General features: G+C 69.7%; 45 protein-coding genes and 1 pseudogene (2 of these 46 running past the window's edge). 12 read left to right on the top strand and 34 right to left on the bottom strand.

Annotated elements, in window-relative coordinates:
• Positions 1 to 1,517, bottom strand: partial view of an acyl-CoA carboxylase subunit beta gene (locus tag IE264_RS14495; protein ID WP_015611631.1) — the 5' portion only. The gene continues 67 nt to the left of window position 1, outside the view; 1,517 of the gene's 1,584 nt are visible here — the first part of the coding sequence; it begins with the start codon at positions 1,515 to 1,517; the stop codon falls past the left edge of the window.
• A 263-nt stretch (positions 1,518 to 1,780) separates the two neighbouring features.
• Positions 1,781 to 5,653, bottom strand: coding sequence for an endo-alpha-N-acetylgalactosaminidase family protein (locus IE264_RS14490; protein ID WP_032757601.1), 3,873 nt, complete (start codon positions 5,651 to 5,653; stop codon positions 1,781 to 1,783).
• A 387-nt stretch (positions 5,654 to 6,040) separates the two neighbouring features.
• Here IE264_RS14490 and IE264_RS14485 point away from each other — a divergent pair, with 387 nt between their 5' ends.
• The gene (locus IE264_RS14485) at positions 6,041 to 7,252 is read left to right on the top strand and encodes a glycoside hydrolase family 64 protein (RefSeq protein WP_180289102.1); all 1,212 of its coding nucleotides are present in this window, start codon (positions 6,041 to 6,043) and stop codon (positions 7,250 to 7,252) included.
• A 173-nt stretch (positions 7,253 to 7,425) separates the two neighbouring features.
• A complete protein-coding gene (locus IE264_RS14480; RefSeq protein WP_032757458.1) occupies positions 7,426 to 8,082 on the top strand; it encodes a peptidoglycan-binding domain-containing protein in 657 nt (218 codons plus the stop codon).
• A 24-nt stretch (positions 8,083 to 8,106) separates the two neighbouring features.
• Here the strand turns inward: IE264_RS14480 and IE264_RS14475 are convergent, their stop codons facing one another.
• Positions 8,107 to 8,631 carry a hypothetical protein gene (locus tag IE264_RS14475; RefSeq protein WP_032757459.1) on the bottom strand — a complete coding sequence of 175 codons (525 nt, stop codon included), beginning with the start codon at positions 8,629 to 8,631 and terminating at the stop codon, positions 8,107 to 8,109.
• Positions 8,632 to 8,914: 283 nt separating this feature from the next.
• On the opposite strand from IE264_RS14475, the gene IE264_RS14470 reads away from it, so the two are divergent.
• Complete coding sequence (locus IE264_RS14470; RefSeq protein ID WP_032757460.1) at positions 8,915 to 9,541, top strand: YceI family protein; 627 nt, start codon at positions 8,915 to 8,917, stop codon at positions 9,539 to 9,541.
• A 115-nt stretch (positions 9,542 to 9,656) separates the two neighbouring features.
• On the opposite strand, the gene IE264_RS14465 is transcribed toward IE264_RS14470, so the two are convergent.
• From IE264_RS14465 to IE264_RS14450, 4 genes are all read right to left on the bottom strand, one after another.
• Complete coding sequence (locus IE264_RS14465; RefSeq protein ID WP_032757461.1) at positions 9,657 to 10,679, bottom strand: iron-siderophore ABC transporter substrate-binding protein; 1,023 nt, start codon at positions 10,677 to 10,679, stop codon at positions 9,657 to 9,659.
• Between the two features lie 79 nt (positions 10,680 to 10,758).
• The gene (locus IE264_RS14460) at positions 10,759 to 11,625 is read right to left on the bottom strand and encodes an ABC transporter ATP-binding protein (RefSeq protein WP_032757462.1); all 867 of its coding nucleotides are present in this window, start codon (positions 11,623 to 11,625) and stop codon (positions 10,759 to 10,761) included.
• A 1-nt stretch (position 11,626) separates the two neighbouring features.
• Entirely contained in the window at positions 11,627 to 12,712 is a 1,086-nt protein-coding gene (locus IE264_RS14455) for a FecCD family ABC transporter permease (protein ID WP_051821837.1), read from the bottom strand.
• Positions 12,709 to 13,776 (bottom strand): FecCD family ABC transporter permease, encoded by a 1,068-nt coding sequence (locus tag IE264_RS14450; RefSeq protein WP_032757464.1) that lies wholly within the window; start codon positions 13,774 to 13,776, stop codon positions 12,709 to 12,711. The genes IE264_RS14455 and IE264_RS14450 overlap by 4 nt, the downstream gene beginning before the upstream one ends.
• 216 nt (positions 13,777 to 13,992) lie before the next feature.
• Here IE264_RS14450 and IE264_RS14445 point away from each other — a divergent pair, with 216 nt between their 5' ends.
• Positions 13,993 to 14,550 (top strand): MSMEG_1061 family FMN-dependent PPOX-type flavoprotein, encoded by a 558-nt coding sequence (locus IE264_RS14445; RefSeq protein ID WP_032757465.1) that lies wholly within the window; start codon positions 13,993 to 13,995, stop codon positions 14,548 to 14,550.
• A gap of 62 nt (positions 14,551 to 14,612) precedes the next feature.
• Here IE264_RS14445 and IE264_RS14440 read toward each other — a convergent pair whose 3' ends face one another.
• The 6 genes from IE264_RS14440 to IE264_RS14415 all read right to left on the bottom strand — a co-directional run bounded on the left by IE264_RS14440 (position 14,613) and on the right by IE264_RS14415 (position 28,610).
• Positions 14,613 to 15,089, bottom strand: coding sequence for a hypothetical protein (locus IE264_RS14440; RefSeq protein WP_051821838.1), 477 nt, complete (start codon positions 15,087 to 15,089; stop codon positions 14,613 to 14,615).
• A gap of 77 nt (positions 15,090 to 15,166) precedes the next feature.
• Entirely contained in the window at positions 15,167 to 21,769 is a 6,603-nt protein-coding gene (locus IE264_RS14435) for an RHS repeat-associated core domain-containing protein (protein WP_106973107.1), read from the bottom strand.
• A gap of 156 nt (positions 21,770 to 21,925) precedes the next feature.
• Positions 21,926 to 25,576 (bottom strand): laminin G domain-containing protein, encoded by a 3,651-nt coding sequence (locus IE264_RS14430; RefSeq protein WP_308428512.1) that lies wholly within the window; start codon positions 25,574 to 25,576, stop codon positions 21,926 to 21,928.
• A gap of 480 nt (positions 25,577 to 26,056) precedes the next feature.
• Positions 26,057 to 27,580 (bottom strand): catalase, encoded by a 1,524-nt coding sequence (locus IE264_RS14425; RefSeq protein ID WP_032757466.1) that lies wholly within the window; start codon positions 27,578 to 27,580, stop codon positions 26,057 to 26,059.
• A 144-nt stretch (positions 27,581 to 27,724) separates the two neighbouring features.
• Positions 27,725 to 27,991 (bottom strand): GlsB/YeaQ/YmgE family stress response membrane protein, encoded by a 267-nt coding sequence (locus IE264_RS14420; protein ID WP_015611618.1) that lies wholly within the window; start codon positions 27,989 to 27,991, stop codon positions 27,725 to 27,727.
• Positions 27,992 to 28,202: 211 nt separating this feature from the next.
• Complete coding sequence (locus IE264_RS14415; RefSeq protein WP_032757468.1) at positions 28,203 to 28,610, bottom strand: RidA family protein; 408 nt, start codon at positions 28,608 to 28,610, stop codon at positions 28,203 to 28,205.
• A gap of 158 nt (positions 28,611 to 28,768) precedes the next feature.
• Between IE264_RS14415 and IE264_RS14410 the strand changes: the two genes are divergently transcribed.
• Together IE264_RS14410 and IE264_RS14405 are read left to right on the top strand one after the other, a co-directional pair.
• Positions 28,769 to 29,149, top strand: coding sequence for a winged helix-turn-helix transcriptional regulator (locus IE264_RS14410; protein ID WP_015611616.1), 381 nt, complete (start codon positions 28,769 to 28,771; stop codon positions 29,147 to 29,149).
• A 107-nt stretch (positions 29,150 to 29,256) separates the two neighbouring features.
• Positions 29,257 to 29,730 carry a hypothetical protein gene (locus IE264_RS14405; RefSeq protein ID WP_015611615.1) on the top strand — a complete coding sequence of 158 codons (474 nt, stop codon included), beginning with the start codon at positions 29,257 to 29,259 and terminating at the stop codon, positions 29,728 to 29,730.
• Positions 29,731 to 29,745: 15 nt separating this feature from the next.
• Here the strand turns inward: IE264_RS14405 and IE264_RS14400 are convergent, their stop codons facing one another.
• Positions 29,746 to 30,228 (bottom strand): RICIN domain-containing protein, encoded by a 483-nt coding sequence (locus IE264_RS14400; RefSeq protein ID WP_032757469.1) that lies wholly within the window; start codon positions 30,226 to 30,228, stop codon positions 29,746 to 29,748.
• Positions 30,229 to 30,408: 180 nt separating this feature from the next.
• Between IE264_RS14400 and IE264_RS14395 the strand changes: the two genes are divergently transcribed.
• Positions 30,409 to 31,008 (top strand): GNAT family N-acetyltransferase, encoded by a 600-nt coding sequence (locus IE264_RS14395; protein WP_032757471.1) that lies wholly within the window; start codon positions 30,409 to 30,411, stop codon positions 31,006 to 31,008.
• A 32-nt stretch (positions 31,009 to 31,040) separates the two neighbouring features.
• On the opposite strand, the gene IE264_RS14390 is transcribed toward IE264_RS14395, so the two are convergent.
• Positions 31,041 to 32,069, bottom strand: a complete 1,029-nt coding sequence (locus IE264_RS14390) for a S66 family peptidase (RefSeq protein WP_032757473.1) — start codon at positions 32,067 to 32,069, stop codon at positions 31,041 to 31,043.
• A 298-nt stretch (positions 32,070 to 32,367) separates the two neighbouring features.
• On the opposite strand from IE264_RS14390, the gene IE264_RS14385 reads away from it, so the two are divergent.
• A complete protein-coding gene (locus IE264_RS14385; protein WP_164711300.1) occupies positions 32,368 to 32,535 on the top strand; it encodes a hypothetical protein in 168 nt (55 codons plus the stop codon).
• A 13-nt stretch (positions 32,536 to 32,548) separates the two neighbouring features.
• Here the strand turns inward: IE264_RS14385 and IE264_RS14380 are convergent, their stop codons facing one another.
• Together IE264_RS14380 and IE264_RS14375 are read right to left on the bottom strand one after the other, a co-directional pair.
• Positions 32,549 to 33,517 carry an NAD(P)/FAD-dependent oxidoreductase gene (locus IE264_RS14380; RefSeq protein ID WP_229887536.1) on the bottom strand — a complete coding sequence of 323 codons (969 nt, stop codon included), beginning with the start codon at positions 33,515 to 33,517 and terminating at the stop codon, positions 32,549 to 32,551.
• Between the two features lie 86 nt (positions 33,518 to 33,603).
• Complete coding sequence (locus tag IE264_RS14375) at positions 33,604 to 34,017, bottom strand: ATP-binding protein (RefSeq protein WP_032757476.1); 414 nt, start codon at positions 34,015 to 34,017, stop codon at positions 33,604 to 33,606.
• Here IE264_RS14375 and IE264_RS14370 point away from each other — a divergent pair.
• Both IE264_RS14370 and IE264_RS14365 read left to right on the top strand, forming a co-directional pair.
• Positions 34,016 to 34,924 (top strand): annotated as a pseudogene (locus IE264_RS14370) (helix-turn-helix domain-containing protein); the annotation flags it as partial. The gene IE264_RS14375 and the pseudogene IE264_RS14370 overlap by 2 nt on opposite strands.
• Positions 34,925 to 34,965: 41 nt before the next feature.
• Complete coding sequence (locus tag IE264_RS14365; RefSeq protein ID WP_229887524.1) at positions 34,966 to 35,235, top strand: DUF397 domain-containing protein; 270 nt, start codon at positions 34,966 to 34,968, stop codon at positions 35,233 to 35,235.
• Positions 35,236 to 35,666: 431 nt separating this feature from the next.
• On the opposite strand, the gene IE264_RS14360 is transcribed toward IE264_RS14365, so the two are convergent.
• The 3 genes from IE264_RS14360 to IE264_RS14350 form a co-directional block, all read right to left on the bottom strand.
• Positions 35,667 to 35,909, bottom strand: coding sequence for a hypothetical protein (locus IE264_RS14360; protein WP_015611607.1), 243 nt, complete (start codon positions 35,907 to 35,909; stop codon positions 35,667 to 35,669).
• A 176-nt stretch (positions 35,910 to 36,085) separates the two neighbouring features.
• A complete protein-coding gene (locus IE264_RS14355; RefSeq protein ID WP_032757478.1) occupies positions 36,086 to 36,970 on the bottom strand; it encodes an AraC family transcriptional regulator in 885 nt (294 codons plus the stop codon).
• Positions 36,971 to 36,994: 24 nt separating this feature from the next.
• Positions 36,995 to 37,930 (bottom strand): NAD(P)-dependent oxidoreductase, encoded by a 936-nt coding sequence (locus IE264_RS14350; RefSeq protein WP_032757480.1) that lies wholly within the window; start codon positions 37,928 to 37,930, stop codon positions 36,995 to 36,997.
• Positions 37,931 to 38,033: 103 nt separating this feature from the next.
• On the opposite strand from IE264_RS14350, the gene IE264_RS14345 reads away from it, so the two are divergent.
• Positions 38,034 to 38,633, top strand: a complete 600-nt coding sequence (locus IE264_RS14345; RefSeq protein ID WP_032757482.1) for a TetR/AcrR family transcriptional regulator — start codon at positions 38,034 to 38,036, stop codon at positions 38,631 to 38,633.
• Between the two features lie 178 nt (positions 38,634 to 38,811).
• Here the strand turns inward: IE264_RS14345 and IE264_RS14340 are convergent, their stop codons facing one another.
• On the bottom strand, positions 38,812 to 39,045 hold the full coding sequence (locus IE264_RS14340) for a hypothetical protein (protein ID WP_015611603.1): 234 nt from the start codon (positions 39,043 to 39,045) through the stop codon (positions 38,812 to 38,814).
• 67 nt (positions 39,046 to 39,112) lie between these two features.
• Positions 39,113 to 39,652 (bottom strand): hypothetical protein, encoded by a 540-nt coding sequence (locus IE264_RS14335; protein WP_032757485.1) that lies wholly within the window; start codon positions 39,650 to 39,652, stop codon positions 39,113 to 39,115.
• Between the two features lie 91 nt (positions 39,653 to 39,743).
• Here IE264_RS14335 and IE264_RS14330 point away from each other — a divergent pair, with 91 nt between their 5' ends.
• A complete protein-coding gene (locus IE264_RS14330) occupies positions 39,744 to 40,751 on the top strand; it encodes a YdcF family protein (protein WP_032757606.1) in 1,008 nt (335 codons plus the stop codon).
• 19 nt (positions 40,752 to 40,770) lie between these two features.
• Here the strand turns inward: IE264_RS14330 and IE264_RS14325 are convergent, their stop codons facing one another.
• From IE264_RS14325 to IE264_RS14270, 12 genes are all read right to left on the bottom strand, one after another.
• Entirely contained in the window at positions 40,771 to 42,150 is a 1,380-nt protein-coding gene (locus tag IE264_RS14325; RefSeq protein WP_032757486.1) for a hypothetical protein, read from the bottom strand.
• A 65-nt stretch (positions 42,151 to 42,215) separates the two neighbouring features.
• Complete coding sequence (locus tag IE264_RS14320) at positions 42,216 to 45,314, bottom strand: glycoside hydrolase family 3 N-terminal domain-containing protein (protein ID WP_032757488.1); 3,099 nt, start codon at positions 45,312 to 45,314, stop codon at positions 42,216 to 42,218.
• Between the two features lie 80 nt (positions 45,315 to 45,394).
• Entirely contained in the window at positions 45,395 to 46,825 is a 1,431-nt protein-coding gene (locus IE264_RS14315; protein WP_032757491.1) for a GH1 family beta-glucosidase, read from the bottom strand.
• Positions 46,826 to 46,868: 43 nt separating this feature from the next.
• Entirely contained in the window at positions 46,869 to 47,864 is a 996-nt protein-coding gene (locus IE264_RS14310; protein ID WP_032757493.1) for an ABC transporter ATP-binding protein, read from the bottom strand.
• A complete protein-coding gene (locus IE264_RS14305; protein ID WP_032757495.1) occupies positions 47,861 to 48,886 on the bottom strand; it encodes an ABC transporter permease in 1,026 nt (341 codons plus the stop codon). The genes IE264_RS14310 and IE264_RS14305 overlap by 4 nt, the downstream gene beginning before the upstream one ends.
• A 5-nt stretch (positions 48,887 to 48,891) precedes the next feature.
• Entirely contained in the window at positions 48,892 to 49,872 is a 981-nt protein-coding gene (locus IE264_RS14300; RefSeq protein ID WP_015611595.1) for an ABC transporter permease, read from the bottom strand.
• Positions 49,869 to 50,942, bottom strand: a complete 1,074-nt coding sequence (locus IE264_RS14295) for an ABC transporter ATP-binding protein (RefSeq protein ID WP_032757496.1) — start codon at positions 50,940 to 50,942, stop codon at positions 49,869 to 49,871. Before IE264_RS14295 ends, IE264_RS14300 begins: the two co-directional genes overlap by 4 nt.
• A 19-nt stretch (positions 50,943 to 50,961) precedes the next feature.
• Positions 50,962 to 52,638 carry an ABC transporter substrate-binding protein gene (locus tag IE264_RS14290; RefSeq protein ID WP_032757497.1) on the bottom strand — a complete coding sequence of 559 codons (1,677 nt, stop codon included), beginning with the start codon at positions 52,636 to 52,638 and terminating at the stop codon, positions 50,962 to 50,964.
• 86 nt (positions 52,639 to 52,724) lie between these two features.
• Positions 52,725 to 53,699, bottom strand: a complete 975-nt coding sequence (locus IE264_RS14285) for a LacI family DNA-binding transcriptional regulator (protein ID WP_015611592.1) — start codon at positions 53,697 to 53,699, stop codon at positions 52,725 to 52,727.
• A gap of 290 nt (positions 53,700 to 53,989) precedes the next feature.
• A complete protein-coding gene (cimA, locus tag IE264_RS14280) occupies positions 53,990 to 55,597 on the bottom strand; it encodes a citramalate synthase (protein ID WP_015611591.1) in 1,608 nt (535 codons plus the stop codon).
• 275 nt (positions 55,598 to 55,872) lie between these two features.
• Positions 55,873 to 56,520, bottom strand: a complete 648-nt coding sequence (locus tag IE264_RS14275; RefSeq protein ID WP_015611590.1) for a TetR/AcrR family transcriptional regulator — start codon at positions 56,518 to 56,520, stop codon at positions 55,873 to 55,875.
• A gap of 31 nt (positions 56,521 to 56,551) precedes the next feature.
• Positions 56,552 to 57,360 carry the 3' portion of an agmatine deiminase family protein gene (locus IE264_RS14270; RefSeq protein WP_032757498.1) on the bottom strand. The gene runs 223 nt beyond the window's last position, so 809 of the gene's 1,032 nt are visible here — the last part of the coding sequence; its start codon lies beyond the right edge, outside the window — the gene reads right to left on this strand; the stop codon is at positions 56,552 to 56,554.

Genomic DNA, 57,360 nt, shown 5'->3' with positions numbered 1-57,360 from the left:
GAGGCGATGAGCACCTCGCGGGTCTCGGCGGGGTCGATGACGTCATCGACCAGACCGCGCTCGGCCGCGTAGTAGGGGTGCATCAGCTCGGCCTTGTACTCCTTGACCATGCGGGCGCGCATGGCCTCGGGGTCCTCGGCGTCCGCGATCTGGCGGCGGAAGATGACGTTGGCGGCACCTTCGGCGCCCATCACCGCGATCTCGTTGGTGGGCCAGGCGTAGGTGAGGTCGGCCCCGATGGACTGGCTGTCCATGACGATGTAGGCGCCTCCGTAGGCCTTGCGCAGGATGAGCGAGATCCGGGGCACGGTGGCGTTGCAGTAGGCGTACAGCAGCTTGGCGCCGTGCCGGATGATCCCACCGTGCTCCTGGTCGACGCCGGGAAGGAAGCCGGGGACGTCCAGAAGGGTGATGATCGGGATGTTGAACGCGTCGCACATCTGGACGAAGCGAGCGGCCTTCTCGGACGCCTCGATGTCCAGGACACCGGCCAGGGCCTGCGGCTGGTTGGCGACGATGCCGACGACCTGGCCGTCCAGGCGGGCCATCGCGCAGATGATGTTGCGCGCCCAGCGCTCGTGGATCTCCAGGTAGTCGCCGTCGTCGACGAGCTCCTCGATCACCTGGTGCATGTCGTACGGGCGGTTGCCGTCGGCGGGGACCAGGTCCAGCAGGACGTCGCCGCGCCGGTCGGCCGGGTCGTCGCTCTCCACGGTCGGCGGGTTCTCGCGGTTGTTGGAGGGCAGCATCCCGATGAGGTAGCGGACCTCGGCGATGCAGGTCTCCTCGTCGTCGTACGCGAAGTGCGCGACGCCCGAGGTCTCGGCGTGCACGTCGGCGCCGCCGAGGCCGTTCTGGGTGATCTCCTCGCCGGTGACCGCCTTCACGACGTCCGGTCCGGTGATGAACATCTGCGAGGTCTCACGGACCATGAAGACGAAGTCGGTGAGTGCCGGACTGTAGGCGGCGCCGCCCGCGCACGGGCCGAGCATCACGCTGATCTGCGGGATGACACCGGAGGCGCGCGTGTTGCGCTGGAAGATGCCGCCGTAGCCGGCGAGCGCGGAGACGCCCTCCTGGATACGGGCGCCGGCGCCGTCGTTCAGGGAGACCAGCGGGGCACCGGCCGAGATGGCCATGTCCATGATCTTGTGGATCTTCGTGGCGTGGGCCTCGCCCAGCGCCCCGCCGAAGATCCGGAAGTCGTGCGCGTAGACGAAGACCGTGCGGCCCTCGACCGTGCCCCAGCCGGTGATGACACCGTCGGTGTACGGCTTCTTGGCCTCCAGGCCGAACCCCGTCGCCCGGTGCCGGCGGAGCTGCTCGACCTCCCGGAACGAGCCCGGGTCCAGCAGCAGCTCGATGCGCTCCCGCGCGGTCAGCTTGCCCTTGGCGTGCTGCGCCTGGGTCGCGCGCTCGCTGGGGCCGCGCCGGGCCTGCTCGCGCAGGGCCAGCAGTTCGGCCACCCGGCCACGCGTGTCGCTCGGCTCACCCTGGGTTTCGTCCACAACGGTCATGCATCGACCCTACGAACCCCGACCCAGAAATCGTGCCGTCGACTCCGTACAGTCTCCTGCCCGGTTTCGTGGTGGGTGTGAACAGAACCAACCCACCGGGCACGCGATCCACCAGCGAAACGCCGCTCCACGCTGTGAGAACCCTACAAAGAGGCGGTGTGCCGTGGGCCACATGTCACTGAGGGGGCCCGAAGGCCCCCTCAGTATGGCCCAGCACTGTTCAGCTGGGCTCCACCGCTCCTGGGTCATTGTTCGACCGGGGTTCAACCTCCGCAGTGGAAGCGGGCGTTGCCCCAGTCGGCGTGGTCGTTGCCGTTGCCGTCACCGCCGTCGTCCACGACCAGCTCCACATACCGCGCGCCGGTGACGTCGGCGGTGAGCTTCCAGGCCGGGTCGGCAGCCCCCAGCACCGGCGACTTCACCTTCTCCGTCCCGTCGGCGGTGACGGAGAACCGCACGCTGCCGCGCGTGGCCTGGACGTCGTCCACACCGACCTCGGCGGTGAGGGAGGTGCACTTCCCGCCCAGGTAGTAGCGGATCTTCGCCGGGGCGTGGGTGCCGAGCCCCTTGGCGTACGCGACACCGCCGATCTTCAGCGGGCTGCCGTCGCCGGTCCCGGTCTCCCCGTTGGACTGGTCGCGCTCGACGGGTCCCCAGCCGTTCTGGGAGGCGGTCCAGTCGAGGTCACTGGCCCAGCTGTCCTCGGTGGGCGGGGGCGGCAGGGTCCGTACGGAGGTCTGCGCGCCGAGCGTACGCGGGGAGCCCGACACGGCGTACGTGGCCTCCGCGCCCAGCTGGTACGTCTCGTACGGGGCGTCCACCGGCGGGGTGACCCGCCAGCTGCCGGTGACCTTCGCGCCCGGGGCGACCGAGTCGAAGGCGACCGCGCCGACGGGCTCGGCCTGCCATCCCTCGGGCACGGTCAGCGCCAGCTTCACGCCGGTGGCGGCACTCGCCTCGTCGTTGCCGAAGGTCGCCTCGACGGTGTTGGGGGCGCCCGGCTCCAGGGTCTCGGCGTCGGCGGCGACGCCCAGCGTGCCGCAGACGGCCTCCTGCCCGGCGGGGGCGGGTCCGAGGTCGGTCACGGTGAACCCGTCGAGCACGAAGTCCGCGCCCTCGGGTGCTCCGGCCCGCTTCCGCAGCCCGGTCCAGGTGTCACCGCAGCCCGCGGTGAGGGTCTGGCTGAAGTGGCCGGTGGTGCGCTGCTGTCCGATCGGGGTGGCCCGCGTCTCGGTGGAGGAGGCCTTGCCGCCCGCGACCCGGTCGTAGCCGTCGACCCAGCTGTAGGCCCCGGCGTGGCTGGACTGGTAGTCGAACTCGACCTCGTACCGGTGGCCGTCCTTCATCGGGACGGTCCAGGGGGCGGTGCGGTAGACGAGCCCGGTGTTCTCCTCGTGGGACTTCAGGGACTCCTTCCCGCCGAGCACGTCGTCGATCAGCTTCCCGTTCCAGCCGGACTGGGTGTACGGGGCGTTCAGCTGGGAGACGCTGGTGCGGGGGTCGGTGGAGCCGCCCGCGTTGCCCTTGAGGAAGGGGCCCCAGCCCTGGTCGACGGCCTCGAAGTCCTCGTACACGAGGGTGCCGGGCCGGGTGGCGGGGGCGTTCTCGACGATCCGTACGTCATCGGCGCGGACCCTCGCCGTGGAACCCGCGGCCGCCTCGATGCGCAGGGTGGTGCGGCCGTTCGCCGGGGCGGTGAAGTTGACCTTGGCGCGCTGGAAGGAGGTGCCGTGCCAGTCGGACGCGGCGACGAAGTCCTCGGCCGTGGAGCGGTCGACGGCCACCGACTTCCCGCCGGCGCTCAGCACCGTACGGCGGGTCGCGCCGGGCTCGACCTCGATGAGGGCGGAGGCGGTGTAGCGCTTGCCGGGCTTGAGGCCGGTGACGCTCTGGGAGAGCGCGGCTTCGGCGGTCCCGGAGAGGGCGGCGCTGTTGCGGCCCTGCTCGTCGGTGTCCCGGGCGGCGGTGCCGGTCTTCGTCCAGCCGGTCAGGGCGCGGTCGTTGAAGCCGGGGTCCTTGAGGGGGGTGCCCTGGCCCCATGCGACAGGGGCCTTCTTCGGAGCACGGTCCGGGTAGAGGACGTACGGCTGTCCGGCGGTCGCGGTCAGCGTGATCCTCCCATCGGCGTCCGGGCGGACCGTGGCGACCTTCTCCCGCCCGTTGTCGCTGAGCTCGTAGACCGTGTACGGGCCCTTGCCGGGCACCTCCCAGGTGCTGGTGCCCCCGGTCTCGCTGTAGTGGTAGAGCTTCTTCCCGCCGTCCCACGGGAGCAGGTAGTCGGTGCCGCTGAGCACCTTGCGGCCCTCGTCGTAGAAGGTGCGCTTCCCGTCCTCGACCGTGCCGCGCACCCCGCCGGTGAAGGTGATGTCGTTGCCGTCCCAGCGGGTGATCCTCTGCTGCTGGAGGTACTTGGCGGGGAGGTTCCGCTGCCAGATGTTGGCGGTGAAGGCGTTCCAGTCGGTCTCGCCCGTCCACCCCTCGAAGTCCTCCAGGACGCTCTGACCGAGGACCGGGTGGTTGTTCCAGATGTCCTTCTCGCCGTTGCGGATGAACCGGATGATCTGCGAGTTGAGGCCCTTGTTGGTGGCCCCGCCGTAGTTCAGGTCGTTCGCCCAGTGCGACCAGAGCGAGGCGCGCTCGAACTTGTCGGCCCACTCGGTGCCGACGGTCCAGCCCTGCTTCTGCACGGCCTGGATCGTCTTGTCGGCGATCCAGCCGTGGCTGTAGTAGACGTCGATGTAGAGGAAGTCGAGGTTCTTGTCGGTCTCGTCGCGCAGTTGCTGGAAGCGTTTCGCCAGGTCGCCGCTGTTGATGTCGCGGCGCTGGTCGATGTAGTAGCTCTGGTTGAGCCAGTTCCAGCCGGGCTTGGTCCTGTCGACCAGTTGCTCGGAGAAGGCGTTGGCCTCCGGGTAGGACTCGGTGGCGTTGACGTGGACGCCGAAGTCGGCGCCCCACTTCTTGCCGTCCTTGAGCAGGGTGTTGAGGTCCTTGAGACCGCCGGCGCGCTTGTTGTAGTTGCCGCCGTAGTCCGGGTGGGCGGAGTCGTGGCCCTCGGAGCCGTACCCCTTGAGGACGGCGAGCTGGCCTAGGCCGTCGGTGGCCTGCGAGATCCGCTTGACGTCGTCCAGGGTGCGCAGGAACGGGTGGGTGGCCTGGCTGGCGAAGTTGAACGGGATGTGGGTGACGACCCGGTCGGCGGTCTCCTCGCTGCCCGGGGCGGTGATGCCGATGGAGCGGAAGGCGATCGCCCCGTCCTGCCAGTCGACGGCCTTGTCGCCGTTGGCGTCCGGGGTGACGACGACCCTCGCCCAAGGCAGGTTCTCGCCGCTTTCCGGCTTCGGGGCGCCCTCGCCCCGGTAGGTCCACTGGCCCGAGCCGACACCGACCCGGACCGCGCCGTCGGCCTCGGTGCGGGCCTGGCGCCAGAAGCGGGCGTCGTCGCCGCCGGTGGGGCCGGAGGGCTTGTCGTAGGAGGAGTTGGACTCGACGGCGGCGGCGAGGGAGGAGGTGCTGAGGATCGCGTAGGTGGCGCCGACGGGGGCCGGGTCGGGCTCGGTGTCGCCGGTGACCTTCGCGAACACGTCGGCGGTACGGGTGGAGTCCGGGTCCAGCGTGGTGAACGCGGTGGCGGCGCCGGGCTCGGTGGAGCCGACCGAGATCAGGTCGTGCCCGGGGATGTCGATGGTCCCGACCCGGAACGCGGCGGTGTCGCGGACGGCGGTCACCTTGAAGGTGGTGGTCCGGCCGGAGACGGTGAGCGAGGCGTCGATCTCGACGCCGGGCAGATCGGTGAAGACCAGGGTGTAGCGGGCGGCGGAGCCGTTGGTCTTGGGCGCTCCCTTGAGCTTCACCGGGTGGGCGGTGCCGTTGAGGGTGACGACGGTGACCGGCCGCGTACTGCCCAGGAGCCGTTTGCCGCTCGCCCGGTCGGTGTACGACAGGACGCGCGGGAAGTCGTCGCCGACGGCGACCGTGAGCTGGGGCGAGCCGATGGTGGCGGAGCCGCTGGGCTTCGCCGCCCCGGCCGGTGCGGGGGACGGATCGGCGGCTGCGGCGGGGAGGGCGGTCCCCACGAGCGCCAGGACGGCTGCTGAGGCGACGGCGACCAGGCCGGCGGAGGGGAATCTTGGCGACATGGCCCCTGAGTAGTCGCCGTGTCCGGACACCGTCAACGAATGTCGGCCCGGGGGGCCGTCTCCGTCCAACAACCCCGGTCCGTTAGTCCAAGTGGCCCGCGCGGGGGCCACGGGCGGCCTCACCTTCACCTCTTGGCCGCGGCCGCCTCCGTACAGTCACGGTTCGCACCCGCTCGGTTCCGGCAAGTGCCGTTTCCGGGCGTCGAGTTGTGAAGACTCGGAATTTTTGAGAGCGCTCTCATCCACAAGTATTGACGCTCGCTCCGCCCCTGACGAGAGTGGTGCGCACCCGCAGACACCCCCACTGTCAGGTCTCTCCCCTCCCCCACCCCACGACCCGTCTGCGGCCCCCACACACTCGGGAGTTCCCTCGTGATTTCGCGCAGAATGTTCCTGACCGGCGCCGCCGCATCGGCCGCGGCGCTCACGTACCCCGCCTGGGGCACCGCCCTCAGCCCGCGCGCCTCCGCGGCCCCCGCGACCTGTGAACTGGCTCTGGAGAACAAGTCGTTGCCGGGCACGGTGCACGCGTACGTCACCGGCCACGAGCTGGGCACCGACCGCTGGGTGCTGCTCAAGCCGGACGGCGGTGTCTACCGCCCCGACTCCCCCGGCGCCCCGCAGACCCCGCTCCCGGTGGACTGCGCGATCCCGCTCAACGGAGCGGGCGCGGGCCCGGTCCTGCTGACCCTGCCGCAGATGTACGGGGCGCGGGTCTACTTCGTCCGCGACGACAAGCTGGACTTCTTCCTCAACCCGGGCCCGTCCCTGGTGGAGCCCGCCTTCGCCACGCCCACGGACCCGAACTACGGGCGGACCTGGGCGTTCGCCGAGTTCACCTTCAACACCGAGCAGCTGTACTCCAACATCAGCTACGTGGACCTGATCACGGCCCTCCCGATCGGCATCACGCTGGAGGGCGACGGCACCCACGTCGTGGCTCCGCACCCCGAGGGCGCGGTGGACCGGATCGCGGCGGACCTGACCGCGCAGGCCGCCGCCGACGGGCAGCCGTGGGACAAGCTGATCACCCGGGGCGACGACGGCAAGGTGCTGCGGGTGGTCTCGCCGCAGAACATCATGGCCCCGTACTTCGACCGGCCCGCCGAGATGCCGTTCCGGGACCTGTTCACCGCGCAGATCGACGAGGTGTGGGAGAAGTACCGCTCCGAGGACCTGCGCATCGACCTCCAGGGCGGCCGGGGCACTCTGGCGGGCCGGGTCAGCGGGGACACGCTGACCTTCGAGGGCGGCCACACCTTCACCAAGCCGGAGACGAAGGACATCTTCACCTGTAACCACGGCCCGTTCACCAACAACCCGGGCGACTCCGACGACAAGAAGGCGATCCTGGCCCGGCTGGCGGCCGGCTTCAACCGGTCGATCATGCTGAGCCACCCGAGCCAGCCCAACGGCACGTCGGTGGCGGACTACTACCGGACGCCGGTGACCAACCACTGGTCCCGGGTGGTCCACGCCAACAGCCCGATCGGCTACGCGTTCCCGTACGACGACGTCCGCCCGGACGGCGAGCCCGATGTCTCGGGCGCCGCGCACGACGGGAACCCGCGCCGCTTCACGGTGAGCGTGGGGTCCTGACGGCCCACGCGGCCACCAGGTGAGTCCGCCCCTGCCGGGCCCGGCCGGCAGGGGCACTCGCACGCCCGGGGCCGACACGGCCCCCGGGCCGCGACACACCATCAATTCATACTATTCGCCGCATCCTTGACTTTCTTTCCGGCGTCCCGGAACCGTTCCGTATGCGAATCCGTATGCGCAAGAACAGGCTCCCCCGCCGCACGCTCGCGGTGCTCGGCACCGTATTCCTGCTGACCGCCCCCACCGCCGCCCACGCCACCGCGCCCCCGCCGCCCACCGCCCAGGGCCTGCGCGCCTTCCAGCAGAGCTACGGTCTCGACCCCACCGGCCGCGTGGACACCGCGACAGCACGGCTGCTCGGCTCAGCCCCCGACAGCGAGCTGCGGACGGTCTTCGCCGACCCGTCCGACCTGGGCCCGGAACAGCTCGCGCACGCGCGTACGGTCATCGGCGTCGGGAAGGGTGCCCGGATCCCGGAGCAGGGGCAGGTCATCGCCCTGATGACGGCCATGCAGGAGTCGACGTTCGTCAACCACACGACTCCGGTGGACAACGACTCGCTCGGCATCTTCCAGCAGCGCCCGAGCATGGGCTGGGGCACGGCGAAGCAGATCACCCACGTCCCGACCGCGTCGAAGTCCTTCTACGGGCTGCCCTCACCGACAAAGAACCCGGGGCTGCTCCAGATCGAGGGCTGGGAGTCGATGGAGCCGGGCGAGGCGTGCCAGGCGGTGCAGCGGTCCGCGCACCCCGGCCGGTACGCGCAGTGGGAGCGGTTCGCCCGGGACCTGCTGGAGCGGGAGGGGCCGACGGTGGACCCGATCGACTGATCACCGCCGGCCCGTGCGGGAGGGTCAGCAGCCGCCGCAGTTGTAGTAGGTCACATCCCAGTGGTTGCCCTCGTCGGCGTAGATGTTGCCGGAGCCGGACTGGTACTGCCGGGCGCCGTCGCCCCGTACGCCGATGTAGGTGAAGACGCCGGTGACGTAGTTGTTCAGGCAGGTGCTCTTGGCGAAGTCCAGCTTGTAGCCGTTCCAGTGCGAGTACGTGCCGCCGGCATGCCCGGTCTCCGTGCCGCCGGTGATCCTGAGCGCGCAGCCGGTGGCGCTCCTGAGGGTCTGGGCACCCTGGGCGGTCGGCAGGTTCAGCTGGTCGAACGACGTGCAGGTGGGGACGTTCCGGTTGGAGCAGCCGCCCGAGGACGACCAGGTGATCCCGGAGGAGCTGAACCGGGAGGTCGCCTGGGCGTGGGTCAGCTTGGTCACGGCGTGCGCCTCGGTGGCGCCGCTGCCGAGGGCGCCGATGCCGGGGACGAAGAGGGCGCCGAGGACGAGGGCCAGGGCGGTAAGGGCGGAGCGGAGTCGTGGGCGGTTCACCATGGGTGATTCTCCTCATGCTCATGACAAAACAGAGGCCGTACGGGCACGGGGCCGCGCACGCCGGACAGGGAGATGGTGCCCGAGTTCTACGCGCGTCCGCCAGAGGGCGGCGCACCAGGGAGGCGCACCGGGGCGACACGCCGGGCGCGCACGGCACGAGGAAAGGTTGAAACTTGAACAAGATGGAGTTACAGTCAATCTCGTTGAAGGTTAAACAACGCCGACGACGCACCCGCACCACCCCTGCGCAGCACCGCTCGCACACGTCCCCCGAGGAGGAGCCATGGCTCTGTTCAACCGCAAGTCGACCGCCGCCACCCCGACCGCCGTCATCGAGGCCCCCGCGGTGGACCCGGCGCTGGCCGCCCTGACCGGCACCTACACCATCGACCCGGCCCACAGCAGCATCGGTTTCACGGTGCGGCACGCGATGGTCACCAACGTGCGCGGCTCCTTCGGTGAGCACGAGGGCACCCTGACCCTGGACGGCAGCGACCCGGCGAACTCCTCCGCCGCCATCGACGTGAAGATCGCCAGCGTCGACACCGGCATCGGCGACCGCGACGGCCACCTGGTCAGCGGCGACTTCTTCGACGCCGAGAAGTTCCCCCTGATGACGTTCCGCTCGACGCGGGCCGAGCAGCTGGGCGGCGACGCGTACCGGATCACCGGCGACCTGACCATCAAGGACGTCACGCGCCCGCTCTCCATCAACCTGGAGTTCAACGGCTCCGCCACCGACGTCTACGGCAACGAGCGCGTCGGCTTCGAGGGCAGCACGGACATCCTGCGCTCCGACTGGGGCCTGACCTGGAACGCGGCGTTGGAGACCGGCGGCGTCATGGTCAGCGACAAGGTCAAGCTGACCTTCGACATCTCGGCGATCAAGGCGGCGGCACCGCAGGCGTGACCCGCCGCTGAACACAGCAGCACCCCGCCGGCCGGCCCACGGCCCGTACGACGGCAGCGCGCCCCGCACCCGTGCCATCCGGGTGCGGGGCGCGCTCTCGTGCGTGCCGCACGGGCTACTTCTTGACCTTCTCCGCGAAGAGCGGGACGACCTTGTCCAGGGCGTACGAGACGGAGAGCACGGAGTCCGTGGCGAACGCCTGCGAGATGCCCTGGTCGTCGAAGATCAGGGCGTTCCCGGCCTTGACCGACGGGACCGCCTTGTAGAGCGGGTCGTTGCTGATGTCCGTGGCGGGGATGCCGATCGGGGTCATCACCGTGAGGTCGGCGTCGAGGAGTTCGAGGTTCTCCTTGGAGATGGGGACGGAGAAGCTCTCCCCGGCCTTGGCCTCGACGGCCGGGCTGTTCTTGAAGCCGAGGCGCTCGACGAAGTCGACCCGGCCGGTGCCCCCGACGTACGCGCCGTACCCCTCGGAGGTGCGCGAGCCGAGCACGATCGTGGCGTCCTTGAACTCGGGGTGCGCCTTTGCGGCGGCCTCGAACTTCTTCCCGGTCTCCGCGATCAGCTCCTTGCCCTTCTCGGGCACGCCCATGGCGGCGGCGATCATCTTGGTCTGCTGCTCCCACGAGATCTTGTACTGGTCACCGTCCTTGGGCACGCCCACGGTCGGGGCGATCTTCTTCAGGGTGTCGTAGCGCGTCTGGTCCCCGCTGGACTTGGTGTCCAGGATGAGGTCGGGCTGGAGGGAGGCGATCTTCTCGAACTCCGGCTCCATCGTGCCGATGAGCTCCGGGGCCTTGTCGTACATGCCCTTCGCCCAGGGGCCGACGCCCTCGCCGCCGAAGGGCAGCCAGTCGCTCGCCCCGACCGGCTGGCCGCCGAGCGCCAGCACGGTCTCGGCGTCGCCCCAGCCGAGCGCGACGATCCGCTTGGGCTGCTTGTCGACGGTGACCTCGCCGAACTTCGTCGCGACCTTGGCGGGGAAGGCACCTTCGGAGGCGGCGGAGGACGCGGAGCCGGACGTGTCGGAGGAGTCGTCCGACGAACCGCAGGCGGAGACGCCGACGAGCAGGGCGGCGACGGCACCGGCCATCAAGACGGGGGTGCGGCGGGGGCGCCGGGAGGCGGAAGCGTTCATGCCCTTTAGGTTAGCCTCACCTAATGACAACGGTGCCATCGGGTTGAGCGTTACGCCCCCCGAACGGTCCCCCACGGTCTTACGCAGCCGGCCCCTTCACATGGTGGCGGCCCAGCGGAACCACCATCGGGGTGGCCGACGCCGGGTCCTCGATCACCGAGCAGCGCATCCCGAAGACCTCGCCGACCAGCTCCTCCGTCACGATGTCGGCCGGCCGCCCCTCCGCCAGGATCCGTCCGTCCTTCATGGCGATCATGTGGTCCGCGTACCGGCAGGCCAGGTTCAGGTCGTGCAGGACGGCGACCATCGTGACACCGCGTTCCCGGTTGAGGTCGGTGAGCAGGTCGAGCACGTCGAGCTGGTGGCTGGCGTCCAGGAACGTCGTCGGCTCGTCGAGCAGCAGGATGTCCGTGCGCTGCGCCAGCGCCATCGCGATCCACACCCGCTGGCGCTGCCCGCCCGAGAGCTCGTCGACGGGCCGGTCGGCCAGCTCCAGGACGTCGGTGGAGAGCAGCGCCTGCGCGACCGCCTCGTCGTCCTCGGCGCTCCAGCGGCGGAAGAAGCCCTGGTGCGGGTAGCGGCCGCGGCCGACCAGGTCGGAGACGGTGATGCCCTCGGGCGCGGTGGGGCTCTGCGGGAGGATGCCGAGTACGGCGGCGACCTCCTTGGTCGGCATCTCCTGGATGGACCGGCCGTTGAGGAGCACCGCCCCGGCGGAGGGCGCGAGCAGCCGTGCCATCGCCCGCAGGAGGGTCGATTTGCCGCAGGCGTTGGGGCCGACGATGACGGTGATCCGTCCGGGCGGGACGGTCACGCTCAGGCCGGGGACGATCTCCCGGTCGCCGTAGCCGAGCCGGACGTCCCGGGCTTCCAGTGTGTGCTCAGCCACGACCGGGCCACGCCTTTCGTTGTCGTCCTGCGTCTCGTTCTTCTCGTACGCCGTCATCTCAGCCCCCGCTGCCCACGCGGTTGGCGCGGGCCAGGAGCAGGAGCAGGTACGGGGCGCCGATGATGCTGGTGACCACGCCCACCGGCAGCTGGACCGAGGGCAGCAGGTGCTGGGCCGCGAAGTCGGCGACCAGAACCAGCAGGGCGCCGGTCAGGGCCGCCTGGGGCAGGGCGGCGCCCCGGCCCGGGACCAGACGGCGGGCGATCGGCGCGGCGACGAAGGCCACGAACCCGACGGGCCCGGCTGCCGCCGTGGCGACCCCCGCCAGGGCCGTGGCGCAGCCGAGCAGGGCGAGCCGGCCGGTCTCCACCTTCGTACCGAGTCCTGCGGCGGCGTCGTCCCCGAGCTGGAGGGGGCGCAGCGCGTGTGCGGCGAGGGCGGTGAGCGGGACGAGCAGGGCGAGCGCCCCGAGCATCGGCCAGAACTGGCCCCAGGAGCGGCCGTTGAGGCTGCCCGCCAGCCAGCGGAAGGCCTCCTGCGCGTCGGTGACGTCGGAGCGGGCCATCACGTACCAGACCACGCTGGAGAGCCCCATGCCGACGCCGATCCCGACGAGGACGAGCCGCTGCCCGGCGACCCCTTGCCGCCAGGCGAGGAGGTAGATCGCGGCCCCGGCGGCGATCGCACCGGCCAGCGCGCTCGCGGAGAGGGCGAGTCCGCTGACCTGGAACAGCAGCGCGGCGGTGACGGCGACGGCGCTGGCTCCGGCGCTGATGCCGATGAGGTCGGGGCTGGCGAGCGGGTTGCGCAGCACGGTCTGGAAGACGCCTCCGGAGAGCCCGAACGCGGCGCCGACGAGGATCGCGAGGAGGGCGCGGGGCAGCCGCAGCTCCAGCACCACGAACTGCGATCCGCCGTCGCCGCCACCGAGGAGGGTGGCGACGACCTTGCCGATGGGCATGACCATGTCGCCGAAGCTGAGCGAGACGCCGAACACGGCGACCAGGGCGACGAGCAGGGCGGCCGCGACGGTGACGGAGCGCCGGCGCCCCCGTCCGCGTACGGCGGAGACCTGCCGTACGGCATCGGCGAGCCGGTCCTTCTCCGTGCGTATGGCTTCCTTGCCGATCGGAGCGGCGCTCACAGTTCCACCAGCTTCCTGCGCCGGACCAGCCAGATGAAGGGGACGCAGCCGACCGCGGCGGTGATCACGCCGACCTGCACCTCGCCGGGCGGGGCGATCACGCGGCCGATGATGTCGGCGACGAGCAGCATGACCGGGGCGAGGACCATGCTGTACGGCAGCACCCAGCGGTAGTCGGGCCCGGTGATCAGGCGGGCGGCGTGCGGTACGGCGAGGCCGACGAAGCCGATGGGCCCGGCGACGACGGTGGCGGCGCCGCAGAGCAGGACCACGGCGAGGGCCGAGACCATCCGGGCGGCCCCGACGCGCTGGCCGAGGCCGCGCGCGAGGTCGTCGCCGAGGGAGAGGGCGTTGAGCTGCGGCCCGAGGGCCAGGGCGAGTACCGCCCCGACGAGGATGAAGGGGGAGACCTGCCAGAGCACCTCGGAGGAGCGGGCGGTCAGCGCCCCGAGCTGCCAGAACCGGAACTGGTCGTAGCTCCCACGGTCCTGGAGCAGGATCGCGCTGGTCACGGAGGTGAGTACGGCACTGGTCGCGGCGCCCGCGAGGGCCAGCTTGACCGGGGTCGCACCCTCGCGGCCGAGCGAGCCGACCCCGTACACGAGGAGGGCGGCGAGCAGTGCGCCGAGGAAGCCGAACCAGATGAACTGGGTGGCGACGGTGAAGCCGAGCAGCGTGATCGAGCAGACGACGGCGACGGACGCGCCCGCGTTGATGCCGAGGAGCTGGGGGTCGGCCAGGGGGTTACGGGCGACGCCCTGCATGACGGTCCCCGCGAGCCCGAGCGCCGCACCGGCGAGCAGCCCGGCGACGGTGCGCGGGATGCGGACCTCCTGGATGACGAGCTGGCCCTTGACGGTGAGGTCGGGGTCGAGGACGCCGGGCAGCACATCGCTGAACGGCACGTCCCCCGAGCCGATGGCGAGGCTCGCGACGACGGCGAGCAGCAGCACGGCGAGGGCGGCCAGGAGCCCGAGGGCGAGGACGGGCCGGCTGCGCCTGGTCCGCGCCTCCTTGCCACCGCCCCCCGGCTTCTCCTCCGCCAGGAGGGCCGAGCCGCTCACGGCCTGCCCACCGGCCCGGCGGCCGCCGGAATGCGGTTGTGCACGGTCTCTCACCCTTGTTCGTCGGCGCGTTCTGTAGGCGGAGCGCTCCGGCGCGCGGGCCGTCCGCACCCGGGCACCCCGAAGAAGGCATGACAGGGGGCCCAAAGTAAGGTCACCCTAACAGCGCCGGTCCGTCCCCACACCGCCGCACCCCACGAGTACGGAGCCCTCCCCTTGTCGTACGCCGCCGCCCCCGCCGCCCTCGCCTCCGGCCCGCTGGCCGGGGCCGTACCCCTGGGCTCGGCGGAGGAGCTGCGCGAGATCCTGGGCACCCCGCACCCCATCGTCATCGACAAGGTCCACGACCGGCTCACCGAGGACGACCTGGACCTGCTGTCCCGCTCCCCGCTCTGCGCGGTCTCCACCTCCGACGCCTCCGGCAACTGCGACGTCACCCCGCGCGGCGACGGCCCCGGCTTCACCCACGTCCTGGACCCCGGCACCCTGGCCCTCCCGGACCGCCCGGGCAACCGCAGGGCGGACAGCTTCCACAACATCCTGTCCAACCCGCACGTGGGCCTGCTCTACCTGATACCCGGCGCGATGGACGTCCTCCGCATCAACGGCCGCGCCCGCATCCTGACGGACGCCCCGTTCTTCGACGCGATGACCCTGAAGGGCCAGCGCCCGAAACTGGCCCTGGTGGTGGAGATCGACGAGATCTTCCGCCACTGCCCGAACGCACTGCGCCGGTCGGGGGTGTGGGCGCCGGAGACGTGGGAGGGGGCGTAGCGGCCGCAGCACGGTGGTGTTGCGACGTCGGAGGCAGAGGCCCCCTGAATCACGCGACGGGCTTATACGTCCCGCCCGGTCCGGGTGAAGCGCACGTCGAGGCCGCACACCGTGTCCATGTCCTCGGCGGCGCACAGAGCGTCGCCGTTGTCCACCACGGTGAGCGTGAGGGTGCAGCGCGCACCCGTCGGGTTCTCGAATCGCAGTCCCACGGCATCACCTGATGTCGCCGTCGAGGAGAGCACCACCGTCTGGCCGCTCTCCCCTTCTTCCGCCCAGAATCCCCAGGAGCCCTTCGCGTCGCCGTCGGGACACGACTCCTCGTTCAGGGTCACGTTCCAGTCCACGTCCACGACGTCGAACGTCCTGTCGCGCCTCAACGCGATGTGTCCACCCGAGGACGTCTCCCAAGTGCCGACGACCGCGGATTCCCGCACGGTCGTCGTCTTCTCGCCCTCCGAACATGAGGCGAGCATCAGCACCGCGGCGCAGCACGCGAGCACGCGGGCGACGCGCGCCGACTCGAAACGGCTTGTCACTCATTCCTCCCACTGTGGGATCCATGGCGGCCGGTACACGCCCGGTGTACCGGCCGCCATGGATCGATATCGCTATCCTATTCGACCCAGCACATACAGCTGTTCAGCGGCCACCGCTCCTCCCAAGTGAAGTTCTCCCTCACAGCGGCTCCATAAGTGTCCCTGAACACCGGATTCCTATCGCGGGGAATGAGGTGCGTCGCAGAGTTCCAGTCCGAAAGATTGGTCGCGGTGAACTTGAGCCGCACCGTCCCCTTCTTCCTGTCAACAGCAGTGATCTGACCTGTAGCCGTATAGCTGCCGAGAAACGCGTCGGCCTGATTCTTCGTTCCGAAAGACCCATTACTGAGCGTGCCCATCACGTCATTGGCCACACCGCGCGGGGTGTTCAGCTTGTACCACGGACTTCCGGGCTCCGGCCCCTTGTCCTGGTATTTGAAGTCGAGGGGAGCCAGGGCCCCCTCCGCACCGGCGCCGTCATTGACGGCCTGTCCGACCAGTTTGGCGCGCATGTCCGTGAAAGTACTGTCGCTGGCGAGGATGGCCGTGAAAGCGTCACCACCCCGGAATTCCTGCTTCGGGGCCAAGGGAAATCCGCCTCCCCAGAGCCATCCGAAGAACAGGGCACGCGAGGTCTCCCACTCGTTTCGACTACCGCCCTCGTCGATGATTCCATAATCCGGACCCTGCCGAGCAAGGAAGTCTTCGAGGTTTCCGAAGTTGGCATACGGAATATCCCAGGCACCGGTGATGTAGTTGAACGTCGCACCGGGAACCCAACCGCCCAAGCCGTTGGACGTCGAGCCGGCCGACGACGTGACGGCTGTGCCACCACCGCCACTGCCACCGCCACCACCACCGCCACCGCCACCGCCCCACCCGGACGACACGTTGCTGTCCGCCTCTTCCATGCCAGCGGGGCAACTGCCTCGCTGGCAGGAAATCGAGCCCTGGCCGCTCGGGTCCGAGAGAGTCACCGGAGTGTTCTCCGCGTAGCTGTACCCATTGAGCGACTGCGCCTTGTCAATCTCCAAGAGGGGGTCGACGCTGAGGAATTGACCGATAACGGGATCGTATTCACGTGCCCCTATGTGGGTCAGACCGGTAAGAACGTCGGCAGGCTTCCCCAAGAAGGCCTTGTCATCGGGCCATGCGGCGGGAGCGCTGCCGCGAGGCGCTCCGAAGGGGGTGGAGAAACGTCGGACGACGGTCATCGTGACGGCGTCGACGGCGATACTCGACGTCCCGTGGTGGTCGGCGGCGAGGAACGTCAGCGTAGTACCTGATACGCCCGCGGTCGCTGTGCGCACGGCGATCGTCTGCTGAGCGGCCGAGTAATAACGGGTTCCCTTCAGCGTTGTGCCTGTTCCCTTCTTCGTCAGGCGGATCTCGTTGGTCCCGAGGTACAGCACGGTGTCGCCGTCAGCGGTGCTGTTGCGGCGGATGAGGAGTTCCCCCGCAGCGTCGTACAGGTAGTCGGTCCCTATGGCCGCCTTCCCACCGGCGGCGGGTTCCGTGACAGAGGCCAGCTTTCCTTCGCTGTCCCAGATCAGGCTCTGGGCGGCCGCCTGCTTGCCGGGGCGGGTGGTGGTGTTGCCGGCCAGGTCATGGGCGTAGCCGCTGACCTTGCCCCCTGTGGTCGTGCTGCTGAGAGGATGGGGCTGCCCGGTCGGCGTGCCGTAGGAGTAGTCGGTGACCGTGTCACCCGCCGCAGCATGCTGGGTGGAGGTCTTGCGCTGTCCCGCCTCGTTGTACGTGTAGCTCGTCCAGTACGGTGCGGCGCCGCCGAGGTTGGCCGTGGTGCGGCCCGCGCTGCCGCAGCCCGCGCTCTTCGGTGTCCAGGCTTCGGTCAGTCGGCGCTGCCCGTCGTACGCGAAGCACTGGTAGTCCGCCTGGCTTGCGCCGCCCATGGTGCTGTTGTCGAAGATCGAGGTGACGTTACCGGCGTCATCCTGCGAGAAGGCCAGGTCCTGCAGTCGGTAGCTGTGCACGTCGGACGTGGCGAAGGAGTTGGTGAGCCGTCGTGTTCCGGACTCGTACTGGTAGTTGAGATACACCTTCCTGGTGGACGCCGCGTCCGTCGCCAGCGACAGCTGGTTGAGGTCTCCGAGCGGCGAGTAGGCGGCACCCTGCACATAGCCGGTCGTACCCTTCGCGGTGGTGTGGAGCCCCTTTCCGCGGAAGTTGTACCCGTAGGAGACGGTCTCCGCAGGCAGGCCACCCGCGGCCGGGCTCTGCGCCTGTTTGATGCTGCCATCGAGGTTGTAGACCGTGCTGAAGGAGAGAATCTGCGGGACGCCGGCGGCGACCAGCGGTTCCTTCGTCCTGTCCGGCAGAATCAGCTGGTTTCCGGTGGCCTGGTAGAGGGGGTCGTAGGCAGTGATCTTCTGTGTATACGCCCTGCCCGCCGTTCCGGATCCGCCGGTGTAACGCACTGTGGTGTCCGGCTGTCCCTTTGCCAGCGAGTCGAAGGTCCACGCCGCGAGCTTCGTCGCGTCGGACTTCACTCCGTCCCACAGCCCGGTCTTGCGGCCGAGCTCGTCGTACCCGGACAGCAGTACCTTGTTGCGCGCGTCGGTGATGCTGACCGCCTGGTCGAGCGCGTTGTACTCAGTGACGACCTCGCCCTTGTCCGGGTCCACCGTGCTGGTCTCACGACCGAAGAGGTCATAGCCGGAGTCCCACGTGGACTTGTCGGGGGCGGTGATGACGTCCTGCTTGCCGGTCGGCGTGTAGGTGATGCCGGTCTTCGTGTACGCGGTCCCCGTGGGTTGCGGGCCCGCGTACTCACGGCGCTCGACGGTCTGTCCGAGCGCGTTGGTGACCTCCGCGGTGGCTCGTCCACCCTGCGGTGCGCTCTTGGCCACCACGTCACCGGTGTAGGAGGTGGTGATCGTCGAGCGGACCACGTTGTAGTTCTTCGTCACCTCCCGCACCACGCGGCCGGCCCCATCGAAGGTGTTGTCGGTCTGCTTCGGGGCCTGGCCCCCGTCGACCTGCACCATGGTGCCCGACGGGTCGGACCTGTTGTCCCAGATGTCGGCCTGTGTGGAGACCGCGAGGCCGCGGTCGTCGTACAGCGTCTGGGCGACGATCCTTCCCCCTGCCGGGGAGACGGCCTGCACCTGGCGAGTCCTCAGTAGGGAGTCGAAGAACTCGTACGTCGTGTTGTAGCCACTCGCATCCCCGTTGAGAGTCGCGCTGGCGACCCAGGACACATCTGTGTTGATCAGCCGGTACGTGTACACAAAGTTGGGGCTCTTGCCCAGCGACTTCGACCGGTTGGGCAGCCACACCTTGACGACACGGCCGAGAGCGTCGTACTCGGACTCCGTCACCCTTCCGTTCGGGTCGGTGACCTTCGTCCCGAAGCCCGTGCCGATGTCGAGCGCGGTGGTCGTGGCGTGGAGTTTCGCGTTCTTGACGGTCGTCGCCGTCACCGGGCCTGTGAGCGTCGGTACGTACGTCGTCTGCGCCGTCAGCTTATCGTTCATGTCCTTGACCAACTCGGCGCGGCCCAGGGCGTCGTAGTCCGTGGTGGTCATCTTCTGCCACACCGGAGCGTCAGCCGCGTCGTAGCTCTGGGCCCGGCCGGTCCAGCGGGCCTCACCCTTCACAGGTTTCTGCGCGGCTGTCCAGGTGGTGGAGTCGTAGGAGGTCGCGGTGTCGGAGATGACGTCGCCGGGCCTCCTGCTGTCAGCGGGGAGATCCAGCGCGGCGTCCTTGACGCCACACGCCTTCGCCACCGTGCGGGTGCGGGAGACGAGGGAATTGATACCGGCAGCGTCGTTACGCGCGTACCAGGTACGTGTGCACTTCTCGTCCCCGGGCACCGCGTTGTCCCCGCGATCCTCCACGGCCTCGGCCATGCCGTAGTCGTCGTAGGACGTCGTCGTGGTCCGCACCCGGTCGTAGGGGGTCGTGCCGCTGGTGACGTTGGTACGGGCGTGACTGGCACCGCTGCGAACGTAGTAGGCCTCGATATCCGCGTAGGACTTGTGCTGTGTGGCTGTCCGCCTGGACCAGGGGTCGTTGACCGTGCCGGCCACCTCGACCGTGTTGTCGTAGGTCACCGTCTCCCGGGTGAAGCCGGCGTATTGGCCGTGGTCGTCGATGGCCGGTGCCTTGATACCGGTGACCGTGGCCGTTCTCCGCTTGTCCGGGTCAAGCGTCCGGCCGTCCGGCCCTAGGACTCGGTCGCCGTGCATCCCGCGCATGAAGACGGTCACCGTCCTGCTCCGGGCACGGCCGTCGCGTCCGGAGCCGACGAAATGGGTCACCCGCTGGAAGCCGCGCCAGATCGACCAGGTGCGTTCCTCCTCAGGAGTGAACGGGTCCTCGTTGTAGTGCCACGCACCGCCACCCGAATACTGGTAGGTGTGCAGCACGGCCTCGGAGCCGCCGTGGGGGTCCGAGTTCGAGACGGTCTGTACCGGGTACTTCTGGAACCAGTCCAGCGTCGGTTCCTGCCCCCCGTTGGGGGCCCAACGCACCGGATAGCAGCGCTTGGTGTTCTCGTCGGCCCTGGGCTTCGTCCCGGCCGCGGCGCAGTCCGACGGCAGGTAGGTGACGACGGTCTGCGAGCCCGCCTCGGAGGTGATGGTGTACAGGCGCGGCTTGTACAGCGGGAGGATGTCGTCGGTCTCGCCGTCGACACGGTTGGCGAGAAACTCGTGCTGGAAGGTTACGGGGTCCAGGCTGAGTGCTGTGCCCCGGTTCCCCGTGTGCCGGATCTCGTTCAGCCACAAGGACTGGTCGGTGGTGTCACCCGTGTCACCGGGGTCGAGGTACTTCTGCTTCAGCGCCCAGGTGTCCACCTTGGCGAATCCCGGGGTTGCCGCTGCGGCGTCCCAGGCATACGTGGCGATCGCCGTCATGCGCTTGCGGGTGAAGAAGCTGGGGCCGACGTTGCCGGTGCACTTCTTGCTGTCCTGACAGACCGCGTCGAAGGGAACGTCCGGCCAATTGGCCCGGGTGTCCTTCCCCAGGGCATCGCAACCGGTCCCGGCTGCGATGCACCGCTCGGCATAGGAGAAGACAACCTTGTCCGACGCTTGCGGTGAGCCGGTGAAGAGCGCTCCGGCGCGCTGGCCGTAGCGGATTTCCTTGAGATATCCGCCGCGGATGTAGGGCGTGCCGGTGTCGTCGTCGCCGAGCTGATCGTAGTTGTTCGTCTCGGCCGCGTACCAGTACGTCATGGCGTTCGCGTGGGTGTCCTCCACGTAGTCGAGGTTCCAGCGCCACGCCTGCTTCTTCGACCGGCCCGCGAAACTGGTGCCGTCCGCGTATCCCGGCTCGCCCTCGTCGTCACCGAAGACGGGGACGGTCCACACCGACTCGGTGCGGTTGCCCGCCGGTGCACCCTCCAGCTTGTCCAGGCCGAAGACGTACTTGGTGCCGTTTCCGGTGACGACGGTCCAGTGCTCCCCGTTGTCGTCGCCGTTGTCCGCACCGGTGGAGCGGGTGACGGTCGAGGCATCGTCGTTCTTGAGCCGCCACTTCCCCGTGGTGTCGTCCTTGACGAGCTCGGTGGCCTGACCGTTCAGGACCAGTGAGGCGTTGTCGTACTTCCAGCACAGATCGGACTTGTCGGTTTGCCCGTCGTCGTCGCAGGAGCCGTACTTGCGCTCGATGAAGGAGGAGGTGATGTCGAAACCCTCACCGATGACCGTGCCCTGGTTGTTGGTCGACGCGGTCCGGCCATCGACGCTGCCCGAGTCATAGGAGATCGCCAGGTCCGGCTTCGGGCCGGCCGCCGACGGCGGAACCCGCAGCGGGTAGGACCAGGTGAATGTGCCGGAGGACCCGCCGGCCGCCCATGCCGAGGAGGACTCGAGCGGTGTGGCCTTGTAGTCGCCGCCGCCGGACTTCGTACCCGCGGCGAGGGCCAGCACCATGGTTCCGGCTGAAGCAGAGGACGACCGCAGCTTGTCCGAGGCGCCGGTGAAGACCAGCCGGCTCTCGATCGTCTGGTCCTTGCGGTGATTGGCGGACTTCAGCGGTGTGCGGCTCCGGCACTTGGCGCTCGCATCGTTCGTCAGCGCACAGGCCGGGAGCCGCAGAATCTGCAGGCGCCCCGCCCAGTCCCCGCCGTAGGCCGAGGCGAACGCCGAATAGTCGATACCCAGGTCCGCCGACCCCCCGCCGCTGGGACCCTTGACCGTCAGGACGACGCCTTTGACACCCAGCCGGACGGCCGCACTCTGGTCCAGGACACTGACCTTCACGCCGTCACCTGGCGTCAGCGCCTTGTTCTTGTCCGCCAGCTTCTTGTCCGCCGACTCGAAATCCTTGAGTTCTACAGGCAGAGTCCCCGGGGCCGCCAAGGCCGTGCCTGTGGCCGACGGCGTCAGCATGGCGCTGCCGGCCCGCGGCCAGGTCACACTGCGGGCCGCCTGTTCCGTCTTGGCACGTGCGGCGTCCCGCCGGACCGCGGCCGCCCCCTCTTCCACTGCCGCGGCGGTCTTCTTGTTCGTCTTCGCGGTGAACGGCGAGACCTTGTCCGGGCGCGCGGCCTTCAGACGCGGCTTGCCCAGCGGATCGGTGTCGGCCGCGAACGCCACGGGTGCCAGAAGTCCCGGCAGAAGCAGAAAGCTGAGAACGGCTGCGACTCGGCGCGCCGCTCTCCTGGCTCCCGGTCTGTGCCGACCGCCGTCGGCAGCCGGTATGTGCCCGTTCATGTGGATGTCCATTTCAGATATTGCCGCTGGCGGCGGCGTGTGCGAGCAGCGCTCATTCGTGGCTGCTCGGACGGTCGGGAAGAACGCGTCCAGGACAGCCCTGACGGCCGGACGGGGGAGCGCTGCCCACCGTCCGGCCTTGGGCGGGGGGCGTGGTTACTCTTCGCCCGGGTTGCCGAGTGCCTTGATGCTGACCTGATCGGCGGTCATGGCACCCGTCCAGATGCGCATCTCGTCAAGAGCGCCGGGGAGATGATGCCCCGTCTTCCCGCCGGCGGAGCCGCGGCCCGCGGCGAGGTCCCCGCTCCCCTGCATAGGCGTGGTGAACGCGGACTTCTCCTCGCGGGCCTGTTCAGCTTCGTTGACGTACAGGTGCGTCTCTCCGAAGCCTTCCTCGGTGCTCTCGGTGGCGTCGTACACACCGGTGATCTGCACCCAGGTGTCCATCTCGGCGCTCGCTCCGGAGGGAACAGAACCGGTTTCGATCACCTTGCCGGTGGCATCGGTCGCCGTACGGCCGAAGCGCCACAGGTAGCCGTCCTGGGAGACCTTCTCCACCCAGAGCGCCCAGGAGGATTCCCCCGCGGACGGTGTCTGCTGGCCGAACACCTGGGCTCGGTAACCCACGGGTTTGGCCGCGAACAGGGCGGCGTCCAGTTTGACGTCCGCGGTGACGGTGAACGATCCGGTCTCGTCCACGGCCGGGCCGTACGTCGATATGCCACCCGACACTCCGTCGAGCCGCAGTTCGTTGTTCTCCGCGTCCGCGGTCGCCCCGGTCGCCGAAATGTCCATGTCGACCGAGGCGTACCAGGTCCATTCAGGAACCTTGCCGTCGGTAGCCCCAGCGGTATCCCAGTAACCCACCAACTCGGTCGCCGGTACACCGTCCTGACGCAGAGCACTGTCCTCCCGCACCTCATCGGAGGTGAGCGGCCGCTGCCAGACGGTCACCTCGTCGACGCGGCCGGAGAAGTACTGGCCGATCTTCGAGCGGCCGAAGTACATGCCTCCTGTGGAGGCAGCCGGCGTGTAGCTCGCGTTGGTGCTGTGCAGCCCCACCGGAGCCCCCTGGGCCCGGCCGTTGACGAACAGCTGGATTGTGTCGTTCGTCTTGTCGCTGTCACCCTTGGTGTCGAAGACACCGGCCAGGTGGGTCCACACCTCCATGGGCGGGTCCACCGTGGAACCGTAGGACCTGACGTAGACGGGGCTCTGTACATCGGCGACCGCGCGGTTGAAGACCCACCGCCTCGCATCGGGTGAGTAATAGATGTGGAACGCCGAGCCGTAGGCGCCCGGGGCCGAGGCCACCACGCGGGTCTGGGAGGCGTCGGTGAGCAGAGCCCACGTGGAGATGGTGAACGACTCCTTGGTGTTCAACGGGGGCGTGGCGGTGGACGCATAGCCCACCTGCTTGGCCGGGTCGCTGGTGTCGTCGTTCAGCGACAAGGAGTAGTCATCCGTACCGCGGCGCCCCATGACCGACCAGGTGGCAGAGGTGTTGCCGGCCTGCGGGTACAGCGTCGCGTCGTGCCGAAGACCCTCGGTGGCGCTGTCTGCCGCGGTCTTGACCGCGGAACCCGGCACGCCGTCCGCGAAGTGCCAGCGTCCCACCGGTCCTGCCGCCGGGGCGACCTTGAAGACGAACTCCGCCGGGGCTCCCCAGCGGCTACGGACGTCCCTGGCCTCCACCGTCAGCACCTGGGTGCCGGAAAGCGCCGGGACCGGCGCGACCGTGACGGAGGATCCGGTCGCCTCCTTGGCGCCCTTGTCGCTCAGGAGCCGCCAGCGGTAGCCGATGATGTCCTTGTCCGCGGCGTTGGGCGTGAGTTTGAACTGCCCCGCCCGCCCCGGACCGCCCTTGCCCTCGCACAGTGTTGCTGTGCAGGAGGTGTAGACGCCGGTACTTGTTATCTGAGGGGCCTTGGGCGATGTCGCGTCTATCTTAAAATAGCACCAGGGTGAGTAGCCCGAGGACACCTTGGACGTCACCTTGTTGAGTGTCCAGTAGGACTGGGTCAGCGCCTTCATCCGGTACAGCGTTCCGTCGGCACGGGAGGAGATGCGGACTCTCTCCACATGTCCGTCCGGCCGGAAACCCGACGCCGGTGACATGGCCGTCCACGCCGTGGCCCAGGTGCTCCCGTTCTGTTGTTCCACGTGGAAGTAGGCCCGCAGGGAGCCGGTGAACTCGCCGCTCTTCGGCTGCACCTGGGTCTGGAGCGCCCCTTGGAGCATCGGGTCGAGGCGCGTCACCGTGGTGGGCGCAGTCGCGGACTTCGAACAGTACTGCTGCGTCCCGTCACCAGGGATCACGCCGACGCTGGTCGGCACACCCGGCTTGGGTACGTAGATGACCTGAAGTTCGGCATTGTCGTCGAAGCGCTTCCAGGCCGACGCGTCGCCTTCGTCCTTGGCCCGCAGGGACAAGGTGAATCGCGAGAACTTGCCTTCGGCGAAGCTGCGCACCGTGGAAGTGAGGTTCTCGTCCGTCTCGTCGGCGTTGTCGCTGAACTCGATCCAAGCGTCCGGCTGGGACGGGCTGCAGTTGGTGCTCCGGCCCGCGGAGACGTTGCGGTCACCCATGTGGTCCAGTACCGCGGGGCCTGGCCACTTGGTGGCCTTGGAAATGTTGTCGGTCCGCTTGAGGTCCACCCAGTGCGGGGTGCAGTCGAAGGACCAGGTCTCGTACGCCCGGAACGTCGCGTCCAGGACATGCTTGCCGGTGAGCTTCGTGGGTGCGAACTCGAAGAACATCCGGTTCGTGTAACTGGCGCCCGTGGTGCAGTAGTACGGCCCGGCAGTACTGCACCGGCCGACGCCGTAGTCGCCGCTGAACTGCCAGAAGCGGTCACCGTCGGACGACAGCACGCTGCGTTCGGAATGTTCGGCACCGATCGGCGGGTCGATATAGACCGGATAGACCGTGTCCTTGCCGCGCAGGACGTCCAGGTCCGGCTCGACGGTGATCGCTCCGCTCCCGACCTTGACCGGCAGGAGCGCGCTGGCGTCCCCCTTGCTCGGCCGGGCCGACTCGTCGGCTCCCATCGGGCCTTCGCCGGACTCCGCGGCCGGCGAGCCCGAACGCGTCGAGAATGCCGTCCGGGAGGCCCGTACGGTCGTGACGTCATCGCCCGCCGAGTCCCACATCTGACCGACAGGACCGCTGAAGGCGACGTTGCCGTCCTCGTCGACGGCGCTGATACCGCCTCCGGAACCGGGCTGGATACGCAGCCCTTCACCGCGCGCGCCCATGGTGATTTCGCTGAGCGCCGGGTTGGCCGCCGCTTCGGCTGACTTGACCACCAAGACCTGGCGGTATCCCTCCAGCGTCGCGGTCAGTTGCAGGTCGACGCCCTTGAGCACCTCGGGGTACGTGGCTGTCGCACCCTCGAGCACCGGCTTCGGCAGCGGGCCAGGCCAGGCCAGCGTCATGGCGCCCCGCTGCCCGCCCAGGCGCACCAGGTCCTCGCCCGCCCCGCCACCGGAGAACCGCAGGTCCACGACGGCTCCCTTCGGACCGACACTGCCGTCCTGACGCCGTTCGAGAGTGGCGTCCGTGTCCCGCCAGGAGCCGTTCGCGCCGCGGACCCGCTGCGGTTCGGTCGACTGCGTCAGTGTGAGCGTGCCGTCCGGATTGGCCATCGTCTGCGTGTACTCGGTCCGTTCGGCCAGCACCTCGACCGGACGGCCGCTTTCGGCGGCCTCCTCGAGTGCCGACCGGTCGTCGGACAGCCCGGTCTCGGCCCAGCCGGACGAGACCGGTGCCACCACGGAAGCAGCTACAGCGAGCGCCACGGTCACCGCTGCACCCCGAAAACCACCTCGCCAGTGGTTCGTTCGCCGATTGCGCATGGAGCGCAACGACCCCCTCTTCACAATGCCCACCCTATTTTCATATGAAAGTCACAGGCGGCAGACCTAACCGGATCATTGACATGGCGTCAATGAGATCAATGCCACTAGGCGTACATCGAGAGGCTGGTCGCGGCCGCCCACAGCGTCGTTGCCACGAGGTGGCGCCCTGGAGGAGGTCGGGGCGCGCCGCCGCAGGGCCGGGCGGACGATTTCAACTGCCTTGCGTCGGAACGCTGATGGCGGCAAGACCACGGTACGGAGCCGTTGCGAGGGGACGCCGGCCAGCGTGTCGGCTTCACGGCGCTAGGCGGAACCGGTCGGCGGACGTCTGACGTTGCCGTCCGCCAGGTGTGGTAAATGAGCAGGCCCGGGCCCCGTCAACGACGGGGCCCGGGCCTGCTCCTTCACTTCTGCAGTCCGGCCGCCTCAGGCCTTGTGCTGCATCGACGAGCGGGCCGGGTTGCCTTGGTCCGCCGCCTTCGGGTCCTTCTCGCCCGCCTTCGCGCGTACGCCCTGCTCGACGCGCTTGCCGAGTGTGGCGTCGACGTTCGACCAGTAGGTGAACGCCCGCTGGAGGACCGGTTCGGTCACGCCGTTCAGGAGGTGGCCGACGATGTTGTCCACCAGCCGGTCCCGCCCCGCGTCGTCCAGGACCTCGCGGACCATGGTGCCCGCCTGGCCCCAGTCGTCGTCCTCGGCGTGGTCGACGTAGGCCGCCCGGGTGATGTCACCGTCGGCGTACCAGCTCGGCGGGGTGCCGTAGCGCTCGGTGTCGGCCGCCGGGCCGCCCTTGGAGTTCGGGGCGTAGACCGGGTCGGTGGTCTTCCGGTACGCCATCGCTCCGTCCTTGGAGTACGTGTGCACCGGGGCCACGGGGGCGTTGACGGGCAGCTGCTGGTAGTTGCCGCCGATGCGGTAGCGGTGCGCGTCCGCGTAGCTGAACAGCCGGGCCAGGAGCATGCGGTCCGGGCTCGGGCCGATGCCGGGGACGAAGTTGTTCGGCTGGAACGCCGCCTGCTCGATCTCCGCGTGGTTGTCCGTGGGGTTGCGGTCCAGCGTCATCCGGCCGACCTCGATCAGCGGGTAGTCGCCGTGCGGCCACACCTTGGTCAGGTCGAAGGGGTTGAACCGGTAGTCCTTGGCGTCCTCGTACGGCATGATCTGGACCTTCAGCGTCCAGCTCGGGTACTCCCCGTCGCGGATGTGCTCGAACAGATCACGCGTGTGGTAATCAGTGTCCGCGGAGGCCATCTGGTCGCCCTCGTCCTGCGTGAACGTCTCGACGCCCTGGTCGGTCTTGAAGTGGTACTTCACCCAGAACCGCTCACCCTGCGCGTTGATCCACATGTACGTGTGCGAGGTGTAGCCGTTCATGTGGCGCCAGCTGCGCGGGATCCCCCGGTCGCCCATCAGCCAGGTGACCTGGTGGGCCGACTCCGGCGAGAGCGTCCAGAAGTCCCACTGCATGTCGTGGTCGCGGAGGTTGTTGTCCGCCCGGCGTTTCTGGGACCGGATGAAGTGCTGGAACTTCATCGGGTCCTTCACGAAGAACACGGGGGTGTTGTTGCCCACCATGTCGTAGTTGCCTTCGCTGGTGTAGAACTTCACCGCGAAGCCGCGCGGGTCCCGCCAGGTGTCCGGGCTGCCCCGCTCCCCCGCCACGGTGGAGAACCGCGCGACCAGCTCGGTCGTGGTGCCGGGCTGGAAGAGTGCGGCCTTCGTGTACGCGGAGACGTCCGCGGTCACTTCGAACTTCCCGAAGGCCCCGCTGCCCTTGGCGTGCGGCTGGCGCTCGGGGATGCGTTCGCGGTTGAACTGGGCCATCTGCTCGATCAGGTAGGAGTCCTGGAGCAGGATCGGCCCGCCCGGGCCGACGGTGAGCGAATGCTCGTCGCTCTCCACCGGGGCACCGGAGTCGGAGGTGGTCGGCTTGCGCGAGGTGTCGGTCATGTCGTCGTTTCCTCTTGTTTGTCTTCCGCAGACGTGTCGGCGATGTCTCCTGCTACGGCTGCCCTACTGGCCCTCTGCCAATGTAGGCAAACATGGATGAACCGACCCGTCGAGGAGTCGGCCCAGCGGGGCCCCCGGACCGCGTCAGCGGGAGCGCTGCCCCGTGACCAGGCGGTAGACGAGCAGAACGATCACCGAACCGACGATGGCCGCGATCCACGTCGACAGGCTGAAGAATCCGTCGATCGAGTCGACGCCGAAGATCACCTTGCCCAGCCAGCCGCCGAGCAGCCCGCCCACGATCCCGATCACCATCGTGAGGAGACAGCCCCCCGGGTCCTTGCCCGGAGTCAGCGCCTTGGCGATGAGTCCCGCGAACAGGCCGATGAGGATCCAGGCGATGATGCTCACGAAATTCTCCCTTTACGTTGCCGACGTGCCGGCACCCCTGTGGCGCCCGGCACCCTCCGCGTATCCCCGTAAAGGAAGCTCACACATGGACCGGATCCCGGCCGTCACCCCAGGGGATCCGTCATTCGCCGGTATGCGCTACGCCGTACGGGGACGGAGGCGGGGACGGGCCCGCCCCGGCCCCTCCGGTCTCGCCGGCCCTTCCCGTCGTTCAGTCCAGGACCGCCGTCGCCTCGATCTCCACCAGGTGCTCCGGTACGTCCAGGGCCGCGACACCCACCAGCGTGCCCGGCGGGACCGGGGTGACGCCCAGCTTCGCCGCCGCCCGGGCAGCGCCCTCCAGGAACTGCTCCATCTTGTCGGGTGTCCAGTCGACGACGTACACCGTCAGCTTCGCCACGTCGTCGAAGGAACCTCCGGCGCCGGCCAGAGCCGTTCCGATGTTGAGGTAGCACTGCTCGACCTGGGCGGCGAGGTCGCCCGCACCGACCGTGGCGCCGTCGGCGTCCCAGGCGACCTGCCCGGCGATGAAGACGAGCTTCGAACCCGTCGCGACCGAGACCTGCCGGTAGACCCCGGCCTTCGGCAGTCCCTCGGGGTCCAACAGAGTGATGGCCATGTTCCGCGCCTCCTCGTAGAGAGCTGGTGGAGGGGAGCCCGCACGGGCCCCCAGCTGCCACCGGACCGGGATGTTCCGGTCTCTTGTGGTTACCCAGGAACCGTAGGAGAGTGAGCGCTGACGTGGAAGAACGCACTTTTCGGTGACGGAGGAACCTCATGGTGACCAAGCAGTTCAGCGGCTCGCCCGACGAGGCGGACCTGCGGCGCGCGGACTCGCTGGCGCGCGAGATCTTCTCGGACGTCGCCAACAAGTGGGCGCTCCTGATCATCGAGACCCTCGGTGACCGCACCCTGCGCTTCAGCGAGGTGCTCAAGGACATCGACGGCATCAGCCACAAGATGCTCACCCAGAACCTCCGCATGCTGGAGCGCAACGGACTGGTGGAGCGGACCGTGTACCCGACCGTGCCGCCGAGGGTCGAGTACACCCTCACCGAGCCCGGCCAGGGTCTGCGGGGGACGGTCCACCTCATGTGCGACTGGACCCAGCAGCACCTCGGTCACATCGAGGAGGCCCGGGGCCGCTTCTCGGGCTGAGTCCCGGGGGGGGCGAAGGGGTGCGGGCGGCGGCCCGACCCGATCCGATCAAGTGATCGCCCGTCCGACGCAACGCCCGCCCCCCTTCGCGCGTCTCCACGTGCGTGATGGATTTCCTGGACCCGTCCGATTCGGGCGCCCCCGATGACGACGAAGTGACCGTACGACCAGGCCCGTTGTGGCGCCACGCCCTGTGGGTGGTGGGCGTCACCGCCTTGGGGGTGGGCCTGGGCTGGGCCGGCTCGCTGTTCCGCCTCGGCCCCGACGACTACGGGCTGCTCGCCGCCGCCCCGGGGTCGCCCTGGACCTACCTGGGCGCCTGGGCCGTCACCGGCCTGGCGGCGACTGCCGTTCTGCGGGCAGCGGCCGCCAAGGTGCCGGTGCCCTCCCCCGGCACGATCGCCGTGATCCTCCTCCTTATAGGCACGCGCCTCTCCCTGGGCTGGCGCCCGGAGACGCCGGAGCTCGCCGCCATGGTGGCGGGTGCGCTGGTCCTGGCGGGCATCTGGGCAGCGATCGCCCTGCGCGCGGACGCCGTTGCGCGAAAGGCACCGAAGCCGGAGAGCCCCGGCGCGTCCTGATGGCGGATCAGCAGGTCACACCAGGGTCATGCTGATCTGCTCCCCCAGGATGGTCCAGTGCTGCCGGATCCCGGAGGGGTTGCACGACTCGACGTTGACGATCCGGCTTCTCGGGTAGTCGCTGGACAGGCACATGCTGGGGTGCGCGGACTGGAAGACCGCCTCGCCGCTGATGGTCCAGCGCTGACGGGTGCTGGAGTTGCACGACTCGACGTTGACGATCCGGCTTCTCGGGTAGTCGCTGGTCAGACACATGCTGGGGTGCGCGGACTGGAAGACCGCCTCGCCGCTGACGGTCCAGCGCTGCCCGGCCCCGGAGCTGCACGACACCACATTGACGATGCGGGTGGTCGGATAGTTGCTGTTCAGACACATGACACCGGCAGCCGGCCCCACTTCGGCGGGAGCAGCGGTGGCTGCCGCCACGGGCGATGGCAGGGCTAAGGGCGTCAGTGCGAGCAGGGCAGGTACGAGGAGCTTACGGAGCACGTCGGCCATGAGGGGTAACCCTTCGGGTAGGTGAGTTGAGGCGTTGAAAGATTCCCCTCAACCCCCCTGCCCCGCACGCCACTTGCTGGAAATGGATCGTGATCCGGCGCAAAGCCGCCACCCGCCGCCGGATCCTGAACCGGCACCCCTCCCCCACCGCCCAAGATCATCGTGTGCAGAATAGCTTTTATGCCGATATCGAACACGCCGCGTCCGGCCACGGCCGACGACGCTCCGGACATCAGCCGCACCCTGGCCCTCGCCTTCGACGACGACCCGATGATGCGCTGGTTCCTCCCCGATGCCGCATCCCGCGAGGCGGCGCTGGGCCGCTACTTCACCACGCTCTTCACCCGGCAGTACGTCCACCACGGCGTGTGCGAGCGCACCGGGGCCGCGGCCGCGTTCTGGGTGGCGCCGGAGGCGCAGGCGAAGGCCGTTCCCGACGCGGAGACCATCGAGGAACTGCGCCGGATCCTCGGCGACCGGGCCGACCTCTTCCGGGACGCCGTCATGACGGCCGCCGGCCACACACCCCAGGAACCGCACTGGTCCCTGGCGTTGATCGGCGCGGACCCTGCCGCCCAGGGCCAGGGCCACGGGGCCCGCCTCCTCCGCTCGGGCCTGGCGAAGGCCGACGCGGCCGGGCAGCCCGTCTACCTGGAGTCCTCCAAGGCCTCCAACCTCCCCGTCTACGAACACTTCGGCTTCACCCTGCGCGAGGAGTTCCGGCTCCCGGGCGACGGCGGCCCGAGGCTGTGGGGGATGTGGCGCGAGCCGCGCACCTGAGCGACCCGGGGCACGGAAGCCGGCCCACGGCGTCAGCCCAGCGTCTGGGTCAGCTCGCTGCGGGTGGAGGTGTGGACGACCCGGCCGCGCGCCCCATTGACGATCGGCAGGTACGGCGGAACGTGCCCGCACTCCACATCGGCGATGATGGGCACGTTCAGGGAGCCGAGTGCGTCGAGTACCGCCTCGTGCTGGGTGAGCGAATCGGTGCCGGGTGCCGAGGTCCGGCCGACGAGGATCGCGTTCGCCGTGTCGAAGAAGCCGGCCAGTCGCATCCCGTGCAGGTTCCTGCAGATGGCGAAGGCGTCGTCGCCACCCGCTTCGACGTAGACGAGGAGCCCCTGCGGCGACTCGGCCCGCGCGAACGCGGAGACGTCGAGGCAGGCCGTTCCCGCGAGGTTGCAGAGCATCTCGATACAGCCCCCGATCAGGCGCCCCTCGGCCTCCACATCCCCCTCGCCGTCCAGCCGCGTCCACCCGCCGGGTGTGTCGAGGGTGTACGTGCGTACGTCGGGTCGGGCGCGGTAGTCGTCCCAGCCCGTGGCCCGGTAGCGGCCGGGAGGCATCTGCGTGAAGCGGTGCCCCACAGGTGCGGAGACGATGTCGAGCCACGACGAGAGCCCCTCGGGCACCCGGTAGGGCGTGTCCATGAGGTTGTTGCCGTGCACGGTGGCCGTTCCCGTGAGGAGGGTGAACGGCGTCATGACGGTAGACAGGTCGGAGAACCCGACCAGCCAGGTGGGCTCGGCCTCACGCAGGCGGTCCCAGTCCAGCAGAGGCAGCAGGTCGATCGCCGTCTCCCCGCCCCAGGGCGGCACCACGGCCCTGATGCCGGGGTCCGTCAGCATCGCCGTCAGCTCGGCGGCGCGGTCGGCCGCCGGGGCACTGACATGACCGTCACCGCTCATGCAGTGCCCGACCACCACCTCGTACCCCCGGGCCTCCACCTCGCGGATCGCCACGTCGAGGCGCCCCTGAAGCTCCTTCGGGACGCCACTCGACGGAGATGTGACGCCGACGCGGTCAGCGGGACGCAGGGGGCGCGGGTATCGGACTGACATGCGCCGGATTCTGACAGGCCGAAGATTTCCCGGCACACCCTTTCATGGGCCTCCGGAGAGGAATCGGCCATTCTCGAATCCGCAGATCGCCCCTGCAGGGACGGTGCATCCACCGGAGAATTCCTGACCAGAGGTGGACGACGCACAGTTCGACCCGGTCGTGCTTGAGTACCTCCCACCACCTTCCTGAGTACGACACCGCCTCCGCCACCCGGCCCCCGTCGTGCGAGAGTTCACCCCACGGAGCCGGGGGGGCTCCGGTGATGAGTGAAGCGCGATGGGGCGGGGTGGGGCAGCCGTGGATCTGTTCGATGCGGACCTGGGCGGGCGGGACGAACCCGATGCGGGCCCCGGGGGCAGTTGCTCCTGGGTCACCGTCGTGATCCTGGGGATCCTGGTACTGCTGGCGGTGCTGGTCCATTCGTTCTTCGGCTGGGTGCGGGACCTCCTGTCGGCCCTGTTCTAGGACCAGCACCCGCTCAGCCGCGTCGCCGTGCCTCCACCGCGTCACGGGTGTCCTCACCGATCAGGTCGCCGTTGATCGCGCTCGCCGCCATGAGCCCGGCAGCAGCAGCGCCGATGACCTGTTCGGTGAGGCGGGTGACGTTGCCCGCCGCCCAGACACCGGGGACCTCCGTCGCGCCGAACGGGTCGGTGGGGATGTACGTACCGATCACCTCACCGCCCATCTCCTGCGCGACCGGGACCAGGCCCAGCGATTCGAGTACGGCTGAACGCGCGGTGAAACGGGCCTGGATCACCAGGGCCTCGCGCGGGACCACCCGGCCGCCCGCCAGGCGTACGCCGGTGAAGCGGTCGTCCGTGACCTCCAGGCCCGTCACCTCGCCGTCCACCACTGCCACGCCCCGCGCGGCGAGCTGCTCGTACTCCTCGTCCGTCGGCTCCGGGCCCGTGTGGCGGAAAAGGGTGACGTCGTCGGTCCACTGCCGCCACATCAGGGCCTGATGTACGGCGAGGGGGCCGACGGACAGCACCCCGACCGGGCGGTCCGCCACCTCGCGGCCGTGGCAGTACGGGCAGTGCAGCACCTCACGGCCCCAGCGCTCCGCAAGACCCGGTACGGGCGGCAGCTCGTCCACGAGCCCCGTCGTCACCAGGAGCCTGCGCGCCTCGACCGTGGAGCCGTCCTCCGTCACCACCCGGAAGCCCCGCGCCCCCTCCCCCGGCAGCCGCTCGGCCGAGGCCACCCGGCCCTCGACGATCTCCCCGCCGTACCCGGCCACCTCGCCCCGGCCGATCGCCAGGAGCTCGCCCGGCGGGGTCGACTCGCGGCCCAGGTAGTTGTGCACATGGGACGCGGGAGCGTTGCGGGGCTCCTCCGCATCGATCACCAGCACCGAGCGCCGGGCCCGCGCCAGGGTCAGCGCCCCGCTCAGGCCGGCCGCCCCGCCGCCCACGATCACCACGTCGTACCGCTGCTGCTTCATATCGGTCATACGGACCACCTCCAGTTGGTGGAGATAGTGCGCGCAGGGCGGACGAAACGACAAATACACTTGCCGAAACAGCAAGGTCACCCGAGGTTGAACTCGCACCACACGATCTTGCCGGGGTTCCGCTCCGCCACCCCCCACTTGTCCGCCAGCGCCGAGACCAGCAGCAGTCCCCGGCCACCCTCGTCCTCCACATCCGGCCAGCCGTCCGCCGCCCGGACCTCGCCGTCGCCACTGTCGTGCAGCTCGATCCGGAGGGCCCTCTCCATCCGCTCCAGGAAGATCAGGACCCGGAACCCGCGGCCCGGCGGGACGCCATGGCGGAGGGCGTTGGTCGCCAGTTCGGTTACGCAGAGCAGTACGTCATACGCCCGGTCCTCGCACTCCCAATCGATCAGAGCCTTGCGGGTGAACCTGCGTACGACCGGGACCGAGCTGCGGTCGCGGCAGTAGAAGGCGGTGCGGAAGTAAGGGAGTTGGGTTGTCTCGTTCATGGTTCCACGCTCACACGGAGTAACTACTCTGAAGCAGAGCGGAGAGACGTACAAAGCTTTTGTACGGGTTCTGACGGGTAGACAGCGGCACCAATCGGGGGAGAGCCATCTCATGCAACCGGGAAAGCAGAGCGGCATCGGGCGGGTCACTTCGTGGCAGCTGGTAGGCGCGCAGCTGCGCCACTTCCGCAAACTCGCCGGCCTGACCCAGGCCGCCTTGGCCGAGCGGCTAAGAGTCGGCGAGGACACCATCGCCTCCATCGAACAGGGGCGACGGGCACTTCAGTTGGATCTGGCCATCCAGCTCGATGAACTGCTGGAAACCAAGGGTGTATTGCGCGTGGCGGTGGAGAGGATCCCGAGGAAGGAGCGCTACCAGGCACTGGTCAAGGACTTCGTGCAGTACGAGCAGGACGCGGTGAGCCTGTTCTCGTACCAGTCGCAGCTCATCCCTGGACTGCTCCAGACCGAGGCCTACGCTCGCTTCATCTTCGGCTGCAACTACCCACCGCTCGAAGAGGAGGAGATCGAGAAGCGGGTGGCGGACCGGCTCGGCCGCCAGAAGATCCTGGAGCGCAAGCCCCGGCCTATCCTCCACTTCATCCTGGAAGAGAGCATCCTGCACGCCCAGCTGGGCGACCCCGAAGTGATGCGGGAGCAGCTTCTGCACCTGCGGCGCTGCATGGATCTGCCGTTCGTCACCATTCAGATCATGCCCCGGGACTCTCCTCGGCACGCCGGGCTCGCGGGGCCGCTCGTTCTGCTGGAGACGCCCGACCACGACGGGCTCGTCTACGTCGATGGCCAGCTGCGTGGAGAGCTGTACGACGAACCCGCCGACGTCAGCGCACTTATGCAGAGGTATGGGATGCTGCGATCCCAGGCGCTCACCGTCGCGGAGAGCACCCGGCTACTGGACGCACTGCTTGACGCACTGCTTGGAGAGACATGCCCCGCGCAGCACACCCCGCCCCCGGACCCGCAGCCCTCCACTGGTTCAAGTCCAGCCACAGCAACGGCGACGGCGGAGACTGCGTCGAAGTCGCCTACCACTGGCACAAGTCCAGCTACAGCAGCGACCAGGGCGGCAACTGCGTAGAGGTAGCCGCCCACCCCTCCGCCGTCCACATCCGCGACTCCAAGGTGACCGACGGTCCCGTCCTCACCGTCGAGCCCGCCGCCTGGAGCGCCTTCGTGCACAGTGGCACCGCTCTCTGAGCCGTACGCAGGGAGCTCCGCCGCATTGACACAGGCCCCGGCGCACCTGGGGTAGGCGCTCTGGCAGGGCGCGAGCCTGAGTTCGCGTCTAACGCATATCCCGCCGCGCCCGCCGCGCTCGCTGTGTGGCGTCCTGCTCGATGAGCAACCCATCGAAATTCTCTGTACGATTTCGCCGCCCCAGGACGAAGGCGCACCATCCAACTAAGCCGCCTAAACCTGCGAGAAGCATCAAAAACGCCCCCATGCCCACCCCCGGAAAAGGTTCGCTACTCAATTCACGAGCAAGCGATTTCGCTTCCGCTGCGGATCATTCCCTGACAGCACCTGCCGAAAACGCACCAACAGGAGCATTTCAAGCCATTGCACACACCCGCCCCGCCCCCGGCACTCGGCCGGAAGCGGGGCGGTTCTCGTGGGCGCGGGACGGTCTAGTAGCGCACCCACAGCTCGTAGACGCCGGGCTTGGCCGCGTACGGGTTGCAGATGTAGAGCGGGCTCCAGATGTGGGCGGCGGCGCCGGCCGCCCCGGCGGCCTGACAGTCCGCCTGGGACGCGTAATGGCCGCGGATCGTGTAGCCGCCGCCCACAGCCGACGCGGTGGAGGCCGTGCCGAGGACCATCGCGGCCGCCGCGACTGCCGTGACCGCGAGCGTGGTGATACGTGTACGCATGTCGGTAACTCCGTTTTCAGTCAACGCACATGACTGTGCATCAGTGAATGGGTAGAGCCGAACCGATCGGCGCGCGCCGCCGAGAGAAAGCTAGCGAGTGGCGAGCCCCCGCACAATAGGTCTGGACCATCAAGGGAGCGCATATGCCCCCTGGCCGTAAACCGGCGTTTTTCCGCCTACGCGATCGGCCCGCGGTCCGACCGCTCCACCGGGATCCAGAGCTCCGCCTCCGCCCGCTTCCCCTCCTCGTACAGCCGCACCCGCAGGATCTCCGGGCCGGGCCGGGAGGCGTACGGGTTCGAGGGGAACCACTGCGTGAACACGTCCCGCCAGAGGTACTGGAGGGCCTGCGGGAACGGGCCCTCACTCTCGAACACCGCCCAGGAACCGGCCGGTACGCGGAGGGAGTCCAGGTCTGCCGGAGGGTCCTGGGGGCCCGTCACCACCCCGTGGTAGTAGTCCAGTTCGGTGCCTTCCGCACGGCTGGGATCGAGCTGGTCACTCACCCCCAGCAACCCGGCCGGCTCCTGGTCCGAGAGGGCCGCGATGCGGTCCAGCTCCTCCCGTCCGATGCCACGGATGAACTCCGCGATGGCTTGATTCGGTCCCTCGTGGATCAGCGGTACGCGTGCTTTCCTCCCCACCACACGGAACTCCTCCTTCTCCACCAGCCTGTAGCGCATGGCACTGCTCCCTTCGACGACGAGCCGGAAGGTCAGGCGTTGCTGGGACCGCAGAACCGCGCCGGTACGTCTCGCCTCGCCGGGTCCGATGCCGTGCACAGCACGGAAGGCGCGGGCGAAGCCCTCCCCCGTGTCGTAGCCGTACCGCACCGCCACGTCCAGCAGCGTCCGGTCCGGGTCGCCGAGCACCTCGGCGCCCGCGAGCGTCATACGGCGTCGGCGGATGTACTCCGCGAGCGGAACGCCCGCCAGCGCGGAGAACATCCGGCGGAAGTGGTACTCCGAGGTCATCGCGATGCGCGCCGGCTCCGCGGCCTCGATGCGCTCACCGAGATGGGACTCGATGTACTCCATGGCCTCGTTCAGTCGTTCCAGCAACCCTGTCCCGCCTTCCTTTCCCGCTCACCGTAGGAAGGGACCAGCCTGCCCGACCCGACCGTCCGTGCCCGGATCGGTCGGCTTCCCCATCACCTCCACGAGGGCCGAGAAGCTGTCCGTGGCGTGCCCCGCCTCCATTCCCCGTCGGAACAGGTCGACGACGGCCGCCGGGAGGGCCGTGTCGACGCCCGCGTCGGCGTTGGTCCGCAGGACGTGTTCGACGCTCGCCATTCCCATGGCGAGACGGTCGACATCGCCGGTGTGCTCGACGGCGTCGATGCGGTCCGTGTAGAAGGCGAAGAACTGGGTGAGGGAGTTCGCCGTGTCGTCGGCGTGCGGCAGGATGTCGGCCGCCGTCAGGCCGTTCGCGCGGGCCAGGGCGATGGCCTGCCAGTAGCTCAGCATGGAGGTCCAGAACATGCCCACGCCGATCTGGTAGAGCAGCGCGGCGTGCCCCGGGTCCTCGCCCCGGTGGTCGGCCCGGCCCGTCAGCGCTTCGAGCAGCGGCCTGTGCCGGTCGAACACCTCGCGCGGCCCGCTGTAGAAGGTGGAGGACTCGGGCTTCCCGATGCCGGAGGGCGGGGAGTTGACGCCACCGGTGAGCTGTACGGCCCCGTGCCCGGCCGCCCAGCGGGCTCCGGCGCGGGCCTCCTCGGGCGTGGCGGAGGTGAGGTTGAGCAGGGCCCGGTCCTGAAGGGCGGGGGCGGCGGCCTCCAGTACGTCGTACACCGCCGCGTAATCCGTGAGGCTGATGACGACCGCCCCGTTCGCGGCGATGGCCTCGGCGGGGCTCGGCGCGAGGACCGCGCCCCGGGCCACCAGGTCGCCCGCGCGGGAGGGGGTGCGGTTCCAGACGGTGACCGCGTACTGCCGGTCGAGTAAGGCCGCGACCATCGCCCGGCCCATGGGGCCGAGCCCGATGACGGTCACCGACTGCTGTTGCTGCCGCGCGCTGCTCATGACATTCCTCCACCACTAAAACGAACGCTCTATTTAGAACGTGCCGTGAAGCTAACACAGCTCTGGAACGAACGCTCTACTTAGTGCCCGCTACAGTGACGGCATGCAGACCGAGACCAGCACCCGGGAGCGGATCGTCGTGGCGGCCGCGCGTCTTCTCCAGCGGCAGGGGTATGTCGGCACCGGCATCAAGCAGATCGCCACGGAGTCGCAGTCCACGCTCGGCTCGATCTACCACTTCTTCCCTGGCGGCAAGGAAGCCGTCGCCGTCGCCGCGATCCGGTACAGCGACCAGGAATTCGCGGCGCTCCTGAAAGGGGCCCTGGACGGTGAGGACGATCCGGCGGAGGCCGTGCTCTCCTGCACCCGCCAACTCGCCGCCGGGCTCAGGGAATCGGGCTGGGTCGACGGCTGCCCGGTCACGGCGGCGGCACTGGAGACGCTCGGCGCCGACTCGGACATCCAGCAGGCGTGCGCCGACGCGCTGAACAGCTGGGAGCGGCTCGTCCTCGACAAGTTGGTGGGCTGCGGGTTCCCGGCACAGGACGCCCGGGAGCTGGCGACCACCGTCATCAGCGCCGTGGAGGGCGCCGAAGTCACCGCCCAGGTCAACCGGAGCGAGGAACCCCTCCTGGCGGCGGGCCGCCAACTGGCCCGCCTCATCCGCTCGTACGGGATCGGCTCGCCCCGCCCCGGCTCGTGACCCGCCCCGAGCGTGCGGCGGAGTAGCGGGGCCGGGAGTACGGTGACGTACCGGGCTCCGCGCCCGAGCCCCGTCGGACGTCTCGGTCCTGTCGGTCCCTTCAGTCCTCTCGCGGCCGGACATGCGAGAGGCGGCCCGCCGGATGTTCCCGGTGGGCCGCCTCCTACCGCCGGTCGGTTCAGCTGAACCGGGCGTCGGAGAGGGTGGTGGTCACCGTGCCCGCGGTGGAGGAGGTCGTCTCCGCCGCGCCGTCGACCAGGGTGCCGAGTTCGCTGACGTTGTCCAGCGCGCCCAGGCTGATGGGCGGTTCGGCCGCGTGGGCCGTGTCCCCGCCGCCGGGGGGCGGGGAGATCGCGGCGATGACCGCTCCGGTGGCGAGAGTGACGACGGCGAGAACGCTTCGCTTCTTCATGCCGGGTTCAACGGCTCAGCGCCCGGAAAGGGCACGCCCCGGATTTCCGGGGTACCGGCTGTGGGGGTCACCGGGCCGCGACGCCCCGGTCCGCCCGGCGCAGCTCCCCTGCGGTCAGCACGGCGCAGGAGGCACCGGCGAGCAGCACGCCCGGGATCACGATGAAGATCCGGCGGCTCTCCGGCAGCAGGGCCAGGTACTCGCTCTTCGAGATCTCGACCGTGCCGCGCGTATCCGGCCTCGGGTCGAAGGCGTAGTACCGGCCGTCCCTCTTCTCCGCGTCCTGCAGCCTCCCCGGCTCCGACCCCGCCGCGTGGATCGCCACAATGACCACGCCCGCCACGGCCAAGGCCCCGAGTCCCGCCTGCACCCTGCCGGGGAGGCACCGGAACGCCTGCCACAGTGCGTGCTTGTCCCCGCTCGCCAGGATCATGCGCCCTATCGCCGCTACGCAGATCAGGAAGGCCGGCACGAACGCCACCGCCACCGTCCACTGCGGCTCGAACCACCCCACGGTTCCCGGCGCCCACGTCAGTGCGGCCAGCGCCAGAAGTACGGTGCTCAGCGCGGCCGCGATGCCGCCGTGCAGTTTGAATGTCCACCCCATGCGCCGCAGCCTGGCACAGCGGCCGCTCCCCGCCGCTGCCGGGGCCCGCCTCCCCGTCGGCCGCCCGGGCCCCGCCCCCTACCCTGTGCGCATGCTGGTCTACGCCCCCGCGGCGCTCCTCCTCCTCGTCTTCTGCGTGAGCGTGCTCCACGACCGCAGGAAGTTCAGCAACGCCGTCGTCCTGGGGCTTGCCGTGCTCTGTGCCCTGGCCGCCTGGCTGTACGAGCTCATCCGGTCCGAGTCCGCCTCGGGGGTGGTCGCGGCCTGGTCGTTGCTGGTGGTGGGGGCGGTGGCCGTCCTTCTGCTGACGTACTTCCTGTTCGTCAACGGCGTACGGATGCTGCGCAAGGAGGGCAGGAGCCCGTCCAACCTGCTCTCGCTGGCCGCCGCCCTCGCCATCGTCGGGGTCGTCGCGCTGCTGGTGGCCGCCGTGGTGGTGCGTACCCCGGTGCTGACCGGGGTGGCGGCGGCCGCCGGTGGGCTGGCGCTCTACTTCTCGTTCCTGTTCCTGTGCTTCGTCTGTTACGCGTTCCTCTACGGGCGGCTGCGGGTCCGCCGCAAGGCCGACTTCGTGGTGGTGCTCGGCTCGGGGCTCATCGGTGGCTCCACCGTGCCGCCGCTGCTGGCGAGCCGGCTGAAGCGGGGGCAGGCCGTGCACGCGCGGCTGGCCAGGCGCGGGGGCTCGCCCGTGCTCATCACCTCGGGCGGGCAGGGCCCCGACGAGGATCTGCCGGAGTCGCACGCCATGGCCGACCATCTGGTGGCCGAGGGGTTTCCGGCCCATCTCATCGAGCGGGAGGACCGGTCGACGACGACCGAGGAGAACCTCCGGTTCAGCAAGGCGATCATGGAGAAGGCGAAGCCCGACTACCGGTGCGTCGTCGTCACGAACAACTACCACGCCTTCCGGGCCGCCCTCACCGCCCGCCGGGTGCGGATCCGGGGGCAGGTGGTGGGCTCGCCCACGGCCGCGTACTTCTGGCCCAACGCCACGCTCCGCGAGTTCGCCGCCGTACTCGTCGACTACAAGCGGACCAACGCGGTGCTGTGTCTGCTGATCGTGCTCGGTGGGGTGCTCGTCTGGTGGTCGGTGCGGTAGCCGGAGGCCGCGGGGGTGGTCAGAAGCCGCCGCCGAAGTCACCGCCGCCGAAGCCTCCGCCGTCCCCGAAGCCGCCTCCCCCGCCGAAGCCGGAGGAGTCGAAGTCGGAACCGGAGAAGTCGCCGCCGCCCCATTCGCCGCCCGCGCCGCCGCCGAAGTCACCGCCGCCGTACTCGGAGGCGTACGCCGGGGTGGCGAGCATCGAGCCGAGCATGGTGCCGACCAGGAGGCCGGGGAGCAGGCCGCCGCCGAAGTAGCCGCCGGCCCAGGGGCCGTAGGCCGGGCCCGCCTCCCAGTACGGGCGGCGGTTGCCGTCGCCGACGTCGACCGTACGGCTCATGGGGTCCTCGCCCCGGCTGAGCCGGGCCTCGTCCGCGCCGCAGACGGGGACCTCGCGGGACGCCCCGCCGGACGGGGTCCACAGGACCTCCGTGACCGCGGGGCCGTGGCGCGGGTCGAAGAAGCAGGGCGGGCGGCGGGCCGGTATCGCCGTGCCGGTGCGGCGGGCCTCCAGGACCGCGAGGGAGTAGCGGCCGTCCTCCAGGGACTGGGTGACTCCGCGGACGTCCGAGGGGTGCTCGGCCTTATCCATCCGGGTCTTGGCGCTCTCGTAGGAGTCCAGGGCCCGTTCGTAGTCGCCGCGCATGGTGTCGTCGGCGCCCGGTTCGGCGGGGTGGAAGTCCAGGCGTTCCAGCGTTTCGCCGTACGCGGTGATGTCCTCGTCCACGACGACCCGGAGCTTGTCGAGGGCGGCGCGCTCCTCCTCCGCCTTGCGGCGCTTGTTGCGGCGGGAGAGCGCGAAGGCGCCCGCGCCGCCCGCCGCCACCAGGGCGCCGAGCGTGATCAGGCCGGAGACCGGGGCGCCGGTGTCGTCGGCCGCGCCTCCGCCGCCGGACCAGGAGGCGGGGGCGGTGCCCCGGGCCTGTTCGACGGCCCGGTCCGCGAAGGCGTTGAGCTGGGCCGAGGCGTCGGTGTCGGTGGCGGGGTTCTTCACGGATGCGGTGAGGTTGTCGACCGCGCGGACGGGCATGACCTGCGGGTCCGCGCCCGCGTCGAAGCCGTCGCCGAGGCGTATCGCGTAGACGCCGGTGATGCCGGTGTCGTTGCGCAGGGTCTGGAGGAGGCCTTCCTCGGGGAAGGCCTCGGTGGCGGGCAGCACGGCGATGAAGACCGGCTTGTCCGCGTTCTGGATGGTGGCTTCCAGGGCCTTCTCGTCAGCGACGGAGAGCTGATCGCGGGCGCCCGGGTCGACGTAGACCGGGTCTTCGCGCAGGGCCTGGGCGGCGTCGGTGATGGTCGCCGCGGGGGCGGCGGACGCGGGGGAGGTCAGGGCGAGAGCAGCTGCCGTGATGATGAGCAGCAGGCCCGCCAGCAGCGCGGGGAAGAGCCTTTTCCTCATACTTAACGCTACTCCAGACGGGCGACGAACGCCGTCGCCCGCCTGGAGAGCACTGTTACGGAGAGTTACGCGGCGCGGTACGCCGTACGCAGCTTGGCCACCGCTCCGGTCAGATCACCGGTGAGCAGCAGGTGGTCCGCCTCCGCGAACGGCTTGGAGACCGCCTGGGTGAACTTCCCGTTGATCTTCTGCTGGACCAGCAGCCGGGCCTGGTCCACGATCGCCTTGCCCGCCGGGGTCTTCCCCAGGTGCGCCTTCTCGGCGACCTGGGCGGCGAGTGCGAGCGCCGCGAGGGTCAGCTCCCCGCCGGCCGGGGGCTTCTTCAGGGTGGTCAGGCCCCAGCCGTACGGGAACTGCGGGTCGTAGGCCGCGTCTCCCACGTTGATCGGGACCTGCGCCTCCGACTTCGGCCAGGTCACCGGGAGCTGCCCGGTGAAGGCGCGCTTGCCGTACAGGACGTCGGCCACGCCGTCGCCCTCGGAGCCCGGCAGCCAGGAGGCCACCAGCGCGTTGATCTTCCCGAGCTGGTCTCCGATGAGCTGCGGGCGGCCCGAGACGATGAGGACCGCGCACTTCATGGCCGCGCAGACCTTGTCGACCGCTGCCTTGTCGGCGGCCGTCAGCACCAGGTCGTGGCCGTTGCCGACGTCCCCGATGCCTTCGGCGTACGGGGTCTCACCGACGACCACGACACCGACGTCGTGACCGTCCGTGGCGGCGGAGGCGTCCTTGGAGTAGGTGACGGACTCGGGGGTCTTCGCCGCCTTCTTCATGCCCTCCAGGATCGTGGTGCCCGGGGTGGTCTTCCCGGAGGAGCCCTGCCAGCTGATCGTCCAGCCGCCGGCCTGGTTGCCGATGTCGTCGGCGTTGGACCCGGCGACGTACACCTTCTGGTCCGGCTTGAGCGGGAGGACCGCTCCCTCGTTCTTCAGCAGCACCTGGGACTTGGCGACCGCTTCACGGGCCACCGCGCGGTGCTCGGCCGAGCCGACCTTGTCCAGGTGGGTGGTGTCCGCGTACGGCTTCTCGAAGAGGCCGAGGCGGAACTTCTGGGTGAGGATGCGGGAGACCGCGTCGTCGATCCGGGCCTCGCTGATCCGGCCCGCCGCGACCTCGTCCTTCAGCGTCTTGGTGAACTCCTGGTACGCCGTCGGGACCATGATCATGTCGAGTCCGGCGTTGATCGACGTACGGACGTCGCTCGGGTAGTCGCCGGGGATCTGGTCGATGGCCTGCCAATCGCTGATGACGAAGCCCTCGAAGCCCATCCGGTCCTTGAGGACGCCGTTGATCATCTCGGCGTTGGCGTGCATCTTCACCGGGCCCTGGTCGTCGCCCAGGATGTCGAGCGAGGAGTACGACGGCATGATCGTGCCGACGCCCCGCTTGACCGACTCCGCGAACGGCGACAGATGTACTGCCTCCAGCTCCTGGCGGGTGACCTTGGTGATGCCCTGGTCGATCGTGTACGACCCGGTGGTGGCGGAGCCGTACTCGGTGCCGCCGTCCCCGACGAAGTGCTTGGCGCTGCCGAGCACCTTGTCGTTGCGGTGCAGGTCCTTGCCGGAGGGGGCGCCCTGCATGCCCTGGATGACCGTCTCCATGGCCTCGACCAGGGCCGGGTCCTCACCGAAGGCCTCGTAGGAGCGGCCCCAGCGCTCGTCGCGCGTCACGCAGACGCAGGGCGCGAAGTCCCACGGGACGCCGGTGGAACGGACTTCCTTCGCGGTGATCGCGCCCGTCTTCTCCGCGCTCCTGGGGTCACGGCCCGCGCCGATGCCGATGTTGTGCGGCATGATCGTCGCGCCGACGACGTTGTTGTGGCCGTGCACCGCGTCCACGCCGTAGATCAGCGGGATCTGGAAGCGGGTGGCCTGGGCGCGCAGCTGGTAGGCGTCGACCATCTTGGCCCAGGCGGCGGCCGTGTTGGGGGTGGGGACCGAGCCGCCGCCGGAGAGCAGCGAGCCGAGGTCGTAGGCGGCGATGTCACCGGGGGCGCGCAGCGCGTTGCGCTCGGCCTGGGTCATCTGGCCGGCCTTCTCGGCGGGCGAGAGGCGGGAGAGCAGGTCCGCGACGCGCTGCTTCACCGGCAACTTGGCGTTCTGGTACGGGAGTCCGTGGGCGTCGATGACGACCTGCGGGTTCTCCTTGGGGGCCTTGGCGCCGGTGACGGTCAGCTCCAGCGGGATCGTCTTCGCCTCGGCAGGCTTGGACGCCTTCGCGGTGCGGACGGTGACCTTGTGCGTGGTGCCGGACGCGGTGCCGGCGGGGAAGGTGTGGCTGCCGGTGACCGGGGTGTAGTCCTTGCCCGCGACCGCTGTGCCGCCCTCGGTGGCGTACGTGACGGTGATCGGCTCCTCCGTGGGGACGGAGCCGGTGGTGGCGACGGAGAGGGTGAGGTCGGCGCTGCTGCCGTTCTTCACCGGGCGGACGGCCGTGTCGGTGACCACGCTCGCGGTCAGCGCCGGGTCGGCCTTGCCGTACAGCTCGACGGCGTCCAGGGCGAAGGTGCCGGGCGCGCCGCCGGGCAGGGTGAGGGCGTAGCCCCACATCTCGTTCAGGCCGAGGATCTGGTCGATGCCGCCGACGGGCTGGTAGTCGGCCCGGTAGACGAAGTCCGCGAACGGGATCTCGACCAGCTGCCAGCCTTCCCAGTCGTCGGTGAAGGAGGTGGTCCACAGCTCGGAGGCGCCGCCGTTCGCGCCGCCGTCCTTGATCTCGAAGTGGATCCGCTTGCCCGAACCGGGCGGCAGGGGCGCGGTGTTCTGGCCGTACCACCAGAAGCGGATGCCCTTGTGCGCGGTCCAGTTCCGGGGCGGGGTGTCCACGGCGAACTCGTGGCTGAACCCGCCGTACGCGCTGATGTCGTAGCTGCCTTCGAGGACCTGATCGCCCTCGGGCGCGTCGGCGCGCTCGGCCAGCTTCAGCTGCGGGTGGTCGTCCGCGTCGCCGCCCCAGGTGAAGATGGCGTCGGCGGGCGGGTTGTTGCCGAGCGGCACCTCACCCTCGAAGCGGTCGACGAGGACGGGGGCCGGGTCGTCGGCGGCGGCCTGGCTGGGCGCGGCTCCGGCGAGCAGCGTGGCCAGGACCGCGGCTGCGGCCAGGGCGGCCGTGGCGGGTCTGCTTCGGCCCTTGCGTGGGCGGGAGTACGGGGTGCGGGACATTTGGGAGCGCTCTCTTCTCGGGTGCGGGTTTCCGGGGTTTCCGGGGTTTCCGAACGTGTCGGCGAGTCGGGGGCGGCGTGCTAGGCGGTGCCGTCGCGCTGGGCGGTCTCGTCCCGGGTGAGCCGGATCGTGTCGCGGTACCACTTGGCGCTGTCCTTGAGCGTGCGGGTCTGGGTGTCGTAGTCGACGCGGACGATGCCGAAGCGCTTGTCGTAGCCGTAGGCCCACTCGAAGTTGTCCATCAGCGACCAGGCGAAGTAGCCCCGGACGTCGGCCCCTTCGGCGCGGGCAGCGACGACGGCGTCGATGTGGTCGGCGAGGTAGGCGGTGCGGTCGGCGTCGGGGACCGAGCCGTCGTCGGCCACCGTGTCGTCGAAGGCGGCGCCGTTCTCGGTGATGACGGTCGGGAGTCCGTAGTCCCTCTCCAACCGGACCAGCAGGTGGGTGAGTTCGGTCGGCGTGATCTCCCAGTCCATGGCCGTACGCGGCAGATCGCGCTCCACCACCCGGACCACGGGCAGCCCTTCGGCGTCGGCCGGCGATCCGTCCTCGGTGACACCGGAGAACTGCATGCCCCGGTAGAAGTTGACGCCGAGGACATCGAGGGGTGTGGAGATGGCGGCCAGGTCGCCTTCCTGGACGGGGAGTTCGATGTTCCGGGCGGCCAGGTCCGCGACGACGTCCTCGGGGTAGCGGCCGTGGACGATCGGGTCCAGGTAGAGGCGGGTGCCCATGCCGTCGGCGCGGCGGCACGCCTCCCGGTCGGCCTCGCTCGGGGTCTGCGGGGTCGCGGTGCCCAGGTTGAGGGTGATGCCGAGCTCCAGGGGGTTGCTCCCCGCCGCCTCCCGCATCGCCCCCGCCGCCAGGCCGTGGCCCAGGAGCAGGTGGTGGACGGCGTGCAGGGAGGCACCGAAGTCCTTGCGGCCGGGAGCGTGGACGCCTTCCGCGTAACCGAGCACCGCCGAGCACCAGGGCTCGTTGAGCGTGGTCCAGTGCTCGACCCGGTCGCCGAGGGCCTCGTACGCGAGGGAGGCGTACTCCGCGAACCGCAGTGCGGTGTCCCGTGCGGGCCAGCCGCCCGCGTCCTCCAGCTCCTGCGGCAGGTCCCAGTGGTAGAGGGTGATCCAGGGGGTGACGCCCCGCCCCTGGAGCTCGTCGACCAGCCGCTTGTAGAAGTCGAGCCCCTTCGCGTTGGCCGGGCCCCGGCCGCCCGGCTGGATGCGGGGCCAGGCCAGCGAGAAGCGGTACGTGTCGACGCCGAGGCCCGCGATCAGCTCCACGTCCTCGGGCATCCGGTGGTAGTGGTCGCAGGCCACATCCCCGTTCTCGCCGCCCTCTACGGCACCGGGCACCCGGCAGAAGGTGTCCCAGATGGAGGGGGTGCGGCCGTCCTCGGCGGCGGCTCCCTCGATCTGGTACGAGGAGGTGGCGACGCCCCAGCGGAAGCCGGCCGGGAGCCCGCGTACCGCGGTGGGACGGAGGATTCGCTGCGGGGTGGTGGCGAGGTTCATCCGGTCTCCGTACGTAGGGAGGGGCCTGTTCGGGTGGGCCTGGTCAGGCGTGCAGGTGGCAGGCGACCGTGCGGCGGTCGTCGGCCGGCGACTGGGCGGGGGCGGCCAGCAGCGGGACCCGTACGTCGCACGGCTCGAACGCCTTGCCGCAGCGTGGGTGGAAGGCGCAGCCGGTGGGCATCGCGGACAGGTGCGGGGGCGAGCCGGGGATGCCGGTCAGCTCGCGGCGCGGGCCGTGGAGCGCGGGGAAGGAGTGGAGCAGCCCGTCGCTGTAGGGGTGGCGGGGGTCGCGGTAGATCTCCGCCGCGCCCGCCTCCTCCACGATGCGGCCCCCGTACATGATCGCGATCCGGTCCGAGAATTCGATCAGGAGCGAGATGTCGTGGGTGATGAACACGACCGAGAAGTTGAGCTGTTCCCTCAACTGGACGAGCCGCCGCAGGATCTGGCGCTGCATCACGACGTCGAGCGCGGTCGTCGGCTCGTCCATGATGACGATCTCGGGTTCCAGGGCGAGCGCCATCGCGATCATCACGCGCTGGCGCATTCCGCCGGAGAGCTGGTGCGGGTAGGCGGCCAGCCGGTCGGCGGAGATCCCGACGAGGCTGAGCAACTCCTTCGCCCGGTCGGTGCGTTGGGCCTTCTTCAGGTCGGGGCGGTGGGCCTTCAGGACGTCGGTGAGCTGGCTGTGGACGGTGTGCACCGGGTTGAGGGAGTTCATCGCCCCCTGGAACACGATGGACAGCTCCTGCCAGCGGAAGGCGCGCAGCTGCTCCGGGGAGAGCGAGAGGATGTCGAGGCGGTCGCCGCCCGGCCGGTGGTAGTGGACGTCTCCCCCGGTGATCACCCCGGGCGGCTGGAGCAGCCGGGTCACGGCGTAGGCGAGGGTCGACTTCCCGGACCCCGACTCCCCTGCCAGGCCGAGGACTTCGCCCCGGTGGAGGGTGAGGTCGATGTCCCGCAGGGCGTGCACGGCCCGCTCGTCGGTGCCGTAATCGACATTCAGTCCGCTGATGGTGAGGACCGGCTCGGCGCTCATGTGCGCGGCTCCTTGCTGCTGTGCTTGCGGTGATCGCCGTTCAGGGACCGGTGGTCTCCGTCCAGGGGCTTGCGGGCGACGGGGGTGAAGCCGACGCGCATCTTCACCTTCCGGGAGGAGCCGGTGGCGGTGCGCAGCCGCGGGTTGACGAACTCGTCGATGCCGAAGTTGATGAGGGCGAGCGCGGTGCCCAGCAGGGCGATGCAGAGGCCGGCCGGGACGAACCACCACCAGGCTCCCTGGGCGAGGGCCTGGTTGGACTGGGCCCAGAAGAGGACCGTGCCCCAGTTCCAGTGCGAGATGTCCGCAACCCCGATGAAGGCGAGGGTGATCTCGGTGAGGACGGCGAAGATGACCGTGCCGACGAAGCCGGATGCGATCACGGCGGTGAGGTTCGGCATGATCTCGAAGAGGATGATCCGCCAGGTCGACTCGCCGGTGGCGCGGGCGGCCTCCACGTAGTCGCGGCGGCGCAGCGACAGCGTCTGGGCACGCAGGATGCGTGATCCCCAGGCCCAGGAGGTCAGGGCGATGGCGAAGGCGATGAGCAGGTCGCCGGTGTCCGGGACGAAGCTCGCGACGATGATGATCAACGGGAGGCCGGGCAGCACCAGGAAGATGTTGGCGAGCGCGGAGAGGATCTCGTCGATGGCCCCGCCGATGAATCCGGCGGTGACCCCGATGAGGACGGAGAGCACGGTGGCGATGACCGCCGCGACGAACCCGACGATCAGTACTCCCCGGGTGCCGACGAGGATCTGGGAGAAGACGTCCTGCCCGGTGTGGGTGGTGCCGAACCAGTGGTCCCCGGACGGGGGCCGGAGGAGCTGGTCGCTCATCGCATCGGGGTCGTACGGGGCGATCCACGGGCCGATGACGGCCAGCAGGACGAAGAACGCGAGCATGAGCAGCCCGGTACGGGTCTTGCCCCCGCGCAGGAACCGGAGCCGGGCCCGGCGGGTGGGAGCCTCGGGTGCGGGCGCGCCGTCCAGGACGGCGACATCGGTGGCGGTGATGGACACGAGGTCTACGCCTCCTTCCGGGTGCGGGGGTCGAGGGCGGCGTAGACGAGGTCGGCGAGCAGGTTCGCTGCCAGGACGGAGAGCGTGATGATCAGGAAGACGCCCTGCATCAGCGGGTAGTCCTTGGCGCCGACGGCCTGGAGCAGCTGGAAGCCGATGCCCGGGTAGGTGAAGACCATCTCGACCAGCAGTGTGCCGCCGACGATGAAGCCCAGGGAGAGGGCGAAGCCGGAGATGTTGGGGAGGACCGCGTTGCGGGCCGCGTAGCCGAACATGACGCGCCGCTCGGAGAGCCCCTTGGCCTGCGCGACCATCACGTAGTCCTCGGAGGAGACGGTGACCATCATGTTCCGCATGCCGAGGATCCAGCCGGCCACGGCGGAGAGCACGATCGTCACGCCGGGGAGGAACGCGTGGTAGAGCGCGCTGGAGATGAACGGCCAGTCGAAGGCCGGGACGAGGCTGTTGTCGTAACCGCCGGAGTTCGGGAAGAGGGACCACTTCTCGGCGAACAGGGCGATGGCGATGAGGCCGAGCCAGAAGTAGGGGATGGAGGAGATGAAGGTGGTGACAGGCAGCAGTCCGTCCAGCCACGAGCCGCGCTTCCAGCCGCTGTAGACGCCGATGCCGGTGCCGAGGACGAAGCTGAGCAGGGTGGTGACGCCGACCAGGGCGAGCGTCCACGGCAGGGACTGGACGATCACCTCGCTGACCGGGGTCGGGAAGAAGGTGAAGGAGAGGCCGAGGTCGCCGTCGAGGAGGTGGGCCCAGTAGTCGGTGTACTGCTGCCAGAGCGACTGCTGCTCGTCGAGGCCGAAGAGGGCCTTGAGGGAGTCGATGGCCTTGGTGTCGAGCTGGCCCTGGTAGCGGCTGAGCAGCGCCTGGACGGGGTCGCCGGGCATCAGGCGTGGGATGAGGAAGTTGATGGTGATGGCGGCCCAGGCGGTGACGGCGTAGAACGCGAGCCGTTGGAGGAGGTACTTCACCGGGAGGCCTCCTTGGCTGCCGTGGCCGTGTTCACGTTCGTGCCCTCGTAGAGCCAGCAGGCCGCCCACTGTCCGTCCGCCAGGTCGAAGCGCGGCGGGAGTTCGGTGCGGCAGCGCTCCATGGCCTTCGGGCAGCGGGGGTGGAAGCGGCAGCCGGCCGGCGGGGCGATGAGGGAGGGTGGCTCGCCGGTGCCGGTCTCCTCCTGTTCCTCCTGGGCGACGATCCGGTCGGGGTCGGGCGCGGAGGCGATGAGGAGCTGGGTGTAGGGGTGGGCGGGGCGCTGGGTGACGGTCTCGCTGTCACCGCCCTCGACGATCCTCCCCGCGTACATCACCAGGGTGGTGTCGGCGAAGTAGCGGGCGGAGGCGATGTCGTGGGTGATGTAGAGGATCGCCAGGTGCAGGCGCTCCTTCAGGTCCCGCAGCAGGTTGAGGACGCCGAGCCGGATCGACACGTCGAGCATCGAGACCGGCTCGTCGGCCAGAAGGACCTGCGGGTCGGCGCCGAGCGCGCGGGCGATGGCGACGCGCTGGCGCTGCCCGCCGGAGAGCTCGTGCGGGAACTTGTCCAGGAACTGCTGCGGCGGAGTGAGCTGGACCCGGTTCAGCAGATCGGCCAGGGCCTGTTCCAGCTCCTTGTCGCCGTTGCCCGCCCGGTCGTGGATCTTCAGGGCGCGGGTCAGGTGGTAGCGCACGGTGTGCACCGGGTTCAGCGAGGCGAACGGGTCCTGGAAGATCAGCTGGACCCGGCGTACGTAGCGGCGGAAGGACCGGCCACGACCGGCCTTCACCGGCGTGCCGCCCAGCCGTATCTCGCCCGAGGTGAGCGGGTAGAGCTGGGCGAGCAGGCGGGCGACGGTGGACTTGCCCGAGCCGGACTCCCCCACCAGGGCCGTGACGGTGCCGCGCCTGAGCTGGAGCGAGACGTCGTCGACGGCGTGGACGCTGCGGCGCTTGCGGGCGAACAGGTCGCGCGCGGTGCGGCGCAGGGGAAAGTGCTTGGTGACCCCGCGCGCCTCCAGCACCACATCGGTGCCGGTGCGCACGGTCTCGGACTGATCGGTGGTCATGGCCGGTTCTTCCCCGTACTTACTTGGCGGGCGTGAGGTTCAGCACGATCTCCAGCGCGCTGGGCTGGGTGTGCTGCGGCGGGGCGTACGGGTTGGCCTCGGTGGGCCAGCCGATCCAGTTCTTCGTGGAGTACTCGGCGCCGATGGGCGCGGCGGCCGTCGGGATGACCGGGGCCTGCTCGACGAAGATCTTCTGGAGGAGGTGCAGCGCCTTGGTGCGGGTCCCCTCGTCCTTGGCGTTGGCGTACTCCTTCAGGGCGGCGGTGGCCTCGTCGTTCTTGAAGCGGCCGAAGTTGCCCGTCTGCGAGCTCTTGCCGATGGGCTGGAGGATCGCGCCGTCCATGATGTTCTGGTACATGTCGTACGGGGTGGCACCGCTGTTGGTCCAGTGCAGGGTGGCGTCGAAGTTGCCGTTGGCCACGTCCACGCCCCACGCCTCGGCGGTCTGGGTCTTGACCTTGGCCTCGATGCCGAGCTGCTTGATGTTGTCCTTGATGATCGCCAGCCCGGTGATGTAGTCGTTCCAGCCGGCCGGGTCGGTGAAGGTGAGCGTCACCGGCTTGCCGGACGGGTCCTTGAGCACGCCGCCGCTGAGCTTGAAGCCGGCCTCGTCGAGCAGCTTCTTCGCTCCGGCGACATCGGGCGCGGTGTTGGCGCTCTGGTACTCGGGGGCCAGGAAGGGCTCACCGGCGGGGAGCGGGATGCCGGTGGGGTTGGTGATCTCCGGGTAGAGCGTGGCCTGGGCCTGGATGTGGATGGCCTTGCGGTCGACGACCATCGCCATCGCCTTGCGCAACGCCGGGTTGTCGAAGGGCTTGCGGGCGGTGTTGAACCAGAGGCCGTGGATACCGAGGCCGGAGGGGAACCACAGCTTGTGGTTCTTGGGGTCCTTGTCGATGAAGAGCTGCTTGTGGTTCGGCATGAAGACGAAGGACCACTCGACCTTGCCGGTGGCCAGCGCGGTGGTGGCGGCGCTGTTGTCGTTGTACGCGGTGTAGCGCAGCTCCTTGACCTTGGTCCTGCCGTTCCAGTAGGTCGGCGTGGCGGTCAGGGTGGTGGTCTGCGGGGTGAACGTCTTCAGCTTGTACGGGCCGGAGCCGACGGGCGTGCGGTTGGGCCAGGTCTCCGGGTTCTCGACCTTCTCCCAGATGTGCTTGGGCACGATGAAGGTCTGGATGATCTTGTTCTGGTTGACGAATTGGGACTCCTTGAAGGTCAGGACGACCTTCCCGTCCTCGACCGCGATCCCGTCGAAGGGGATCCCGTTGCCGTTGAGCGCCGGGTGCTTCTTCAGGAGGTTGAAGGTGTACTCCACGTCGGCCGCCGTCAGGGGCTTGCCGTCGGCCCACTTCGCCCGCTCGTCCAGGGTGAAGGTGACCTTGGTGAAGTTGCCCTCCCACTCCCAGTCGGTGGCGAGCCAGGGGTCCGCCTTGTCCGTGGGCTTGATCATGTTCGTCATGGCCAGCGGCTCGTAGATCATGTACCGGTAGCCGAGGGTGGCGCCCGCCGAGGTGTTGAGGAACGGGTTGCTGTTGTTGGTCTGAGGTCCGTCCGGCTTGCCGAGGGTCAGCACGCCGGCGGCGGAGGCCCCGCCCTTGTTGGCACCCGAGTTGGCGTTCGAGCAGCCGGCGGCGAGAGCGATCACGACGGTGGCTGCGGCGACCGCTCTGAGCGTGGTGCGACGGCGTACGGACATGGCGACTCCAGGAAAGGGCTGCCGGGTCGGGGCGATCCGGCGGGCGGAAGGGGGCGAAGCGGGGCGCGGCCGGGCGGCCGGGTCCGTCACGGCGCCGAGTGGCGCACGACCAGTTCGGTGGGCAGCACGGCCGGGCCGTCCGGTACGGGCGTGCCGCCGAGGTGGGAGAGCAGCATCCGGGCCGCCGTCTCACCCATCCGGCGGGTGGGCTGGCGCACGGTGGTGAGGGGCGGTTCGGTGTGTTCGGCCATCGGGATGTCGTCGAAGCCGACGACCGCGATGTCGTCCGGGACCCGGCGTCCGGCGGCGCGCAGGGCCCGCAGCACGCCGGCCGCGCTGATGTCGTTGTGCGCGAAGACCGAGTCGAAGCCGACGCCCTCGGCGAGCAGCCGCTCCATGGCGAGGCGGCCGCCGAGTTCGGTGAAGTCCCCCTCGACGACGCGCACTTCGGGCAGGACCGAGCGGAATCCGCCGAGCCGGTCCCGTACGCAGCCGAAGTGCTGGGGGCCGGTGAGGACGACGGGCCTGGAGCGTCCGGCGGCGAGCAGGTGGCGGGCCGCCGACGCTCCTCCCTCGTGGTTGGTGGTCACGACGGAGGGGAATTCGGGGTGGTGGCCGCGGTCGTCGATGAGCACGATCGGCAGGCCGTCGCGGTGCAGGGTGGTGAGGTGGCTGAGGGTGTTCTCCGGCTCCACGACGACGAGCCCGTCGAAGGCGCGCGCCGACACCTGGGTGGTGAAGCGCTGGACGGACTCGGCGCCCCGGTTGCAGGTGAACAGCAGCAGCCCGTAGTCGGCGGCCTCGACGGTGTCGACGACGCCCTGGAGCAGTTCGCCCATCCACGGCCAGGTCAGCGAGGGGACCAGCATGCCGACGGTACGGCTGGAGCCGCGGGCCAGGCCCACGGCTCCGGAGCTGGGCACATAGCCGAGCTGTGCGATCACTTCACGAACGCGGGCGGCGGTGGAACCGTCCACCTCGCCCTTGGTGTTGATGACCCGGGACACGGTCGTCTTGCTGACGCCGGCCTCACGGGCGACATCGGCGATGGTGACGCGCATCTGGGCCTCCGTTGGACCAGGCAGGGGCAGGCTGAGCAGGGCTGGGGCAGGGCTGCGGAACACATACCGGGAGACACGTCCGGTACCGGTTCCGGAACCGGTACCGGCGTTGCGGCAGGAGTTAACCCCGCCGACACAGGGGCGTCAATACTTCACACCGAGATTGGTCCGGACCCATCTGCTGACCAGGCAGGGCGCGTTGTGCGTTCACCTCTTGAACGCATGAGAGCCGCCGCCCCGGGGTGGGGGCGGCGGCTCTCATGGGCCTCTTGTGGGCGGACCGGGGGGCGCTACTCCGTGGGCTCCACACCCGCGCGCAGGAGACCGTAGGTGTACGCGTCCTCCAGCGCCTGCCAGGACGCGGCGATGACGTTCTCGGCGACCCCGACGGTGGCCCAGTCGGCGTCGCCGTCGCCCGTGGTGATCAGTACCCGGGTGGTGGACTCGGTGCCCGTGCGGCCCTCCAGGATGCGGACCTTGTAGTCGACCAGCTCCAGCTTGGCGAGCTGCGGGTAGATCCGCTCCAGGGCGACGCGCAGCGCGCGGTCCAGCGCGTTGACCGGGCCGTTGCCCTCAGCAGTAGCAACGATCCGCTCCCCCTTGGCCCAGAGCTTCACGGTGGCCTCGTTGGCGTGGGTGCCGTCGGGGCGGTCCTCGACGATCGCCCGCCAGGACTCCGTACGGAAGTAGCGCCGGGCCCGGCCCTCCACCTCGCCGCGCAGCAGGAGTTCGAAGGAGGCGTCGGCGGCCTCGTAGGTGTAGCCCTGGAGTTCGCGCTCCTTGACCCGCTCCACGACCCGGCCGACCAGGGCGCGGTCGTCGCCGAGGTCGACGCCGAGCTCCTTGCCCTTCAGCTCGATGGAGGCGCGGCCCGCCATGTCGGAGACCAGCATCCGCATGGTGTTGCCGACCAGCTCAGGGTCGATGTGCTGGTACAGGTCGGGGTCGACCTTGATGGCCGAGGCGTGCAGCCCGGCCTTGTGGGCGAAGGCCGAGACACCCACGTACGGCTGGTGGGTGGAGGGGGTGAGGTTGACGACCTCGGCGATGGCGTGCGAGATCCGGGTCATCTCGGCGAGGGCGCCCTCGGGGAGCACCTTCATGCCGTACTTCAGCTCCAGGGCGGCGACCACCGGGAAGAGGTTGGCGTTGCCCACCCGCTCGCCGTAGCCGTTGGCCGTGCACTGGACGTGGGTGGCGCCGGCGTCCACGGCGGCCAGGGTGTTCGCGACCGCACATCCGGTGTCGTCCTGGGCGTGGATGCCGAGCCGGGCGCCGGTGTCGGCGATGACGGTGGAGACGACGGCCTGGATCTGTGCGGGGAGCATGCCGCCGTTGGTGTCGCAGAGGATGACGACCTCGGCGCCCGCCTCGTACGCGGTACGGACCACGGACTTGGCGTACTCGGCGTTCGCCCGGTAGCCGTCGAAGAAGTGCTCGCAGTCCACGAAGACCCTGCGCCCTTGTTCCCGCAGGTGGGAGACGGTGTCGCGGACCATCTCCAGGTTCTCCTCCAGGGTGGTGCGCAGGGCCAGCTCGACATGGCGGTCGTGCGCCTTGGCGACCAGCGTGATCACCGGGGCGCCGGAGTTCAGGAGCGCCTGCACCTGGGGGTCCTCGGCCGCCCTGCCACCGGCCCTGCGGGTCGCGCCGAACGCCACGAGCTGGGCGTTCTCGAACTCGATCTCCTGCTGGGCCCGGGCGAAGAACTCCGTGTCGCGCGGGTTGGCACCCGGCCAGCCGCCCTCGATGTACCCGACACCGAAGGTGTCCAGGTGCCGGGCGATGGTCAGCTTGTCGGCGACCGTCAGGTTGATGCCCTCACGCTGAGCACCGTCGCGCAGTGTGGTGTCGAAGACATGGAAACTGTCGTCGGTGGCGTTGGCCTTGGTGGTCATGCTGTCTGACTCCTGTCGGATGAGTGGATCCGGACGATCGGGCTCCACTTGCCCCCATCATCCCGCGCGCTCCGCCCGGCCCGGGTGTGGGCCGGAAAACGAAAAAACCCCTCGCGGGTGCGAGAGGTCTGCGCGCGGGTCTGGGGCACGATGGCCGCGCCGTACGTGGTGGTACGGGACGGTCACTGCGGACCGGCGCGCCTGCTGCCAATAATCATGACGAACGAGGACACGGCAGAAGTCTCGCACAGTGAACGCCCCGTGACGCCGGTGTCTCAGGATGCGGTCGTGACGCCGGTCGCATCGCTCTTCCAGGACCCCGGTGTCAGCGTCTCGTCGAGGAACTCCGCCGCCTGTACGAGTACCTGCTCCCGGCCCGTCCCCGGGATCCCCACCGTCACATGCACGCTGAACCCGTCCAGCAGCGCCCGCAGCCGGGTCGCGAACCGGTCGGCGTCCACCGCCCGGAACTCCCCCCGCGAGACCCCCTCGGCGAGCAGCGCCACCAGGTCCCGGTGCCAGGCGCCCTCGATGGCGGCCTGCCGGGCGCGGGCCTCGTCGTCCGCGTTCTGCGAGCGGCCCCAGACCTCCAGCCAGAGCGTCCAGTGGGGGTCACGGTGCCCGGCGGGGAGGTAGAGGTCGATGTACGCGTCCAGCCGCTCGCGGGCGGTCCCGGGCTCGGCGAGGAGGGCGCGGCGCTCGGCCCCCAGGCGGTTCTCGCTCCACTCCAGGGTCTGGAGCAGCAGTTCGTCCTTGGTGCGGAAGTAGTAGAGCAGGTGCCCGCTGCTCATCCCCACCTCGCGCCCGAGCCCCGCCATGGTCAGTCCGTCGAGCCCGCGTTCGGCGACGGTCGCCATGGCGGCGGCGAGGACGTCCTCGCGGGGCGGGGCGGCGTGGTGGGTGCGGCGGGTGGCGGGGGTCATGGGACCGGACTCTCGGCTTTCGGGAGGGGGGTCAGATCTTCGGCTGCTGCTGGGTGATGCAGTGGATGCCTCCACCGCCGGCAAAGATCGTACGGGCATCGACGAGGGTCACCGTACGGTCCGGGAAGAGCCGCCGGAAGATCGCGGCGGCCTCCTCGTCGCGCGGGTCGTCGAAGGCGCAGAGGACCACGCCGTCGTTGCAGAGGTAGTGGTTGATGTAGGAGTAGTCGACCCACTCCCCGTCCTCGTCGCGCAGCACGGTGGGCGCGGGCACCTCGACCACCTCCAGCGGGCGCCCCTGGGCGTCCGTGGCGGCCCGCAGCACGGCCAGCAGCTCCCTGGTGACCTCGTGGTCGGGGTGGGCCGGGTCCGGCTGGACGTGGGCGACGACGGTGCCCGGGCGGACGAAGGCGGCGACGATGTCGACATGGCCGAGCGTGCCGTACGTCCCGTAGTCACCGGTCAGGCCCCGGGGCAGCCAGATCGCCTTCCGGGTGCCGAGGCGGGCGTGGACCTCCGCCTCGACCTGCTCACGGATCCAGCCGGGGTTGCGCTCCTTGCCGAGCTGGACGGTCTCGGTGAGCAGGACGGTCCCCTCGCCGTCGACGTGGATCGCGCCGCCCTCGTTGACGAGCGGGGAGCTGAGCGCGGGGACGCCGGTCAGCTCGGCGACGGCCCGGGCGATGTGCTGGTCGCTCCCCCAGCGGGCCCAGCCCTGGGCGCCCCAGCCGTTGAACGTCCAGTCGACGGCGGCGAGCGCGCGGCCGTCGGTGACGAAGGTGGGCCCGATGTCCCGCATCCAGGCGTCGTCCAGGGGCCGGACGACCAGCTCGACGCCGG

Source organism: Streptomyces microflavus (assembly GCF_014650075.1).
Taxonomy (GTDB): Bacteria; Actinomycetota; Actinomycetes; order Streptomycetales; family Streptomycetaceae; genus Streptomyces; species Streptomyces microflavus.
This window is presented reverse-complemented; position numbering and strand designations above follow the sequence as displayed.

Excerpts from the sequence above, each read along its gene's own strand:
- IE264_RS14435 (WP_106973107.1), bottom strand. The coding sequence starts at position 21,769 with ATGAACGGGCACATACCGGCTGCCGACGGCGGTCGGCACAGACCGGGA.
- IE264_RS14325 (WP_032757486.1), bottom strand. The coding sequence starts at position 42,150 with ATGAGGAAAAGGCTCTTCCCCGCGCTGCTGGCGGGCCTGCTGCTCATC.
- IE264_RS14295 (WP_032757496.1), bottom strand. The coding sequence starts at position 50,942 with ATGACCACCGATCAGTCCGAGACCGTGCGCACCGGCACCGATGTGGTG.
- IE264_RS14470 (WP_032757460.1), top strand. The coding sequence starts at position 8,915 with ATGGCTCTGTTCAACCGCAAGTCGACCGCCGCCACCCCGACCGCCGTC.
- IE264_RS14365 (WP_229887524.1), top strand. The coding sequence starts at position 34,966 with ATGCCCCGCGCAGCACACCCCGCCCCCGGACCCGCAGCCCTCCACTGG.
- IE264_RS14415 (WP_032757468.1), bottom strand. The coding sequence starts at position 28,610 with ATGGCCATCACTCTGTTGGACCCCGAGGGACTGCCGAAGGCCGGGGTC.
- IE264_RS14400 (WP_032757469.1), bottom strand. The coding sequence starts at position 30,228 with ATGGCCGACGTGCTCCGTAAGCTCCTCGTACCTGCCCTGCTCGCACTG.
- IE264_RS14360 (WP_015611607.1), bottom strand. The coding sequence starts at position 35,909 with ATGCGTACACGTATCACCACGCTCGCGGTCACGGCAGTCGCGGCGGCC.
- IE264_RS14350 (WP_032757480.1), bottom strand. The coding sequence starts at position 37,930 with ATGAGCAGCGCGCGGCAGCAACAGCAGTCGGTGACCGTCATCGGGCTC.
- IE264_RS14395 (WP_032757471.1), top strand. The coding sequence starts at position 30,409 with ATGCCGATATCGAACACGCCGCGTCCGGCCACGGCCGACGACGCTCCG.
- IE264_RS14410 (WP_015611616.1), top strand. The coding sequence starts at position 28,769 with ATGGTGACCAAGCAGTTCAGCGGCTCGCCCGACGAGGCGGACCTGCGG.
- IE264_RS14380 (WP_229887536.1), bottom strand. The coding sequence starts at position 33,517 with ATGAAGCAGCAGCGGTACGACGTGGTGATCGTGGGCGGCGGGGCGGCC.
- IE264_RS14465 (WP_032757461.1), bottom strand. The coding sequence starts at position 10,679 with ATGAACGCTTCCGCCTCCCGGCGCCCCCGCCGCACCCCCGTCTTGATG.
- IE264_RS14290 (WP_032757497.1), bottom strand. The coding sequence starts at position 52,638 with ATGTCCGTACGCCGTCGCACCACGCTCAGAGCGGTCGCCGCAGCCACC.
- IE264_RS14475 (WP_032757459.1), bottom strand. The coding sequence starts at position 8,631 with ATGGTGAACCGCCCACGACTCCGCTCCGCCCTTACCGCCCTGGCCCTC.
- cimA (WP_015611591.1), bottom strand. The coding sequence starts at position 55,597 with ATGACCACCAAGGCCAACGCCACCGACGACAGTTTCCATGTCTTCGAC.
- IE264_RS14320 (WP_032757488.1), bottom strand. The coding sequence starts at position 45,314 with ATGTCCCGCACCCCGTACTCCCGCCCACGCAAGGGCCGAAGCAGACCC.
- IE264_RS14345 (WP_032757482.1), top strand. The coding sequence starts at position 38,034 with ATGCAGACCGAGACCAGCACCCGGGAGCGGATCGTCGTGGCGGCCGCG.
- IE264_RS14285 (WP_015611592.1), bottom strand. The coding sequence starts at position 53,699 with ATGCGCGTCACCATCGCCGATGTCGCCCGTGAGGCCGGCGTCAGCAAG.
- IE264_RS14480 (WP_032757458.1), top strand. The coding sequence starts at position 7,426 with ATGCGCAAGAACAGGCTCCCCCGCCGCACGCTCGCGGTGCTCGGCACC.
- IE264_RS14330 (WP_032757606.1), top strand. The coding sequence starts at position 39,744 with ATGCTGGTCTACGCCCCCGCGGCGCTCCTCCTCCTCGTCTTCTGCGTG.
- IE264_RS14485 (WP_180289102.1), top strand. The coding sequence starts at position 6,041 with ATGTTCCTGACCGGCGCCGCCGCATCGGCCGCGGCGCTCACGTACCCC.
- IE264_RS14335 (WP_032757485.1), bottom strand. The coding sequence starts at position 39,652 with ATGGGGTGGACATTCAAACTGCACGGCGGCATCGCGGCCGCGCTGAGC.
- IE264_RS14310 (WP_032757493.1), bottom strand. The coding sequence starts at position 47,864 with ATGAGCGCCGAGCCGGTCCTCACCATCAGCGGACTGAATGTCGATTAC.
- IE264_RS14490 (WP_032757601.1), bottom strand. The coding sequence starts at position 5,653 with ATGTCGCCAAGATTCCCCTCCGCCGGCCTGGTCGCCGTCGCCTCAGCA.
- IE264_RS14340 (WP_015611603.1), bottom strand. The coding sequence starts at position 39,045 with ATGAAGAAGCGAAGCGTTCTCGCCGTCGTCACTCTCGCCACCGGAGCG.
- IE264_RS14390 (WP_032757473.1), bottom strand. The coding sequence starts at position 32,069 with ATGTCAGTCCGATACCCGCGCCCCCTGCGTCCCGCTGACCGCGTCGGC.
- IE264_RS14315 (WP_032757491.1), bottom strand. The coding sequence starts at position 46,825 with ATGAACCTCGCCACCACCCCGCAGCGAATCCTCCGTCCCACCGCGGTA.
- IE264_RS14425 (WP_032757466.1), bottom strand. The coding sequence starts at position 27,580 with ATGACCGACACCTCGCGCAAGCCGACCACCTCCGACTCCGGTGCCCCG.
- IE264_RS14460 (WP_032757462.1), bottom strand. The coding sequence starts at position 11,625 with ATGACGGCGTACGAGAAGAACGAGACGCAGGACGACAACGAAAGGCGT.
- IE264_RS14275 (WP_015611590.1), bottom strand. The coding sequence starts at position 56,520 with ATGACCCCCGCCACCCGCCGCACCCACCACGCCGCCCCGCCCCGCGAG.
- IE264_RS14375 (WP_032757476.1), bottom strand. The coding sequence starts at position 34,017 with ATGAACGAGACAACCCAACTCCCTTACTTCCGCACCGCCTTCTACTGC.
- IE264_RS14405 (WP_015611615.1), top strand. The coding sequence starts at position 29,257 with ATGGATTTCCTGGACCCGTCCGATTCGGGCGCCCCCGATGACGACGAA.